Annotated in this window: 36 protein-coding genes and 1 tRNA gene (1 of these 37 running past the window's edge); 9 read left to right on the top strand and 28 right to left on the bottom strand. The window is 74.7% G+C overall.

Annotated features, from left to right (window positions below; translation table 11 throughout):
* The 10 genes from AB0N76_RS01440 to AB0N76_RS01395 form a co-directional block, all read right to left on the bottom strand.
* Positions 1-1,030, bottom strand: partial view of a DUF6596 domain-containing protein gene (locus AB0N76_RS01440; RefSeq protein WP_363552239.1) — the 5' portion only. Its footprint begins 116 nt before the window's first position; 1,030 of the gene's 1,146 nt are visible here — the first part of the coding sequence; it begins with the start codon at positions 1,028-1,030; the stop codon falls past the left edge of the window.
* A gap of 31 nt (positions 1,031-1,061) precedes the next feature.
* Entirely contained in the window at positions 1,062-1,478 is a 417-nt protein-coding gene (locus tag AB0N76_RS01435) for a YciI family protein (protein ID WP_363552114.1), read from the bottom strand.
* Between the two features lie 110 nt (positions 1,479-1,588).
* Positions 1,589-2,290: a 4'-phosphopantetheinyl transferase superfamily protein gene (locus AB0N76_RS01430; protein WP_363552116.1), complete on the bottom strand. Its 702-nt coding sequence runs from the start codon at positions 2,288-2,290 to the stop codon at positions 1,589-1,591.
* Entirely contained in the window at positions 2,287-2,772 is a 486-nt protein-coding gene (locus AB0N76_RS01425; RefSeq protein ID WP_363552118.1) for a nuclear transport factor 2 family protein, read from the bottom strand. Before AB0N76_RS01425 ends, AB0N76_RS01430 begins: the two co-directional genes overlap by 4 nt.
* 65 nt (positions 2,773-2,837) lie before the next feature.
* The gene (locus AB0N76_RS01420; RefSeq protein ID WP_363552120.1) at positions 2,838-5,015 is read right to left on the bottom strand and encodes an MMPL family transporter; all 2,178 of its coding nucleotides are present in this window, start codon (positions 5,013-5,015) and stop codon (positions 2,838-2,840) included.
* Positions 5,012-6,400, bottom strand: coding sequence for an NAD(P)-binding domain-containing protein (locus AB0N76_RS01415; protein ID WP_363552122.1), 1,389 nt, complete (start codon positions 6,398-6,400; stop codon positions 5,012-5,014). The genes AB0N76_RS01420 and AB0N76_RS01415 overlap by 4 nt, the downstream gene beginning before the upstream one ends.
* A 136-nt stretch (positions 6,401-6,536) precedes the next feature.
* Positions 6,537-9,071 carry a KR domain-containing protein gene (locus tag AB0N76_RS01410; protein WP_363552124.1) on the bottom strand — a complete coding sequence of 845 codons (2,535 nt, stop codon included), beginning with the start codon at positions 9,069-9,071 and terminating at the stop codon, positions 6,537-6,539.
* Entirely contained in the window at positions 9,068-16,762 is a 7,695-nt protein-coding gene (locus tag AB0N76_RS01405) for a cytochrome P450 (RefSeq protein ID WP_363552126.1), read from the bottom strand. The genes AB0N76_RS01410 and AB0N76_RS01405 overlap by 4 nt, the downstream gene beginning before the upstream one ends.
* 5 nt (positions 16,763-16,767) lie before the next feature.
* Entirely contained in the window at positions 16,768-18,231 is a 1,464-nt protein-coding gene (locus AB0N76_RS01400; RefSeq protein ID WP_363552128.1) for an acyltransferase domain-containing protein, read from the bottom strand.
* A 547-nt stretch (positions 18,232-18,778) separates the two neighbouring features.
* Positions 18,779-18,855: transfer RNA gene (locus AB0N76_RS01395), tRNA-Thr, on the bottom strand.
* Between the two features lie 206 nt (positions 18,856-19,061).
* Between AB0N76_RS01395 and leuE the strand changes: the two genes are divergently transcribed.
* Positions 19,062-19,733, top strand: coding sequence for a leucine efflux protein LeuE (leuE, locus tag AB0N76_RS01390; protein ID WP_363552130.1), 672 nt, complete (start codon positions 19,062-19,064; stop codon positions 19,731-19,733).
* Between the two features lie 42 nt (positions 19,734-19,775).
* Here the strand turns inward: leuE and AB0N76_RS01385 are convergent, their stop codons facing one another.
* The 10 genes from AB0N76_RS01385 to bldG form a co-directional block, all read right to left on the bottom strand.
* Entirely contained in the window at positions 19,776-21,311 is a 1,536-nt protein-coding gene (locus AB0N76_RS01385) for an alpha/beta hydrolase (RefSeq protein WP_363552241.1), read from the bottom strand.
* Between the two features lie 711 nt (positions 21,312-22,022).
* The gene (locus AB0N76_RS01380) at positions 22,023-23,231 is read right to left on the bottom strand and encodes a hypothetical protein (protein ID WP_363552132.1); all 1,209 of its coding nucleotides are present in this window, start codon (positions 23,229-23,231) and stop codon (positions 22,023-22,025) included.
* A 211-nt stretch (positions 23,232-23,442) separates the two neighbouring features.
* Entirely contained in the window at positions 23,443-24,654 is a 1,212-nt protein-coding gene (locus AB0N76_RS01375) for a DNA polymerase III subunit delta' (RefSeq protein ID WP_363552243.1), read from the bottom strand.
* A 231-nt stretch (positions 24,655-24,885) separates the two neighbouring features.
* A complete protein-coding gene (gene tmk, locus AB0N76_RS01370) occupies positions 24,886-28,380 on the bottom strand; it encodes a dTMP kinase (protein WP_363552134.1) in 3,495 nt (1,164 codons plus the stop codon).
* A gap of 191 nt (positions 28,381-28,571) precedes the next feature.
* Positions 28,572-31,445 (bottom strand): type I DNA topoisomerase, encoded by a 2,874-nt coding sequence (topA, locus tag AB0N76_RS01365; RefSeq protein ID WP_363552136.1) that lies wholly within the window; start codon positions 31,443-31,445, stop codon positions 28,572-28,574.
* Positions 31,446-31,862: 417 nt separating this feature from the next.
* Positions 31,863-32,339 (bottom strand): DUF3592 domain-containing protein, encoded by a 477-nt coding sequence (locus tag AB0N76_RS01360; RefSeq protein ID WP_363552138.1) that lies wholly within the window; start codon positions 32,337-32,339, stop codon positions 31,863-31,865.
* 169 nt (positions 32,340-32,508) lie between these two features.
* On the bottom strand, positions 32,509-34,041 hold the full coding sequence (locus tag AB0N76_RS01355) for a methyltransferase (RefSeq protein WP_363552140.1): 1,533 nt from the start codon (positions 34,039-34,041) through the stop codon (positions 32,509-32,511).
* Positions 34,042-34,263: 222 nt separating this feature from the next.
* A complete protein-coding gene (locus AB0N76_RS01350) occupies positions 34,264-34,950 on the bottom strand; it encodes a small secreted protein (RefSeq protein WP_363552142.1) in 687 nt (228 codons plus the stop codon).
* A gap of 96 nt (positions 34,951-35,046) precedes the next feature.
* A complete protein-coding gene (locus AB0N76_RS01345) occupies positions 35,047-35,466 on the bottom strand; it encodes an ATP-binding protein (protein ID WP_363552144.1) in 420 nt (139 codons plus the stop codon).
* Between the two features lie 179 nt (positions 35,467-35,645).
* A complete protein-coding gene (gene bldG / locus AB0N76_RS01340; protein WP_363552146.1) occupies positions 35,646-35,987 on the bottom strand; it encodes an anti-sigma factor antagonist BldG in 342 nt (113 codons plus the stop codon).
* 222 nt (positions 35,988-36,209) lie between these two features.
* On the opposite strand from bldG, the gene AB0N76_RS01335 reads away from it, so the two are divergent.
* The gene (locus AB0N76_RS01335) at positions 36,210-38,654 is read left to right on the top strand and encodes a DEAD/DEAH box helicase (protein WP_363552148.1); all 2,445 of its coding nucleotides are present in this window, start codon (positions 36,210-36,212) and stop codon (positions 38,652-38,654) included.
* On the opposite strand, the gene AB0N76_RS01330 is transcribed toward AB0N76_RS01335, so the two are convergent.
* The 7 genes from AB0N76_RS01330 to ssd all read right to left on the bottom strand — a co-directional run bounded on the left by AB0N76_RS01330 (position 38,649) and on the right by ssd (position 44,628).
* Positions 38,649-39,188 carry an Rv3654c family TadE-like protein gene (locus AB0N76_RS01330; RefSeq protein ID WP_363552150.1) on the bottom strand — a complete coding sequence of 180 codons (540 nt, stop codon included), beginning with the start codon at positions 39,186-39,188 and terminating at the stop codon, positions 38,649-38,651. The two genes, AB0N76_RS01335 and AB0N76_RS01330, sit on opposite strands and share 6 nt — an antisense overlap.
* Positions 39,176-39,616, bottom strand: a complete 441-nt coding sequence (locus AB0N76_RS01325; RefSeq protein ID WP_363552152.1) for a TadE family type IV pilus minor pilin — start codon at positions 39,614-39,616, stop codon at positions 39,176-39,178. The genes AB0N76_RS01330 and AB0N76_RS01325 overlap by 13 nt, the downstream gene beginning before the upstream one ends.
* Positions 39,606-39,851: a DUF4244 domain-containing protein gene (locus tag AB0N76_RS01320; RefSeq protein ID WP_363552154.1), complete on the bottom strand. Its 246-nt coding sequence runs from the start codon at positions 39,849-39,851 to the stop codon at positions 39,606-39,608. Before AB0N76_RS01320 ends, AB0N76_RS01325 begins: the two co-directional genes overlap by 11 nt.
* Before the next feature lie 58 nt (positions 39,852-39,909).
* Positions 39,910-40,725, bottom strand: coding sequence for a type II secretion system F family protein (locus tag AB0N76_RS01315; RefSeq protein ID WP_363552156.1), 816 nt, complete (start codon positions 40,723-40,725; stop codon positions 39,910-39,912).
* A 190-nt stretch (positions 40,726-40,915) separates the two neighbouring features.
* A complete protein-coding gene (locus AB0N76_RS01310) occupies positions 40,916-42,025 on the bottom strand; it encodes a hypothetical protein (protein WP_363552158.1) in 1,110 nt (369 codons plus the stop codon).
* 138 nt (positions 42,026-42,163) lie between these two features.
* Positions 42,164-43,504 (bottom strand): TadA family conjugal transfer-associated ATPase, encoded by a 1,341-nt coding sequence (locus tag AB0N76_RS01305; RefSeq protein WP_363552160.1) that lies wholly within the window; start codon positions 43,502-43,504, stop codon positions 42,164-42,166.
* Entirely contained in the window at positions 43,504-44,628 is a 1,125-nt protein-coding gene (ssd, locus tag AB0N76_RS01300; protein ID WP_363552162.1) for a septum site-determining protein Ssd, read from the bottom strand. The genes AB0N76_RS01305 and ssd overlap by 1 nt, the downstream gene beginning before the upstream one ends.
* A 694-nt stretch (positions 44,629-45,322) precedes the next feature.
* Here ssd and AB0N76_RS01295 point away from each other — a divergent pair.
* Complete coding sequence (locus tag AB0N76_RS01295; RefSeq protein WP_363552164.1) at positions 45,323-46,360, top strand: HAD-IB family hydrolase; 1,038 nt, start codon at positions 45,323-45,325, stop codon at positions 46,358-46,360.
* Between the two features lie 418 nt (positions 46,361-46,778).
* On the opposite strand, the gene AB0N76_RS01290 is transcribed toward AB0N76_RS01295, so the two are convergent.
* Positions 46,779-47,699, bottom strand: a complete 921-nt coding sequence (locus tag AB0N76_RS01290) for an oxidoreductase (RefSeq protein WP_363552166.1) — start codon at positions 47,697-47,699, stop codon at positions 46,779-46,781.
* Positions 47,700-47,916: 217 nt separating this feature from the next.
* Here AB0N76_RS01290 and AB0N76_RS01285 point away from each other — a divergent pair, with 217 nt between their 5' ends.
* The 6 genes from AB0N76_RS01285 (at position 47,917) to AB0N76_RS01260 (ending at position 57,654) form a co-directional block, all read left to right on the top strand.
* Complete coding sequence (locus AB0N76_RS01285) at positions 47,917-48,906, top strand: ATP-binding protein (RefSeq protein ID WP_363552168.1); 990 nt, start codon at positions 47,917-47,919, stop codon at positions 48,904-48,906.
* Positions 48,907-49,350: 444 nt separating this feature from the next.
* Positions 49,351-51,804: a SulP family inorganic anion transporter gene (locus AB0N76_RS01280; protein WP_363552170.1), complete on the top strand. Its 2,454-nt coding sequence runs from the start codon at positions 49,351-49,353 to the stop codon at positions 51,802-51,804.
* A 233-nt stretch (positions 51,805-52,037) separates the two neighbouring features.
* Positions 52,038-53,993 carry an acetate--CoA ligase gene (acs, locus tag AB0N76_RS01275; protein ID WP_363552172.1) on the top strand — a complete coding sequence of 652 codons (1,956 nt, stop codon included), beginning with the start codon at positions 52,038-52,040 and terminating at the stop codon, positions 53,991-53,993.
* 293 nt (positions 53,994-54,286) lie between these two features.
* A complete protein-coding gene (gene nhaA, locus AB0N76_RS01270) occupies positions 54,287-55,765 on the top strand; it encodes a Na+/H+ antiporter NhaA (protein ID WP_363552174.1) in 1,479 nt (492 codons plus the stop codon).
* A gap of 191 nt (positions 55,766-55,956) precedes the next feature.
* Complete coding sequence (locus tag AB0N76_RS01265; protein ID WP_363552176.1) at positions 55,957-56,433, top strand: phage holin family protein; 477 nt, start codon at positions 55,957-55,959, stop codon at positions 56,431-56,433.
* 225 nt (positions 56,434-56,658) lie between these two features.
* Complete coding sequence (locus tag AB0N76_RS01260; protein WP_363552178.1) at positions 56,659-57,654, top strand: alpha/beta hydrolase; 996 nt, start codon at positions 56,659-56,661, stop codon at positions 57,652-57,654.
* The last annotated feature ends 17 nt before the right edge of the window (positions 57,655-57,671 follow it).

Raw genomic sequence — 57,671 nt, 5'->3', positions numbered from 1 at the left:
CGCCGGCGCGTTCGTGGAGGTACGCCGCCACCGCGTCGTACCGGGGCAGGGCGGCATCGAGGGCGGCCAGCGCGGCGAGTCCGGCCTGCGGGCCGTCCGCCTCGCCGACGGCGACCGCGCGGTTGAGCCGGACCACCGGGCTGTCGGTGAGCCGCACCAGCTCGTCGTACCACTCGACGATCTGCACCCAGTCGGTCTCCGCCGCCGTCGGCGCGTCCGCGTGCAGCGCGGCGACGGCGGCCTGGGCCTGGAACTCCCCCAGCCGGTCCCGCGCCAGGGCCGCCTGCAGGATCCCGACGCCCTCCGCGATCGCCGCCGCGTCCCACCGGCCGCGGTCCTGTTCGGCGAGCGGCACCAGGCTGCCGTCCGGCGCGGTCCGGGCGGCCCGCCGGGCGTGGTGCAGCAGCATCAGGGCGAGCAGTCCCGCCACCTCGGGGTGGTCGATCGCGGCGGCGAGCTGCCGGGTGAGCCGGATGGCCTCGGCGGCGAGGTCGACGTCCCCGCCGTACCCCTCGTTGAAGACCAGGTAGAGGACGCGCAGCACGGTGGCGACGTCGCCGGGCCGGTCGAGCCGCACGCCCGCGACGGTGCGCTTGGCCCGGCTGATCCGCTGCGCCATGGTCGCCTCGGGCACCAGGTAGGCCTCAGCGATCTGCCGGGTGGTGAGCCCGCCGACGGCGCGCAGGGTGAGCGCGACGGCGGACGCGGGCGTCAACGACGGGTGCGCGCACAGGAAGTAGAGCTGCAGGGTGTCGTCCCCGGCGGGCACCGGCCCGGGGGCCGGCTCCTCCTCGACGAGGTCCTCGCGCCGCCGGCGGGCGCTGTCCGCGCGCGCGACGTCGAGGAACTTCCGCCAGGCCACGGTGACCAGCCAGCCCTTCGGGTCCCGCGGGCGGTCCTCGGGCCAGCGGCGGACGGCCTCGACCAGCGCCTCCTGGACGGCGTCCTCGGCCGCCGCGAAGTCGGCTCCGCGGCGGACGAGGACGGCGAGCACGCCCGGCACCAGGCTCCGGAGCGGGACGTCATCCATGGCACTCATCCACGGCACTCATCCACGGCACTCATCCATGGCACTCGTCGATGGTCGGCGGCGCGGACAGGAACGGGCGCAGCTCCAGCCACTCGTGGATCGGCTTCCCGCCCTGGCCGGGGGCGGCGGACAGTTCCCCGGCCAGTTCGACGGCCCGCTCGTAGCTGTCGACGTCGATGACCATCCAGCCGGCGATGAGGTCCTTGGTCTCCGCGAACGGGCCGTCGGTGACCGGCGGCCGCCCCTCTCCGTCGTACCGGACCCAGGTGCCCTCGGGCGCGAGCGCCTGGCCGTCGACGTACTCGCCGGTCCCCTCCAGCCGGGCCGCGAAGTCGCGCATGTACTGGATGTGCGCCGAGATCTCCTCCGGCGTCCACTGGTCCATCGGCGCGCAGTTCACCGCGGCCGGGGCACCCCGGTAGTGCTTGAGCAGCAGGTACTTGGCCATGTCGACCCTCTCCTCCGGACTGGTGCGACCCATTGTGGGCCGCGCTCACCCCTGGGACGGAGCGGGCCACGGGTTCTCGACATCACCGCCGGAAATTCTTTTTCCCTCTCTCAGGGCAGCGCGCGGTGCAGCCGCGGGGTGGCGGACGGGGCGGCGAGGGCCAGCGCGGCGGCGTGCCGGGGGCCGGCCGGGAGGTCGGCGACGGCCCAGCCGGGCGGACGGCGGGCGGGGTCGGCGGTGCCGAGGTAGTCGGCGGCGGGCGGGCGGCCGAGGCCGATGCCGAGGCCCTTGAGGTAGGCCTCCTTGCGGGTCCACAGCCGGGCGAACGCGCCGGGGCGGTCGGCCGCCGGAACGGCCGCGAGCTCGGTCTGTTCGGCCGGGTGCAGGACGCCCGCGAGGACCTCGACGCTGTCGGCGCCCGGGTGCGGTTCCACGTCGACGCCGACCGGGGCCGCCGCGACGCCGATCAGCACCAGGCCGCCGCCGTGCGACAGCGAGAAGTGGGTGCCGTCGGTGTCGGCCAGCCGCGGCCGCCCGTGCGGCTCGGCGCAGTCGGGGCAGGGCTCGCGGCCGAAGACCAGCGCCGCCGGGTCGACCGCCAGGCGCCGGCCGAGGACGCGCCGCAGGGCGACGTGGGCGACCAGGTAGCAGTGCCGGTCGGCGTCCCGGACAAAGCGCCCGGCCCGCCGCCGCTCCTCCGCGTCGAGGCTGCCGAGCTCGGCCGGGCCGACCGCCAGCTCGGCGGCGTCCAGCAGCCACAGCTCGACCGTCCGCTCCACCCCCGCCTCCACCTGCCCTCCCCCGTTCGTCACGTGCCGGCGTGCGCCTCGCGGAACGGCCCGGGCTTGCCGACCGGCGGCGCGACGGCCTCGCCGACGCCCTGCCGGCCGAGCTCCTCCAAGACGTTCTCCAGCAGCTCGGTGTCGCAGTAGATGTGCAGCTCGGTGATCTTCCCCCACTTGATCCGGACGACGTGCACGCCCTGGTTGGAGTAGCGGTTGCCCTCGCGGTCGGTGAGGTGGTCGACCCATTCGGCGAACGCCACGGTGTCCCAGGGCCAGCCCTTGGCGACCACCTTCTTCAGCTCGAAGCGCAGGTCGGGCATGACCTCCGCGAGCCGGTCGTACCACCGCTGGACCTGCTCCGCCTGGTGCCGCCCGCCGGACAGCGCGTGCGAGCCGGAGAACCAGTGCTCCGCGTCGGGCGTGAACTGCCGGACGATGGCGGCGTAGTTGCCGCGGTTGACCTCGGCGAAGGAGTTGCGGAGGTTGCGCCGGACGATGGCGTGGTACACGTTTCCCACCTCGGGTCGGTGTCGTGACGGTGCATCAAGAACGCATCAGGAACGCGCCAGGAACTCTACGGCTTCTCGACGGCGAGCGGCGGCGCCCCGCCCTCGCGCAGGCCGAAGCGTTCGTACAGCCACCGCAGCGGGGCCGGCGCCCACCAGTTCCAGCGGCCGAACAGGCGCATCAGCGACGGCACCAGCAGGGCCCGGACGATGGTCGCGTCCAGCAGCACGCCGAGGGCGGTACCGAGGCCGAGTTCCTTGATGAACACGATCTCCGAGGTGGCCAGCGCGCCGAGGGCGACGCAGAAGAGCAGGGCGGCGGCGGTCACCACGCGTCCGGTGCGGCCGAGCCCCTGGGCGACCGACTCGGTCTCGCCGACGCCGGCGTCCCGGGCCTCCTTGATCCGGGCGAGCAGGAAGACGCCGTAGTCGGTGGAGAGTCCGAAGACCATCGCGAACAGCAGCACCGGCTGGGTGGCGTCCAGGGCGTCCTGCGCGGAGGTGCCGAACAGCCCGGCGAGGTGGCCCCATTGGAAGACCACGACCAGGATGCCGAAGGTCGCCGCGAGGGTGAGCAGGTTCATCACGACGGCGGTGAGCGGCAGGATCAGCGAGCCGGTCATCAGCAGCAGCACCAGCATGCTGGTGAGGAAGACGATCAGGGCGGCGGCCGGGAGGTGGTCGACCAGGCTGGCCTTGAGGTCGACGAAGGTGGCGGTCTGCCCGCCCACCAGCAGCTCATCCGGACTGGCCGGGCCGCCCAGCGCGCGGACCTCCTTGACCAGGTCCTGGCTGGTCTCGCTGAGGCCGCGCTCCCTGGGGGTGACCTGGATCAGCCAGGTGTCGCCGTTCAGCGGCAGGGCGGGCGAGACGGCGGCCGCTCCGGGCAGTGCGGCGATGCCGCCGCGCAGGGCGTCCACCCGGCCCTGCGCGGCGGCCGGGTCGCCGGGGGCGGTGGCGACCACGACCTGGACGGCCTCCAGCGGGTCGGCGGGGAAGTCGGCCCGCAGGGTGTCGGCGACGGCCCGGCTGCTCGCGCCGGTGGGCAGCGAGCCGGGGCCGACCGAGGTGAAGGCGACCTTGAGGAAGGGCAGGCCGAGCGCGATCAGCAGCACGCTCGCGCCGATCGCGACCAGCGGCGCGCGCCGCATCACGCCGCGGGCCAGGGTGAACCAGCCGCCGGTGGTGTCCTCGGGCGATTCGAGCGAGCGGCGCCAGCGGGCCGGGGCCAGGAAGTCGATGTGCCGGCCGAGCAGCCGCAGCAGGGCGGGCAGCACCAGCAGGGCGACCAGCAGCGCGGAGGCGGAGACCAGCAGGCCGCCGACGGCCATCGAGTAGAGGAAGCGCTGCCGGAAGACGAACAGCGAGGCCATCGCGGCGCTGACGGTCAGCGAGCTGAACAGGATGGTGCGGCCGGCGGTGTGCAGGGTGACGGTGACGGCCCGCGAGACGTCGGGGTCGACGGTCAGCTCGCTGCGGAAGCGGGAGACGATCAGCAGGCTGTAGTCGATCGCGAGGCCGAGCCCGAGGGCGGTGACCAGGTTGAGCGAGAAGATCGACATCGGGGTGACGAACTGGTCGACCAGCCGCAGGCCGAGCAGCGTGAGGACGACGTTCAGCCCGCCGATGACCAGCGGCAGCGCGGACGCCACCAGGCTGCGGAAGATCCACAGCGAGAGCAGGAACAGCAGCGGGAACGCCAGCAGTTCGGCTCGCTGGAGGTCGTGCTGGACGGTGCTGACGACCTGGTTGCCGACCACCTCGCTGCCGCCGAGCCGGACGTTCGGGTTCCCGTCGAGCTTCTCGGCGAGCCGGTCGACGGCGTCCTGGTAGCGACTCCCGGCGTCGTCCTTGAGCCGGCCGACGACGGCGGTCTGCCGGCCGTCGTGGGAGACCAGGTTCCGGTCCTGGGTCCGGTAGTACGTCAGGACGTCTGCGAACGTGGGGTCGCCGGCCATCAGGGCGGCGACCTTCTCGGCCTCGTCCCGGGTGCGCGGGTCGTCCACCGGGGCACCGGTGGCGACAAGGGCGATGACGCCCCCGTCGGCCTGGATGCCGGTGGCGGCGCCGATCCGGTCGTCGGCCCGGACGCTGCCGGAGCCGGGGGTGACGAAGTCCGGGTTGCCGCCGGTCAGCGAGGTGACGACGGGCGCGCCGAAGACGGCGGCCAGGACGGCGACCAGGACGCCGCACAGCACCATCAGCCGGGCGTGCCGGTTCGCCGACCGTGCGATCAGGTCCATCATGCGTGGCTCCTCAGCCGGGTCTCCGCCGACGCGACTCCAGCACCCGCCGACGTCCCCGCCGACGTCCCCGCCGGCACCGCCGCCGCCCCGGCCGGGGGCCGGACGTCCATCCGCCGGACCAGCTTGCGCAGCAGGGCCCGGTAGGAGAAGTGCTCGACCTGGAGCCAGTGCCGCTCGGAGTCGTAGTACCGGATGCCGCCGTTGAGCGCGGCCCCGGACTTCGGCGTGGTCTTGGCCTGCTTGAACCACACGGCCCGCTGCGGGTCGGTCCGCAGCAGGTGGAGGTAGCGGGCCATGAGCTGGGACTGGTAGTCCATGATCGGCCAGTTGCCGGTGGAGGTCTGGAAGTAGCCGATGACGAAGAGGTTGTCGTATTCCGGGTGGAAGGCGCTCAGGTGCAGCTGCGGGGTGCGCCCGTTCCAGTTCAGGTACTTGCGGTCGATGAACGGGAACTCGGTCATCCGGTAGCCGGTGGCGTACACGATGACGTCGAACTCCTCCTCGGTGCCGTCGGTGAACTTCACCCGGTCGCCCAGGAGTTCGGCGATGTCCGGCTTGGCGGCGATGTCCCCGTGGCCGAGGTGGTAGAGCAGCGTCGAGTTGATGACGAAGTGCTCCTCCAGCAGCTTGTGCGAGGGCTTCGGCAGGCCGTACTGCTCCGGCCGGCCGGCGCTGTTCAGGCGCAGGAAGAGGTTGCCGAAGAGCCGCACCACCGGCCGCGGCATCCGCCACTTCAGGACGTTCTCGTAGAGCACGTCGGTCGGCATCCCGAACAGGTACTTGGGCCAGTAGTAGCAGCCGCGCCGGATGCTCAGCGCGGTCGAGACCGCGTTCTGCGAGGACTCCACCGCGATGTCGCAGCCCGAGGTGCCGCCGCCGACCACCAGCACCCGCTTGCCGCGCAGCGGCTCCGGGTCGCGGTACTCGCAGGAGTGGATCGTCTCGCCGTCGAACTTCCCCGGGTAATCGGGCATCCGGGGGCTCCAGTTGTGGCCGTTGGCGATCACCACCCCGCCGTAGCGGCGTACTTCGCCCCCGTCGAGGGTGACGAACCAGTCCGGCGAGCCGTCCCGGCGCTCGATCCGCTCCACCGTCCGGTCGAACTCGACGTGTTCGTACACGCCGAAGTGCTCGGCGTACGAGCGCAGATAGCTGTACGCGTGCTCGCGGCCGAGGTAGGTCGGGAAGTGCGCGGGGATCGGGAAGTCGTCGTACTGGATGTAGGGCTTGGAGGTGATCAGGTGGACCGAGTCGTAGGCGGCGCTGTAGGAGTTGCCGCCGTACCAGTTGCCGCCGACGTCGCCCGCGCGTTCGATCACGTCGAACTCGATGCCGAACTCCCGCAGGTTCTTGCCGGCGGCCAGGCCGCCCGCCCCGGCGCCCACGACGCAATACGCAGTGGACCGGTCAACGATCGTGGTCAACGGTTCCCCCCGGTGGTGGTGGAGTCGTGTGCCGTCCGGCACGTGGTCGTGGTCGAGGCGACGGAGCAACGGCGCGGCGGCGCGGGCCGCCGCGCCGTCAGCGGAAGCGCAGGCCGGTCAGCTGGAGCAGCGACCGGCCGACCCGGTCGCCACCGGCCGGGCGGTGCCCGGTCCAGTCGCGGCCGTCCGGCGCGCCGACCAGCAGGCCGGTCCCGCCGGTGCGGGCCGGCGGCTCGGCGCGCAGCCGCTCCACGGTGAGCCGCCGGGCGGCGTCCGCGAGGCCCGGCTCGTCCCGGACCTGGCAGAGCCAGGCGGCCCGCAGCACGTTCTCCAGCTGGTTGAGCGGCAGTTCGGAGCCGGGGGCCGGCGAGGTGAGCAGCAGGTCGGACATCCGGCCCGGGTCCGCGGTGGCGCACCAGCGACCGGTGTCCGGGTCGCGCCGCCAGGCGGCCAGCCGGAAGGCGTGCCCGGTCCAGCCGAGCCCGCCGCCGGGCAGCGGCAGCAGTTCAGTGCCAGCCGAGAGACCCGTCCCCTCGGCCCAGCGGCCGGTCAGCGACTCGGGCAGCACATCGGTCAACGGCTCGGCCTGGAAGACCAGTTCGGCGGCGGCCAGGCGCCGTCCGGACCGTTCCAGGGTGACCGCCACCCGCCAGCTGCCGTCCTCCGCCCAGCGCCCCTCGGCGTGCCGGACCAGCTCCGCCGCCCGCCGCCCCGGACCCATCCTTAGCTCGGCCAACTCGACGGCCAGGTCCCGCAGTTCGGCGAACCGCAGCTGGTCCCCCTGCTCCGGCAGCACCCACTCCCCGGCGGCCCGCAGGTACTCCAGGACCAGCGAGACCGGCAGCGCGGGCTCCCCGTCGACCCGGAAGTCCTCGCAGCACGGCAGTTCCTCGGCCCGCAGCAGGTGGGCCGTGGAGAGCGCCCCGTACGGCCGGAAGGTCAGCGGCTCGCCCAGGTAGTGCCGGCTGGTGGCGAGCCGCTCGATGCCGGGCAGCCCGGTGTCCTGCCGGTAGCCGCGCAGCACGGACGGCAGCATCGCCGGACCGACGTCGCCGATGAAGGTGGACTCGCCGCTGCCGCCGCCGAGCAGTTCGCGCTTCCAGTGGTACAGGCCCTCGCGGACGTCGACCGCCGACATGTAGCGCAGCGTCGCCTCGTAGTTGGTGATCATGCCGAGCCGTTCCCAGGTCGGCCAGCAGACCGTGGAGACCGGCGTGCGCCGCTCCCGTCCGGGCTGCTCGCCGTCCTGCGAGGCCCACAGGCCGAGCCGGCTCAGCGCCTCGTTGGCCGCCCCGTAGTCGAGCTGGCCGACCATGCCGCCCCAGCGGCCGGTCAGCGATCCGGTGCTGCAGAAGAACGCGAGCGGCGGCCGGTCGGCGACGGCCCGCAGCAGGTTGAGGAAGCCGCCCACCTTGACCCGGACCACCCGGGAGAGGGTCTGCTCGCTCTTGCCGGGCAGCCGCACCGGGACGTCCAGGCCCGCGTTGTGCACGACGCCGACCAGCCGGTCGCCGGCCGCCGCGACCAGCCGCCCGACCTGCTCCGGGTCGGTGATGTCGCACTGCACGTACTCGATCCGCAGGCCGTCCGCGCGGGCCGCGGCCAGGTTGGCCCACAGCTCGCGCTCCTGGGCCAGCTTCTCCAGCGCGGCCCGCACCTGCGGCACCCGGCGCCCGGCCACCGCCTCGCGCAGCCGCTCGTCCCGGTGCTGCCGGAACTCCCGGTCGTCCAGCGCCAGCGCCGGGACGCTCGCCGCGTCGGGGACCGCCCCGCGCCCGCTGACCAGCACCCGGGCGCCGAAGTCCTCGGCCAGCGAACGGGCGAGGGCGAAGCCGATGCCGCGCCCGCCGCCGGACATCACCACGGTGTCGCCGGGCCGGATCGCCCGGCGCGGCGGACCGGGCTGCGCGTGCCGGGCCCGCAGGCTGTACCGGCGGCCCGCGTGGTAGCCGATCTCGAACGCGCCCCAGCGGTACAGCTCCCGGCTGACCAGCTCGCCGATGCTCTCCGCCGAGTGCTCGGCGGTGAGGTCGAGGATCCGGATGTTGCAGTTGGGCAGCTCCCGGGGCAGGCCCTTGGCGAGCCCGGCCCAGAGGCCGCCGAGCGGCTGCTCGACCCGGTCCGGGCCGAAGCCCATCCGGCCGCCGAGCCAGGTGACCGGCAGGTAGAACAGCCGGTTCGCGTCGGTCTCGGCGATCCAGTCCGGGAAGCAGGCCTGGAGCAGCGCGACGGTCTGCCGGAAGGCGCCCTCCCAGCTGTCCGCGCCGGCCCGGTCGAAGGACTCCTCGACGTTGAGGTCGACGATCCCGTCGAGCCGCCCGGCCGCGGCGTGGAAGGCCGCGGTGGACGGGCCGAACCCGCCGGTCTCGCCCTCGGCGGGCGGGGCGAGGCGGTGCGCGCTCGCCCCGGCCGCGGTCAGCGCGGCGCCGACCGCGGCGGCGGTGGCCTCCCGGCCGCCGATCACCGCGATCGAGCGTCCGCGCAGGCCCGGGGCGGCGCCCGGCGGGAGCGCGGCGGTCTCCACCGGCTCCCACACGTGGCGCTGCACGGGCCGCACCGAACCGTCGTCCGGGTAGTCCACCACCGGCGGGGCCAGCAGCTCGGCCAGGGTGGTCGGTTCGGTCAGGGTCATCGCTTCCTCGGCTCCACGACCAGGCGGATGCCGTCCATCGGCCGGAACGAGACCAGCGTGCCCAGGGTCAGCGGGTGGTCGGGGACGACCCGCAGCCGGAACCGCTGGGCCACCATCGCCAGCGTGAGGTGCGTCTGCACCAGCGCCATCTGGTTGCCGATGCACTTGCGCTGACCGCCGCCGAACGGGAAGTAGGCGAAGCGCGCCTGCTGCGCCCGGTTCTGCTCGGTGAACCGCTCCGGGTCGAAGCGGTCCGGGTCGACCCAGAAGTCCGGGTGCCGGTGGGTGACGTAGGGCACCATGAAGACGCTGCCGCCGGCCGGGATGTGCCAGCCGTTGACCTCGTCCTCCTGCACCGCGTCGCGCGGGTAGACCCAGATCGGCGGGTGCAGCCGCAGCGTCTCGTCGGCGACCATCCGGGTGTACGGGAGCTTCTCCAGGTCGGCGATGCCGGGCGTGCGCCCGCCGAGGACCTGCTCGACCTCCTCGTGCAGCCGCTCCTGGGCGTCCGGGTCCTTGGCGAGCTCGTACAGCGCCCAGGCCAGACCGGTGCCGGTGGTCTCGTGACCGGCCATGAAGACGGTCATGATCTCGTCCCGGATCTGCTGCCGGGTCCACTCGCCGTCGGACTCGTCGCGCGCCTGCAGCAGCAGGCTGACCAGGTCGGTCAGCCCCTCGTGCCGGCCCGCCCGGTGGGACTCGACGATCCCGTCCACCACGTCGTACATGACCCTGCGGGCCCGGCGGATCCGCCGGTTGTACGGGATCGGGACGACCTCGGGGGTGAGGTGGTTGAGGGTGCCGCGGAAGACCATCGCCTCGATCGCGGTGACCATCGCCGGCCCGACCTCGTCGGCGACCGGGTGCAGGTCGGTGTCGAACATGACCTTGCCGAGGGCGCCGAGGGTCAGGTCCATCATCTCGGGCACCACGTCGACCTCGTGGCTGGCGGAGGCCGCCCGCGCCCAGCGGTCCAGTACCAGGGTGGTGGAGTCCGTCATGGTGGTCGCCATGTTGTCGATCGCGGTCCGGTGGAACAGCGGGTTGACCACCTTGCGGTGCTGCTTCCACTCGTCCCCGTCGAGGGTGAGCAGGCCCATCCCCATGAAGATCTTGAAGGCGTCGTAGCCCTTGCCGCGGATGTAGTTCTGGTTGTTGTCCAGCAGGACGTACCGGATGTTGTCCGGGTGGTAGTTGAGGTGGACGTTGAAGAAGCCCAGCGGCAGCCGGACCATGTCGCCGTAGGAGCGGCCCAGGTCGGTGAAGAGGGCCGGCGCGTTGCGCTGGAACCTCCGCAGGTTGCCGGGGACGCTGCGCAGGCCGCGCGGCCCCGGGGCGGGGCGCGAGGTGCGCGGGCCGGCGGCCTCGGCGGGGCGCCGGGCCGGCCGCCGCACGGGCGGGGTGCTCTGCGCGGTCTGCACGGCGTTCTGCACCGCGCTCTGCGGGGCGTTCTGCGGGGCGGCGGTCACCGGCGTCGGCTGCTCGCTCGCCGCGCCGGTCTCAGCTTTTCCCATCGCTGCCACCACCTCCGTGCTCTCGGTACCGCCGGTACTGCCGGTACTCGTGGTCGGTCCCTCGGAGGCCGCCGCGGCCACCTCCTCCGGGGTCAGGAACTTCCCGTTCCTGCGGTCGAGATAGCCCATCAGCGTCCAGTCCAGGTCCTTCATCTGGAGCAGGATCCGCCCGTCCGGCCGGACCGCGACGAAGCGGTTGCCGGCGCCCGCCGCGCGCCCGTCGGCCTCGGCCCCCGGCAGCACGGCGTACAGGTCGACCCGGCCGTGCCGTTCGGCGACCTGGCAGTCCCCGCCGTGCTCGTAGACGTCGATCCGGCCGATGCCCAGCGGGGCGGCCAGCGGGATCAGGTCGCCGTCGACCAGGGCGAGCACCCCGGTCCGGGCGAGGCCGTCGAGCAGCACCACCGGGATGCCGAAGCCGGCGAAGACCCGGTGGTCGGAGGGCAGTTCGAGGGTGTACGTGGCCCGCTTGCCGTCCGGGTGCAGCCGGGTGTCGGTGGTGGACACGAACAGGTCGGTGAGCAGCACCGGCGAACCCGGGATGTGGTACGGGTCGGGCACCGGCGTCTCGGCGGCCGGGTGCCAGGCCTGCCAGTGCGGCGCGTCGGGCAGGTCGCCCGCGAGCAGCACCCGCACCTCGAAGTGCAGCCGGTCCTTGACCAGGACGGTGCCGTTGGGCGCCACCACGTCGTGGCTGATCCGCACGGCCACCACGGCCTGGCCGAGGTCGGCCCGGCGCTCGACCAGCTCGGCGTGGATCCGCTTGCGCAGTCCGGCCCGGTCCGACTCGCGGACCTTGAGGAAGTGGTGGAAGCGCAGGTCCTCGAAGGCGTACACCTTCAGGTCGGGCACCAGCCAGGAGGCCGCCTCGAAGGCGATCTCGGTGACGAAGGTCCCCGGCAGGGTGGGCGCGTCGGCGACCCGGTGGTGCTTCAGGTAGTCGTCGGTCTCCAGGTCGAAGACCCGCTCGAAGGTGACCGAGTCCGCGGTGCGCGCCACGACCTCCCCGAGGTAGAACCCGGCCGGCCGCTCCGGCTCCTCCTCCTGCGGGGCCTGAACGGGCTCCTCCGGTACGCGGTTCCCGGTCGTGAGGAACCCGGGCAGCAGCCGGTCCACCGCCCGCCGTTCCGCCACGCCCAGGTGGACGGTGAGCGGCGACGGCTTCACCAGGTTCAGCTCCCGGACGAAGTGGTGCACGCCCTCCGCGGTGCTCATCGCGGAGTACAGGCCGCTCTTCTCGAAGTACGCCTTGGTCAGCTCGTTGGCACCGAGCCCGACCTCGCCCCACAGCGTCCAGCCCACGGTGAACTCGTGCTGGCCCAGCACCTGGTGGTGGTAGGTCGCGGCGGCCCCGAGGAAGTCGTTGCCCGAGGCGTAGTCGGCCTCGCCGATCTGGCCGGTCATGCCCAGCAGCGAACCGAAGTTGCACCAGGCCTTGGGCGGCCGGCCGCGCAGCGCCGCCTTGAGGTTGAAGTAGCCGCGCACCTTGAGGTCCCGGACCTGCCGGAACTCGGCCAGGCTCTTGGTCGCGATCGGCGCCGAACGGTTCAGCCCGGCCACGTTGACCAGCAGGTCGATCCGCCCGGCCTCGGCGTGGATCCGGTCCATCGCCGCCGTGACCTGGTCGCGGTCGGTGACGTCGCAGGGCACGTAGTGCACGGCGCCCGCGCCGCTGTGCTCGGCCATCCGGGCGAGGTTGCCCCGGATCACCCGCGCCTGGCCGATCCGCTCGTACGCGCGGTTGAGCTGCGCGGGGTTGCCCGCCTTCAGCGCGAGCTGCTTGCGGATGTAGTCGGCGCGGCCCTTGGCGAAGGCCTCGTCGTCCAGCTCCAGGTACTCCCGGGGGTGTTCGTCCACCGGGTTGCTGCCCAGCACGTACAGCCTGGGCCGGAAGTGCCGGGCGACCTCGGTCAGCAGCTCGGCGGTGATCCCGCGCCCGCCGCCCACCGCCACCACGACGCTGTCCGGGCCGAGAGCGGCCTCCCCCGGCGGCACCAGCTCGCCGGGCTCCTCCGCGAGGGTGACGGTCAGCCGCCGGCCGCCGTCGTAGTACGCGGTGGGCAGGCCGCGCCGGAACGCGGACTCCCGGGTCGCCTGGGCGACCCCGGCCGCGGCCTCCCGCTCGCCGGTGACCAGCGCGTAGGCCAGGCAGTGCGGCGCGTACTCCAGGTGGATCACCTTGAACAGACCGGTGAACATGCCTGTGAAGGGGTGCGGGGTGCCGTCGGTCAGCGCGCCGAGGAACAGCCCGACGCAGCTGGCGCCCCCGGCCTCGTCGGCCAGCGCCGCGTGCCGCTGCTGCACCACCAGGAACAGCAGCTCGTGCAGCGCCTGGACCGCCTCGGACCCGACCGGCTCCGGCGTCTGCCCGCCGGACAGGTCGGTGACCAGCCGGACGTGCCGGATCCGGTGCTCCGGATCGGCCTCGTCCAGCACCGCCCGGACGGCCTCCGCGTCCGCGTCCCGCAGGTACCGGACGCCCGGCCCGTCGGCGGGCACGGTGGACAGCACCAGGGTGCCCGCCGGGGCGCCGGCGGCGGTCACCGTCTCCGGCCGGTCGGTCAGCACCACGGTGGGCGCGGCGGGCCAGAACGGCAGCTCCGCGCGCACCGGCTCACCCGGGGTCCCGGTCAGCCCGGGCACCTGGCGGGTGATCAGCAGCGGCTCGTCGCCCCGGTAGAACTGCTCGTCGTAGAACTCGGACGGCACCTGGACCTCGCCGCCGTCGTCGACGGAGGCAGCACTGGCCGCGGACGGGCCGGCCGGCACCGGGGCCGACACCCGCACCGTGAGGTCGGGCGCGCCGTCCTCACCGCGGCAGACGACCAGCGCGTCCCGCTCGGCCGGCTCCTCGGCCAGCGCCTGCAGGATGCCGATCGCGCCCTCGGCGCCCAGGTAGCAGGCCGGCCGCGCGGTCCGCAGCGCCCCGCACTCGATGGTCGGGACCGGCTCCGCCGACTCCGCGGGCCGCTCCGCGTCCGTGAACGGGGTGTCCAGGTAGCCCAGGACCTCCAGTCCGGCGGCCGCGGCGGTCTCCTCGGTCACCAGGGCGAACAGGAACGCGCCCTCGGCCAGCACGGTCTCGGTGTCCAGCGCGTCGTCCAGCAACTGCCGCACCTCGTCGGTGCTGTTGCCGTTGATGCCGCCGACCAGGGCCATCGACAGCTCGCCCTGACGCAGGTAGCGGATCGCCACGTCGATCGCGCTCAGGGTCGACGTGAACCCCGTGTCGACCGTCATGTTGAGGCCCTTGAGGTCGAAGTAGTTGGCGACCCGGGCTGGGATCACGTTCGGCATCATGCCGGGGAAGGAGTCCTCGTTGGAGGGCGGGACCAGCCGCCGCACCTCGGACTTGAGCAGGTCCAGCGCCTGCGGCAGCCACGGCGCCGAGGCCAGGGAGGCGTCCGCCCGCAGCGCGATGGTGAGGTCGTCCAGGTAGCAACGGGCCGCGTACAGCGTGGCGTTGCGGGTCGCCCCCAGGTGGCCGAGCACCACGCCGGTGGTCTCGCTGTTGTCCTCCCAGAACGAGCCCAGGCTGTCGCGCAGCCGGTGCGCGCACTTGAGGATCATCAGCTGGCAGCGGTCGATGCCCCGCATCATGCCGGGGGGCATCCGCACCTGCTTGAACGACGGCAGCGGGTAGGTGTCACCGAAGGACAGCACCTCGGGCGCCGGCGCCCGCCCCAGCCAGGAGGCCAGGTCGTCGGCGGTCTCGGTGCCCGGCACGTGCGCGGTCCGGGCGACGATCGCGATCCGCTGCGGCCGCTCCTGCTCCCGCTCCTTCACCGGCGGCAGCGCGGCGGCGGCCCGCTCCTTCGCGGGCGGCTCCTGCACCACCAGGTGCGCGTTGGTGCCGCCGAAGCCGAAGCCGGAGACGGCCGCCGTCCGCCGGTGCCCGCCCCGCGGCCACGGCACCGCCTCGGTCGGCACCACCAGGTTGGACTCGCCGATCGCGAAGTCCGCCGGCGTCTCGGTGAACCGGTGCTGCGGCGGGATCACCTCGTGCCGGAAGCCCAGCACGACCTCGATCAGCGAGGCCACGCCCGCGGCCCAACCGGTGTGCCCGATCACGGACTTGTTGGAGGTGACGACCACCGGGGCCGCCCCCGGCCGGAAGCCGCCCAGCGTCTCGCGCAGGGTGGTGAACTCCGCCAGGTCGCCCGCCGGGGTGCCGGTGGCGTGCGCGACGATCCAGTCCGGCCGCACCTCGTCCATGCCCGGCCGGTCCAGCGCCCGCCGGATGGCGAGCTTCTGGCCCGCCGCGCTGGGCGCGTAGATGGCCTTGCCCTTGCCGTCGGAGGACGACCCGAAGCTGCGCAGGGTCGCCAGGATCCGGTCACCGTCCCGGCGCGCCTTGCCCAGCCGCTTGAGCACCACGGTCGCGGCGCCGTCCGAGAACAGCACCCCGTCGCTGGCCTTGTCCAGGGAGCGCACCTCGCCGCTCACCGACAGGCCGTTGAGCTTGGCGAACAGGATCGACCCGCGCGGCCCCACGGCGAACGAGCCGCTGCACACCGCGATGTCGTGCCGGCCCTCCAGCAGCCCCTTGAGGCCGAGGTCCACCGCGTAGAGCGAGGACGAGCAGGCGGTGTCGACGAGCAGCAGCTCGGCGTGCGACGGCAGGACGTCCCGCATCGCGTTGAGCCCCACCCGGTGCGGGAAGAACTGCAGCGGCTCGGGACCGCTGCGGGAGTAGTGCCCGGCCAGCCGCCGCTCGACGGCGCCGAGCGCCTCGGCGCGGTCCGCCGCCGACAGGCCGAGACCGTCCAGGATCGGCGCCAGCCGGCCGAGCACCCCGGCCCGGACGGTCGCCTCCTCCAGGTGCTGGCTGCCGTCCGCGGTGTAGCCGACCAGGAACGAGCAGCGGTCCTCGGGGGCGTGCGCGACGCCCTCCATGGCCTGCATCAGCGAGTGCCGCAGCCACAGCGTGGTCGACTCCACGGCGTCCGGGTCGGTCCCCGACTCGGCGAGCTCCCGGGCCAGTTGCGGGTGCGGCGCGAAGTCGGTGATGAACGCCGAGCGCTTGGAGTAGGTCTTGTCCTCGTCGCGCTTGTCGGCCGAGTGGAACTTGTCGTTGTCCCACCGGTCGGCCGGGATCTCGACGAACCGCTCGGCGCCGTGCATGAGTTCGTGCCAGTACTCGTCGAGGTCGTTGGCCCCGGGCACGACGATGCCCATGCCGACGATGGCGATCTCGTCATCGTCATCGTCGAACTCCGGCGCTTTCTCCTCCACTCGGGCGACCGCGACCGGCACCGGCTCGACTACGGCGACCGGCACCGGCTCCGCCGCCGTGACGACCCGCTCGGCCGCCTCGATGACCGCCTCCGCCGCCTCCGCCGTCCCGCGCCCCTCCGCCACCGGAACCGTCGCCGGCACCGGCCGGACCTCCGCCCGCGGCGGGGAGAGCAGCGCCTGCCCGGTGGACAGGCCGCCGTCGGCGAGGATCAGCTGGCCGGTGATCCAGCTCGACCGCGAGGAGGCCAGGAACGCGACCACCTCCGCCAGCTCCTCCGGATGGCCGAGGCGCCCCATCGGGGTCGCCTCGACGGTGGCCCGCTGCATCCGCTCGGCGTCCGGGAAGAGGTCCACGACCTCGCTGTACAGCAGCCCGGCCGCGGCCGTGTTGACCCGGATCCCGTCCCGCGCGTAGTCCACCGCGAGGTAGCGGGTCATCGCCTCCACGGCGGCCTTCGCCGGCCCGCAGGCCAGGTAGTTCGCCATCACGAACTGCCCGCCGCCCAGCGTGGAGATGTTGACGATGCTGCCGCCGCCGCGCTTGGCCATCAGCGCCGCGGCCCGCTGGGCGCAGGCCAGCCCGCCCTTGAGGTTGGTGTCGAGCGCCCGGTCGATGAGCTGCTCGGTGACCTCCTCGCCCGGCACCAGCGCGCCGTTCGCGGCGTTGTTGACCAGGATGTCGAGGCCGCCGAAGCGCTCCTCGATCTCGTCGAACATGCGGTCCACCTGACCGCGCACGGCGACCGACGCACGGATCACGTGCGCCTGCCCGCCGGCCCGCTCGATCTCCGCCGCGGTCTCCCGCGCGGGCCCGGGCGAGTGCAGGTGGTTGATGACGACCAGGGCGCCGTCGGCGGCCAACCGCTTGGCGATGACCTTGCCGACGTTCCGCGCCCCTCCGGTGACCAGGGCGATCTTGCCGCTCAGCTCCTGGGACACGGTCCTCACGCCGCCCCGCCGGAGGCGATGATCAGGTCCGCGATCTTGCCCAGCGTGTTGTACGCGGCCGGGCGCACGTCCGACGGCCGCGGCGGCAGCTCGTAGCGGTTGCCCACCCGCACCAGCAGCTCGGTCTGCTTCACCGAGTCCACGCCCAGCTCGGCCTCCAGGTCGGTGCCCTCCTCGAACACCTCCGCCGGGTACTCCAGCGCCTCGGCGTAGATGTCGGCCAGCTCGCGCACCAGGCCGTCCCGGTCCACGGCCGCCGCCGGAGCCCCCGCTGCCGGCGCCGCACCGTTCCCGCTGACGTTCCCACTGCCGCTCTGCTCGGGCCGCGCGCCCAGGTAGGTCAGGTACGCCTCCCGCGCGAACGCCCGGACGTCCCCGCCGCGCCCGTTCCAGAACGCCTCGAAGTCCTCCGCCGGGACGTCGGACAGCAGCGCGTTCCGCAGGTGGTCGGCCGAGGAGCCGGCCGCACCGGCCTCCACCGCGCCGATCGCGGCGAGCCGGTCGACGGCCTGCCGCAGCACGGCGGCCCCGCCCGCCTCGGGCAGCAGGGTGGGGATGGTGGTGACGGGCGCCCCGACGATCCGGCCGGTGATCCGGCTGAGCGCGTCCAGCGCGCCGCTCTCGACGAAGACCGACACCCCGTCCCCGGCCAACTCGCGCACCGCGGCGGCGAACCGCACCCGGCTGGTGAAGTGTCCGGCCAGCAGCTCGGTCAGCCGGTCCCGGTCCTCGTAGGCGCGGCCCAGGATCGGCGAGTGGACCGCGGTCTGCAGCGGCTTCTGCCGGATGTCCGCGATGCGCTGGGCGAACTTCTCCGCCGCCGGGCCGAGCAGCGGGCTGTGGAAGGCGTAGGGCGACTTCAGCCGGGCGAAGTCGATCTTGAGCACCGCCGCGAGCCGGCCCACCGTGTCCAGCGTCTCGGCCCGCCCGGACAGCACGGTCTGGGTGTCGTGGTTCTCGACCGCGATCCCGGTCAGCGGGTCGCCGACCAGCTCGACCAGCTGCTGCACCCGGTCCGCGTCGGTGCCCACGGCGGCCATGTAGGCGTCACCGAGGCCCGCCTCGCGCAGCGCGATGCTGCGGTGGCAGACGATCTCCGCGCCCTCGGCCGGCGTGAACGCGCCGGCGGCGACCAGCGCGGCGATCTCGCCGAGGCTGTGGCCGATCAGGACGTCGGGGCGCAGCCCGCGGGCGCGCAGCACGGTGAAAGTCGCCGTGGACACGGCGTAGATGGCGAGCTGGAGCGCGTCCGGGGCCTCCCGGAGCAACTGCTCCGTGTCCGGCGTGCCGTCCGCGAACAACTGGTCGACCGCCCGGTCGCCCAGCAGCGGCCGGGCCGCGTCACCGATCTCGGCGAGAACCGGTCCGACCTCGGGAAACCCGTCCCGCAGGTCGGCGAGCGCACGCCCGTAATAGGCGCCCTGCCCCGGAAAGAGGACGGCAATCGAAGTTTTAGGCATGATGCACACTTCCCCCATACTCTTTTTTGCGTGATCAGCGGTACCGGCCGAGCCCGTCGCATTTCTCCGGCCGAGAAAGACCGTATTCATGCCGCACTACCCGAGTGAGGCGGCTCCGGTAAATCTTCGGTTAACTCGAGAAGCGATCGGCAGCCGAGGAACAATGCCTTTCGGCGCAGCCCGGGACACGGGCAACCGGCAAGCAGCACAGGCCTGTTGGGGGTGGCCGTCACCACCCCTGCCTGCGCCCGCCGGTGGGCAGTGAATTGTCAGTCACTGCCGGAAAAATGCCCGCTGCCCCCTGAATCGCCACGCATCGGCCCCGGCGCGGCGACTCATACGCATTCACCCTAGGAATCCGCCGCCAGCGCCGTCAAGCACTTTCCAATGCGACCGGCCGGTAACATTCCGACGCCGGTCGGTCCATGACAAGTCGTCAGCTACCTAATATGAAAACCCCGGGGCCCGGGCGAAATCGATCAAGGATCTTCTTCCCCAACAACGCCAAGAGGCCCAGATCGGACACTGTCCGGTCTGGGCCTCCGAGTGGAGCCGCCTATGGGATTCGAACCCATGACCTACGCATTACGAGTGCGTTGCTCTGGCCAACTGAGCTAAGGCGGCACCGCTGCCACAAGCAGTGGCAACGCGGGCCAGTCTACACAGGTTCGTGGGTGATCCGTACCGGGGCGGGCGGGTGGCCGCGGGCGCCGGTCACGGTCGTCGGGCGCCGGTCCTGGCCTCCGGGCGCCGCTCGCGGCCGCCGGGCGCCGGTTCGTACGACGTTACGATGAGCGCCCCTCCCCTCTCCCACTCCCCCGGAGCCCATCGTGCTCGGAGTCAACGATCTGGCGACCTACGTCCTCGGCGCCCTCGTCATCATCCTCCTGCCCGGACCGAACTCCCTCTACGTCCTGTCGGTCGCCGCGCGCAAGGGCGTCCGCACCGGCTACACCGCCGCGGCGGGCGTGTTCGTCGGCGACTTCACCCTGATCAGCCTCACCGCCCTGGGCGCCGCCTCGCTGCTGGAGGCCAACCCGGCGGTGTTCGCCGTGGTCAAGTTCGGCGGCGCCGCCTACCTGCTCTGGATAGGCGTCGGCATGCTGCGGGCCGCCCGGCAGCTGTGGCGCGAGCACCGGACCGGGCCGGACGACGCCGCCTCCGCCGCTGCCGCCGCCGACGCGTCGGCCCCGGAGTCCACCGAACGCCCGTTCCGCCGCGCCCTGGTGATCAGCCTGCTCAACCCCAAGGCGATCCTCTTCCTGCTCTCCTTCTTCACCCAGTTCGTCGACCCCTCCTACGGCCGGCCGGTGCTCTCCTTCGCGCTGCTCGGCGGCATCCTGCAGGCCTTCAGCCTCCTCTACCTCTCCCTGCTGATCTTCGCGGGCACGACCCTGGCCACCGCCTTCCGGCGCCGCAAGCGCCTCTCGGCCGGCCTCACCGGCGGGGTCGCCGCCCTGTTCGCGGGCTTCGCCGCCAAGCTCGCGGTCACCTCCGTCTGACGCCCGGTCACCCGTCGGGAACCGGCCACCCCGGCGCCCGCCTCAGCGGCCGCAGCGCTTCCCGTTCTCCGGCGGCTCGCCGCCCAGCAGGTAGCGGTTGACCGCGCCGTCGAGGCAGGCGTCGTGGCGGCCGTACGCGGTGTGGCCGTCCCCGTCGTAGGTCAGCAGGCGCCCCGACTCCAGCTGCCCGGCCAGCGCCTGCGCCCACGCGTACGGCGTGGCCGGGTCGCGGGTGGTGCCGACGACCACGATCGGCGCGGCCCCGGCGGCCCGGACGGTGTGCGGCGCCCCGGTCGGCGGGACCGGCCAGTAGGTGCAGGTCAGCGCCATCCAGGCCATGTCGCGGCCGAACCGGGGCGAGGCCCGCTCGAAGTCCGGCACCGCCCGCGCCGCGTCCTCCGGTCCGGCGAACGGCGCGGGCAGGTCCAGGCAGTTCACCGCCATGTTGGCGAACATCAGGTTCGGGTAGGAGCCGTCCGACTCGCGGCCGTAGTACGCGTCGGACAGCTTCAGCAGGGCGGTGCCGTCACCGGCCCGGGCGTCGGCGAGCGCGGTGCGCAGCCGCGGCCACAGGAAGTCCGCGTACATGGCCTGAATGACGCCGGTGGTCGCCTGCGCCTCGCTCAGCCGGCGGTTCCCGTCCGTGGTCGGCAGCGGGTGCGCGTCGACCGCCGTGAACAGGGCGGCCAGTTGCTCGCCCGCCTGCTGCTCGGTACGGCCGAACGGGCAGTCGTCGCGCTTGGCGCAGTCCCGGGCGAAGGCCGCCCAGGCCGTCTCGAACCCGCCCGCCTGGGTGCGGTTCCCGGTCGTCGCGTCGAGCGAGGGGTCCATCGCGCCGTCCAGCACCATCCGGCCGGTCCGGCCCGGGAAGAGGCCCGCGTAGGTGGCGCCGAGGAAGGTGCCGTACGACTTGCCGACGTAGTTGAGCCGCTCGTCGCCGAGCAGCGCCCGCAGCACGTCCAGGTCGCGCGCCGCCTCGACCGTGCCGAGGTGCCCGAGCCGGGCCCCGGCCTGCTTCCCGCAGCCCTCGGCGAACTCCCGGGCGGCGGCCACCAGCGCGTCCACCTCGGCCGGGTCGTCGGGGGTGATGTCGACGGCGGTGTACGCGTCCATCCGCTCGCCGGTCAGACAGCTGACCGGCGCGCTCCGGCCGACCCCGCGCGGGTCGAGGCCGACCAGGTCGTACCGGGCCCGCACCCCGGCGTCGTAGCCGCGGGCGGCGGCCTCCACGTACTCGACGGCGGAGCCGCCCGGACCACCGGGGTTGAGCAGCAGCGAGCCCAACCGGTCCGCCCCGGTCGCCCCGGCGCGGACGGCCGCCAGGGTGAGGTCGCCGTCGGCGGGACGGTCGTAGTCCAGCGGCACCCGGAAGGTGGTGCACTCGTAGCCGTCGTCGCACGGCTGCCACCCGAGCCGCTGCCCGTAGTAGGGGGCGAGCCCGGGCGGCACGGCGGCGGGCAACGGCTCCAACGCCGTGACCCCGGCCGGAGCCGCCGTCACGAACGGCGCCGCCGAGGCGGAGCCGGAGGCGTCCGCACCCTGCGCCCCCGCACCACCGCCGGCACACCCCCCGGCCATCAACCCGACCACCGCCACCAGCGCCGCCACTCCCCCACCCACCCGCACGCCACCCCGCCGACCCGCCGGACCGTACGCCGCAGAGCCGTCTCCGCGCACACCAACTCCCGCACTCACCCAGCCCCTCGCCGGGCCGTCCCCCTGCACCTCGCCCCCCGCGGCCACCCAGTCCCCCATCGGACCGTCTCCGCGCACACCCGCACCCGCGTCCCTCCGGACGTCGACCCCCGACTCCACCCGGCTCCCCACCGGGCCATCCCCCTGCGCACCCACCCGCGCCTCAACCCCCGACTCCCCCCGGCCCCTCACCAGGCCATCCCCTTGCGCACCCACCCGCGCCTCGACCCACGGCTCCACCCGGCCCCTCACCAGGCCATCCCCTTGCGCACCCACCCGCGCCTCGACCCACGGCTCCACCCGATCCCCCACCGGGCGATCCCCCCGCACACCCCGCCGCACGTCGACCCGCCTGCCCGCCCGCATGTGGGATCCCCTCGACCGACCGCGCCCGGTGACCTCACTGCCACCCGGGGTACCGGGAAGCCTAGGGCGTCCCCGACGGTTCGCGACGGATCAGCGCGCGGCGTCAGCCCGCGGCGTCAGCCCGCGGCGTCAGCCCGCGGCGTCAGCCCGCGGCGTCAGCCCGCGGCGTCAGCCCGCGGCGTCAAGGCGACTGGACCACGCCACACGACGGCTCCGGCGCCCGGCCGGTCAGGGGGTCTTGCCGAGCGTCTCGCCGAGGTACTGGGCCGCCTGGCGGACCAGCCGCAGGCGGATCCGCTCCGGCGTGTAGTCCTGCGCGTTGTCCGAGATCCGCACCTCCGCGCGGGCCGCCGCCCCCGTGCCGGCGCGCAGCGCCGCCTGGAGTTTGCGGGCGGCGTCCAGTCCGGCCGTGTCGGCCTTGCCGGCCGCGAGCAGCAGTCGGGGAGTCGCGGTGGCGGGTGCCTCGGCGCCGGCCTGGACGAGCGCGGCGGCGTCGTACCGGCCGGAGACGGCGGCGGCCGCGCCGTACAGGTCGGGGCGGGAGAGTCCGGCGGCCGCCGCGCAGGGCGCGCCGCCCTCGACGCCGAGCGTGCCCCAGCCGGCCGGGCCGGGCGGCAGGGTGCGGAAGGTGGCGGCGATGGTGGTGCGCAGCGCGGTGTCGTCGGCGACGGCCTGCGGGGCGGCGGCGACCAGGTCGCACGGGTAGCCGGTGCCGTTCGGCGCCTCGGGGGCGACCAGGATGAACGGCCGGGACTTGGCGGTCTGGGCGGCGGAGGCCAGGCCCTCGAACACGTCCGGGACCTCGGCGTCGGCGGTCTTGCGCGGCGTGGCGGCGTGCATCACGACGACCGGGAAGCGGGCGTTCGGGTCCTTGGCGTACTGGGCGGGCAGCCAGACCCGGACGTTGCGCGGGTGCCCGTCCGGGCCGGGCACGGCGGACTGCAGCAGCTCGCCGCCACCCGGGCGCCCGACGCTGTCGAACCGGCTGACCACCGGCGCCGGCGCGGCCGAAGTCGCGGGAGCGGAAGCGGAAGCGGAAGCGGGAGCAGCAGCAGGAGCAGCAGCAGGAGCAGCGGCACCGGTCGGCGGAACCGCCTGCCGGCTCCCGACCCCGTCCTCACTCCCGTTCCCGTTCCCGCCCCCACCCCCGGCGTCACCGAGCGGTTCCCCCGCCACCGCCCCGTTCTCCCCGGTCCGCCCGTCCACCCCACCCAGCCCGCCGAACGCGCCCAGCGCCGTCAGCAGCGTCAACACGGTGACGCAGACCCCGCAGGCCATCGCCCCGGCCGCCCGCACCAGCATCGGCCGCTGGTCCCCCGTCAGCTCGTACGTCTCGGCGGCCCGCAGGTCACGCCAGCGCAGCAGCGCGCCGCGGGCCAGCCAGACCCCGCCTCCGGCGGCGGCCAGCAGGGGGACGACCAGAAGCGAACGGACCATGGGACGCACCACCTCGCAGGAGGGCCGGACGACCGGTCGGGCCCGGCGCCGTACGGGACGCGACGGCCCCGGCGGCGGGGCACAGTCGGCCCCCAGCGTGCGGGACGACCCGGGTGTCACACGCGGGTGTGCCCGGCGCGTATCGCTCGTTCACTCGAAGGTGGGACACCGTCCGGGGCGGGAAGCCCCATCCGACGGAGCGCCGGGGGGCTCAGCCCGCGCGCAGGGCGACCGTCATCGCCTCGACCGCGAGCAGCGGGTCGACGTTGCGGTCCAGCGCCCGCCGGCAGGCGAGCACCGCCTCGATCCGGCGCAGCGTGGACTCCGGCGGGCCGGCCTGGGCGACCCGGTCGAGCGCCGTCCGCTGGTCCTCGTTGGCCAGCGCGCCGGCGGAGCCGAGCTGGAGCGCGAGCACGTCCCGGTAGAAGCCGAGCAGGTCCAGCAGGGCGACGCCGAGGGTCTCGCGGCGGGTGCGGGTGGCCCGGCTCTTCTGCCGCTTCTCCAGTTCCTTGACCGCCCCGGCCATGCCGCGCGGCGCCTTGCTGCCCTCCGCCGCGCCGTACGCGGCCTTGAGGTCGTCGGTCTCCTTGGCGTCCTGGGTCTCGGCGAGCGCCTCGGCGTCGGCCTTGGCGGTGTCGACCAGGCGCTGGGCGGCGGCCAGGCAGCCGCCGATGTCGGCGACCTCCAGCGGGATCCGCAGCACGTCGGCGCGCCGGGTCCGGGCCTGCTCGTCGACGGCCAGCCGGCGGGACCGCTCGATGTCCCCCTGGCCGGCCAGCGCGGCCATCCGGGCGGTCGAGGGCTCGACGCCGTCGCGCTGGACCAGCATGTCGGCGACCGCCTCGGCGGCCGGGGTGCGCAGCACCAGCAGGCGGCAGCGGGAGCGGATGGTCGGCAGCACGTCCTGCACGGACGGCGCGCAGAGCAGCCAGACGGTGCGCGGGGACGGCTCCTCCACGCCCTTGAGCAGGGCGTTCGCGGCGGCCTCGGTGAGCCGGTGCGCGGCGTCGACCAGGATCACCGACCAGCGGCCGCCGGTCGGATAGCTGGAGGCCCGCATGACCAGGTCGCGCATGTCGCCGACGCCGATGGACAGGCCGTCGGTGCGGACGTACTTCACGTCGGCGTGGCTGCCCGCGAGGACGGTGTGGCAGCCGTCGCAGAAGCCGCAGCCGGGCGTGCCGCCGAGCGCGAGGTCGGGGCTGGTGCACTGGAGGGCGGCGGCGAAGGCGCGGGCGGCGGTGGTCTGGCCGGCCCCGGGCGGGCCGGTGAACAGCCAGGCGTGCGTCATCAGCGAGGCGTTGCCGCCGGGCTCCGGCGCGGCGCCGCGGCCGGCGGCGGCGGTGGCCCCGGCCGCCCGGGCGGCGGCGGTCAGCTGCTCGACCACCCGCTCCTGGCCCACCAGGTCGTCCCAGACGGCCACTGCTGCTCCCAAGCTCGGTACGGACTCCGCCCCGGTACGGGCCGACGGCGGTGGGGACCGGAGGTCCGCGGGCGCCCCGGGTACGCCTCCCGTTCCCGCCGTCGAGCATACGTGCCCGGCCCGACACCCCCCGGCGCCCCCGGACACCCGCCCCCGGTGAGCCCCGGCGCCGCCCGGGATCACCCCGAGCGGCGCCGCCACCGGTCAGGCCGGTCAGGCCGATCAGGCCGATCAGCCCCGACGCCCCCAGCGCCGGCCCTTGCCCTTGCCACCGTCGTCCCGGCCACGGTCCGAACCGTCGCCGCCCTCGCGGCCCTCACGACCCTCCCAGCCGTCCCGGGCGTCCAGGCCCGCCTGGCCGCCGCGGGCTCCGGCGCCGTCCTGGCCGCCCTGGTCGCCCTGGCCCCAGCGGGCCCACTCGTCGCGCGAGCCGAGCAGGGTGTCGGTGAGGCTCGGCAGGTCGTCGAGCGGGGTCTCCTCCGCCCAGTCCGGCCGCGGCCGGCCGTCGGCGGGCGGCTGCTCCTGCTCCGGGTCGATCACCGGCAGCTCACGCGTGCTGTCCACCGGGCGCTCCGCGGGCGGCGTCGGACGGGGGGCGGCACCGGGCCGCTCGTCCCGCCAAAGCCCCGCCGGCAGCCGACCGTCGGAAGCGGCGGACGCACCGGAAGCACCGGAAGCACCGGCCGCACCCGGCTCGATCCGCGGCAGCACCGCCGTCCGGTCCGCGTCCGCCGCCGGGATCCGGGGCAGCACGGCCGTCTCGTCCACGGCCGCACCGCGCGGGCCCGCGTCCTCCGGCACCACCGGCAGCGGCGCCGTCGTCGTCACATCGGCCACCCCCGCGGCCCCGGCGGCCCGGACGGCGGCGCGGCGGTCCCGCTCGGAGATCTCCCGGGTCGCCTCCTCGCCGTCCTCGGCCCGCACCGCCCGCAGCTCGGTGGTCGCCGCGTCATCCGCCTGAGGAACAGCGCCCGCAGCGGCCGAACCGCTCCGCTCCGCCCGCTCCGCCGCCTCGGCGGCTGCCGCCGCAGCGGCCGCCAGCGCGGCGGCCTGCGCCAGCCGGGCCTCCTCGGCCCGCTGCAGTGCCTCCTCCGCCCGGCGCCGCTGCTCCTCCCGCGCCAGCTCGCGCTGCCGCTGGAGCTCGGCCTGGGCGGCCGCCTCCTCGGCGAGCCGCTTGCGCTCGGCGGCCTCGGCCGCGAGCCGCGCCTCCTCCTCGGCACGCCGCTTCGCCTCCTCCTCGGCGCGGCGGCGGGCTTCCTCCTCGGCCCGCTTCCGGGCCTCCTCGGCGGCCTTGCGCGCGGCCTCGGCGGCGACCCGCTCGGCCTCCTCCTTGGCGAGCCGCTCCTGCTCCGCCTGCTCGGCCCGCAGCTGCGCCAGCACCTCCTGGCGCTTGCGCTCGGCGGCCTCCTCCTCGGCCCGCTTGCGCGCCTCCTCGGCGGCGCGCCGCTCGGCCTCCTCGCGGGCGAGCCGCTCCTGCTCGGCGCGGGCGGCCTTCTCCTGCTCGGAGAGCGGCAGCTCGCGGTCGAGCCGGTGCCGGATGGCGGTGGTGACGGTGCCGGGCTGGTTGCTCCCGTCGACGACGAGGTAGCGCGCCGGGTCGGCGGCGGCCAGGGCGAGGAAACCGGCCCGCACCCGCTGGTGGAACTCGGTCGGCTCGGACTCCAGCCGGTCGAGCGCCTCGGTGAAGCGCTCCCGGGCCCGGGTCGGGTCGACGTCGAGGACGACGGTGAGGTCGGGCAGCAGCCCGCCGGTGGCCCAGCGGGAGATCCGGGCGACCTCGGTGGCGGCCAGGTCGCGGCCGGCGCCCTGGTAGGCGATGGACGAGTCCATGTACCGGTCGGTGATGACGACGGCGCCGCGGGCGAGCGCCGGGCGGATCACGTTCTCGACGTGCTCGGCCCGGTCGGCGGCGTAGATCAGCGCTTCGGCGCGGTGCGAGAGGCCGGTGTTGCCGACGTCCAGGACGAGCGCGCGCAGCCGCTGCCCGACCGGGCTGCCGCCGGGTTCGCGGGTCAGGACGACCTCGTGGCCCTTGCCGCGGATCCACTCGGCGAGCGCCTGGGCCTGGGTGGACTTGCCGGCGCCGTCGCCGCCCTCCAGGGCGATGAAGAAGCCGGTGCCGGCGCCCCGGAGCGGGGTCGGGCCGGTGCCGCCGCGGACCGCGTCGACCAGGTCGCGGCCGAAGGGCACGGTGCCGCGCCGGTCGTCGGTGCGCAGCAGCACGACGGCGGCGAGGACCAGGGTGAGCAGTCCGGTGGTGGCGACCGCGAGGGCCGCCCCGCCGTGGATGAAGGTGAAGGAGCCGGGTTCGACGCTGCCGTACTCGACGTCCCCGTAGGCGGCGGCGATCAGCGGAACGCCGAGCAGCGCGGCACCGACCACGACCCGCAGCACCGCGTACAGGTGCTCGGTGACGGTGGGCAGCCGGAGCTCCTCGACCTCCTGGGCGAGCAGCGCGCGGCCGGTGGCGATGACGATCCCGGCGGCGAGCGCGGCGAGCACGGTGAGCAGCAGGACCAGCACGAAGTCGAGGACCAGCCCGGCCAGGATCAGCGCGACGCCCTCGGTGAGCAGGGCGAGCGCGAGCAGCCGGCGGCGGGAGAACCCGGGCAGGGTGGCCCGGGTGAGCCGGACCCCGAGCGCGGGAACCCCGGTGGCGGCGAGCACCAGCAGGCCGTAGCCGATCGGCCCGGCCCCGTGCTCGGCGGCGGTGAGCAGCGCGAGCGCGGTGACGCCGGCCATCGTGGCGTACCCGGCGGCGACCGCGAAGGTGAAGTAGGGGGCGGCGCCGGTGCGGCCCTTGCCGAGGGCGGGGCCGGGGGTGGCGTCGGTGGGGGCGCGCAGGCCGCGCAGCGGCGAGTGCGGGGGTGCCTGGACGGGGCCGCCGGGCAGCTCCTGGAGGTACACCCGGGTGGCCGAGGCGGCGAACAGGGCGGCGGCGCCGAGCGCGGCGAAGGTGGTCTGGTGGGCGCGCAGCCAGTCCGAGCCGAGGGCCGCGAAGACGTTGTTGACCAGGGTGAGCGCGACCAGCGCGGCGGCGGCGAGCGGGACGGTGGCCCAGCCGGTGCGGTGGTCCAGGGTGCGGACGGTGGCCAGGTTGGCGGCGGACGGGCGCCGCTCGGCGGCCGGGGCGTAGGGGTCCGCGGGCGGCAGCAGGCCGGGGACGGCGGCGGCCTTGGCGATCGCCCAGACCCGCTCGGCGGCACCGGTCAGGAAGACGGTGGCGAGCAGGACCCAGGTCGCCGCGCCGGTGGACCGCCCGCCGGCGGCCTCGGGGCCGGAGCCCAGCCAGACGATCCACCACGGCGCGACACCGATCAGCACGGCGCGCAGCACGTCCGCCCCGAACAGCGCCCAGCGCCGGTCGAGGACTCCGGTGAGCAGCCCGTGGACGGGGCCGAGCAGGGCGGCGCCGACCAGCGCGGTGGCGGCCAGCCGGGCCGCGAGGACGGCGGTGACGGCGAAGGCGAGGCTGCGCGGCAGGTCGCCGAAGCGGCCGCCGAGCGCGGCGGCGATCACGGTGAGCGCGAGCAGCACCAGCAGGCTGAGCCGGTCGGCGGTGCCGCCGATCAGCTGGGTGGTCCAGAGCCGGCGGTAGGGGCGCAGCCTCAGCAGGGCGCGGATCCGCTCGCCGGCGGTTCCGGCGGGCGCGACCTCGGGCAGGCCGGGAAGGCCGGTTCTGCCGTCCGCGGCGGCGCTGGGGGTGGGCTGGTCCTCGCTCGTCATACGGTCAGCGTAGCGGGCGGGGCATGGCGCAAAAGAGGGGAGCGCGGCTCCCGGCGGGCGCCGTCGCCGGGTTGTGACGGACTCCGCACACGCCGGTCGACCGGCGGGCCGGCCCGGGGCGGGGGCCGGCCGGGAACGGTTCGGGCCCGCGCCGCCGGGGCGGACGCGGGCCCGGTGCGACCGATCGGGTGTCAGCCCTCGTCGGTGGCGGTGGTCTTGCTCGCCGCGCTCTTCTTGGCCGTGGTCGTCTTCTTGGCGGCCGCCTTGGTGGTGGTCTTCTTGGCCGCCGTCTTGGCCGCCGCCGTCTTGGTGGCGGTGGTCTTCTTGGCGGTCGTCGTCTTCTTGGCGGCCGTCTTCTTCGCCGGGGCCTTCTTCGCCGTCTTCTTGACCGGCCCGCGCGCCCGCTTCTCGGCGAGCAGCTCGTAGCCGCGCTCGGGGGTGATGGTCTCGACCGCGTCGTCCTTGCGGAGCGTGGCGTTGGTCTCGCCGTCGGTCACGTACGGGCCGAACCGGCCGTCCTTGACCACGACCGGCCGCTCGCTGACCGGGTCGGTGCCGAGCTCCTTGAGCGGCGGCGCGGCGGCGGCCCGGCCGCGCTGCTTGGGCTGGGCGTAGATCGCCAGCGCCTCCTCCAGCGTGACCGTGAACATCTGCTCCTCGCTGGTGAGCGAGCGGGAGTCGGTGCCGCGCTTGAGGTACGGGCCGTAGCGGCCGTTCTGCGCGGTGATCTCCACGCCCTCGGGGTCGACGCCGACCACGCGCGGCAGCGAGAGCAGCTTCAGGGCGTCGTCGAGGGTGACGGTGTCCAGCGCCATCGTCTTGAGCAGCGAGGCGGTGCGCGGCTTGACGGCGTTCTTGCCGGTCTTCGGCGTGCCCTCGGGCAGGATCTCGGTGACGTACGGGCCGTATCGGCCGTCCTTGGCGACCAGCATGTTGCCGCTGACCGGGTCCGGGCCGAGCTCGTAGTCTCCGCTGGGCCGGGCCAGCAGCTCCTCGGCGAGTTCGACGGTCAGCTCGTCCGGCGGCAGCTCGTCGGGGATGTCGGCGCGCTGGCCGGGCTCGCCCTCGACGGTGGAGGCGCGCTCCACGTACGGGCCGTAGCGGCCGACCCGCAGGGTGATGTCGTCGCTGATCCGGAAGGAGCTGATCTCCCGGGCGTCGATCGCGCCGAGGTCGGTGACCAGTTCCTTCAGGCCGCCCAGGTGGTCGCCGTCGCCGTTGCCGGCCTCGGCGGCGCCGCCCGCGGCCGCGCCCTCGCCGGCGTCCTCGCCGAAGTAGAAGCGCTTCAGCCACGGCACGGACTGGGCCTCGCCGGCCGCGATCCGGTCGAGGTCGTCCTCCATCTTCGCGGTGAAGTCGTAGTCGACCAGCCGGCCGAAGTGCTTCTCCAGCAGGTTGACCACGGCGAAGGAGAGGAAGGACGGCACCAGCGCCGTCCCCTTCTTGAAGACGTACCGGCGGTTGATGATGGTGTCGATGATCGAGGCGTAGGTGGAGGGGCGGCCGATCTCCCGGTCCTCCAGCTCCTTGACCAGCGAGGCCTCGGTGTAGCGGGCCGGCGGCTTGGTGGCGTGGCCCTCGGGGGTGAGCTGCTCGGCGGCCAGCGGGTCGCCCTCGCTCACCTGCGGCAGCCGGCGCTCGCGGTCGTCGAGCTCGGCGTTCGGGTCGTCGGCGCCCTCGACGTAGGCCTTGAGGAAGCCGTGGAAGGTGATGATCTTGCCGGAGGCGGAGAACTCGACGTCCCGGCCGTCGGCCGAGCGGCCGCCGACCTTGACGGTGACCGACTGGCCGACCGCGTCCTTCATCTGGGAGGCGACGGTACGCATCCAGATCAGCTCGTAGAGCCGGAAGTCGTCACCGCTCAGGCCGGTCTCGGCGGGGGTGCGGAACCGGTCGCCGGACGGGCGGACGGCCTCGTGCGCCTCCTGCGCGTTCTTCACCTTGGACGCGTAGGTGCGCGGCGCGTCCGGCAGGTAGTCGGCCCCGTACAGCTGGGTGACCTGCGCCCGGGCGGCGGAGATGGCGGTGTCCGACAGCGTGGTGGAGTCGGTGCGCATATAGGTGATGAAGCCGTTCTCGTACAGCTTCTGGGCCACCTGCATGGTCCGCTTGGCGCCGAAGCCCAGCTTGCGGCTGGCCTCCTGCTGCAGCGTGGTGGTGCGGAACGGCGCGTACGGCGAGCGGCGGTACGGCTTGGACTCGACGCCGCGCACCGAGAACGCGGTCTGCTCCAGGGCGGCGGCCAGCTGGCGGGCGGCCTGCTCGTCCAGGTGCAGGGTGTTGGTGCTGCCGGCCTTGAGCCGGCCGTCCTGGCCGAAGTCGCGGCCGCTGGCGATCCGCTTGCCGTCGACGCTGCTCAGCCGGGCGCCGAAGTTCTCCGGGTCGGCGCCGGCCACCGCGGTGCGGCCGGTGCCGAAGGTGCCGACCAGGTCCCAGTACGAGGCCGAGCGGAACGCCATCCGCTCGCGCTCGCGCTCGACCACCAGCCGGGTCGCGACCGACTGCACGCGGCCCGCCGACAGCTTCGGCATGACCTTCTTCCACAGGACCGGCGACACCTCGAAGCCGTACAGGCGGTCGAGGATGCGGCGGGTCTCCTGGGCGTCGACCAGACGCTGGTTCAGCTCGCGCGGGTTGGCCACCGCCTCCTGGATGGCGGCCTTGGTGATCTCGTGGAACACCATCCGGTGCACCGGCACCTTGGGCTTGAGCACCTGCTGGAGGTGCCACGCGATGGCCTCGCCCTCGCGGTCCTCATCGGTGGCGAGGAAGAGCTCGTCGGACTCCGCGAGCAGCGACTTCAACTTGCTGACCTGGGACTTCTTGTCCGCGTTCACCACGTAGATGGGCGCGAAGTCGTGGTCCACGTCGACGCCGAGGCGGCGCACCTCACCGGTGTACTTGTCCGGGACCTCGGCCGCCGTGCTCGGCAGGTCGCGGATGTGCCCGACGCTCGCCTCGACGATGTAGCCGGGGCCCAGGTAGCCCTTGATCGTCTTCGCCTTGGCCGGCGACTCGACAATGACGAGTCGCTGTCCGTGCGCGGTCTCGCTGCTCGGGGACACCTTCGCTCTTCTCTCCCGGTCGTTACGTGAGCTGGTCGGCGCGGGCAGCACGGGCTGCGCTCCGCCCGACCCCTCCACCGTCCCGGGGCTGCCGCTGTACGACGACCCCACCAGCGGAGTGTGACCGTACCCCGGCCACCCTTGTCAAACGGACGGATCCCGCAATTTCACCGGCAAGGCCGACCGACGCCACTCGAACGGTAACCCGACGACCACGCATCGCGCCCTGCGGAGGGGGGCTTCGGCGGGTTTCGAAGGATGGAATGACGGATTTCAAAAGCTGTCAACGGAATATCGGTGCGGCCGGGGCCGGACCGGTGGTAGGGGCGTGATCCCTGCTCAGGGCCGGTCCGACGGCGGACCGGGCGGACCGGGCGGACCGCCGGGCGGCGGCCCGGGCAGCCGCTCGGGGGCGGGTCAGCGCGAGGCTGCGGCGAGCAGCAGGACTGCCCCCGCGGCCAGGCAACCGAGCCCGAGCCCCGCCCACCACAGGTCGGCGACGACCGCCCCGGGTCCCCCGTCCACCGCCGCCAGCACCGCGAGGGTGGGACGGCGCGGGTCGTAGGAGATCCGGACCGGGGTGCCGGGCGGCAGCCCGGGCGGACGGCGCAGGGGGGTGTGGCCGCGCGGGCGGGTCAGCACCAGCTGTCCACAGCCCTCCGCGGCCGACGAACCCGCTGAAGAGCCCGCCGAAGAGCCCGCCGTGTAGGAGAGCAGCGGCGCGCTGTCGAGCTCACCGCGCGGATCGGACTCGGCGACCACGGTGGCGACCGTCGGCACGCCACGACGGCGCACCCGGTGGCGCAGGCGCACTTCGACGGCGCACCACAGCAGGAGCGCGCCGCCGAAGAGGGCGAGTATCGCGCCGCCCACCGTCGCCGTCGTCGTCTCCACCCTGCCCCCAGCTCTGTCCACAGCCTGTGGACAGAGCCTCACAGTCGAGGGCCAACGAGGGACAGCCGTTCGGCGACCGGTCGGCGAACCGGGGGAAACGGAGAGATGAACCGGCCGCCCCGGGGCCGGGCCGACCGACCTTGGGGGGCGCCCCTCGGGGGAACCGGCCTCAGACCACCGGCCGGATGAACCCCTGCTCGGTGAGCAGCCGCAGCGACTCCGGCACCCGGTCCCGCAGCACCACCCGGTCCTCGCCCAGCAGGTGCGCGATCGCGTCCACGATTTCCCCGGCCGACAGCGTCCCGTCGCAGACCCCGACGAACCCGGCGCCCACCGTGTCCACCTTGGTGGCCCGCCGCATGCCGCGGTTGTGACGCAGGATCACGTGCTCCGGATCCTCCGCCCCGGGCGTGCCCACCTGCTCCTGGACGACCTCGTCGGCCAGCACGTACCGGGCCGCCAGCAGCCCCGCGTCGTCGTGCGTGCGCAGGAAGTCCTGCCGGTCGAACCACTCCTCGATGTGCGGACCGAGCGGCTGCTCCACCGGGTGCGGCCACTCCTCCACCCGGACGGTCGGCCGCTCGGCGCCGCTCGCCCGCAGGGTGATCCAGCCGAAGCCGATGCCCTCGACCCGGCCCGCCTCGAAGGCGTCCAGCCACTCCCCGTACCGGGCCTGGTAGTCGCCGCCCGGACCGCGGTGGTCACCGCCGTCGCGCAGCCACAGCTCGGCGTACTGGGCGACGTCCTGGACCTCGCGCTGGACGATCCAGGCGTCCAGACCGGTGCCGGCCACCCAGCCCGCCAGCCGGTCGTGCCAGTCCTCGCCCCTGACGTGCTGCCAGTTCGCCAGCAGCTGGCAGTGGCCGCCCGGCTCCAGGTGCGCGGCGGCGGACCGGACCAGGCTGCGGCACAGGTCGTCCCCGGCCATCCCGCCGTCCCGGTAGGTGAACCGGCCGCCCGGCGAGATCACGAACGGCGGGTTCGAGACGATCAGGTCGAACCGGCGGTCCCCCACCGGCTCGAAGAGGCTGCCGGCGGCGGTCTCCGCGTTGTCGAAACCGGACAGCGCCAGGGTCAGCTCGGTGAAGCGCAGCGCCCGCGCGTTGACGTCGGTGGCGGTCACCCGCTGGGCGTGCCGGGCGGCGTGCAGCGCCTGCACGCCCGAGCCCGAACCGAGGTCCAGCACCGACCGGGCCGGCCGCCGCACCGTGATGTTGGCCAGGGTGGTGGACGCGCCGCCCACCCCGAGCACCAGGTCCTTGCGGGCCACCCCGTGCGCGGTCTCCCCGGAACCGATCCCGCCCGCGCCGCCGACCGCGCAGCCCAGGTCGGAGACCACCCAGGCGTCCGAACTCGGCAGACCGGCCACCTCGTTGGCGTACGGGCGGACGTCCACGGTGGCGCGCACCAGATCGCCGTCCGGACGCAGCCAGCCGTCGGCCAGGCAGTCCTCGACCGGCAGCGCGGCGGCCGCCGCCTGGTACGGCACGGGCTGCTGCAGCAGGAACAGCCGCACCAGCGTCTCCAGCGGGCTGCCGCCACGGGTCGCCCGCAGCGCCGGCACCGCCTCGCTGCGGGCCAGCGCCGCGTACCCGGTGGGCCCGAGCAGGTCCAGGCAGCCGTCGGCGGTGTACGAGGCGGCGAGCAGCGCCTCGCGCAGCTTGGCGAGGCGGGTCGGGTCGAGAACGGGGCTACTGATCACCCCGCCATTGTCCCCCGCCGGACCTCCCCCGCTCCCCGTCTCCCCCACCCGGCCGCCCCTCCCGCCGGTCCCCCTCGGCCAGCACCCCCTCAGCCCCCAACCCCGCTCCCCCGGGCAGCCCCGCCCTCACCCCACCCCATCTCCCTGGACAACGCCGACCACCCCCTCGGCCGGTTGGCCGAGGGGGTGCGGGTGTCGTCAGGTGTGGCCGGTAGTGGCCGGTCAGCTCGTCGAGGGTGCGGAGGCCGGTGCGCTGGGCGCCTGGCTCGCGGCGGGGTCGCCCGCCGCCGGGCTCGCGCCGTCCGTGGCCCCGCCGGTCGGGGTGCCTGCCGAGCCGTCCGCCGGGGCGGAGGTCTGGGCGGCGGCCGCGGAACCCGGCTTGCAGCCCTCCTGCTTGGCCATCGCCGCGCCGAGCTCGCCGCGCTGCAGCTTGCCCTGGGCCTGGGTGGAGAGCGAGGCCAGCTGCCGCACCTGGTCGGACACGCTGCGCAGCCCGTCCGCGAACTTCGACCGGTCGTCGGTGGAGAGCGCGTCCACCTTCTTCTGGACGTCCAGGTACCCGTCGGCGGCCTTGTTGAGCTCGGCGACGGTGTCCTTCTGCAGGGTCGCGCCGTCGTCCACCTTGGGCGCGCCGGCCGCGTCGATCGCGGCGGCGATGTCCTGGTTGGTCTTGGCCAGGCGGCCGATGTCCGCCGAGAGGCGCTTCTGGAGGTCGGCCGGGACCTCTCCGGTCTTCACCTGGGCGGTGTCCGCCAGGGCGGTCTGCGCCTGGGCGATCGGGTCCTTGGCCGCGCCGCAGACGTTCGCCGCCCAGGACTCCAGCTGCTTGCTGTTGTCGTCGCCGCAGCCGACGGCGCCGAACGCGAGCAGCGCCCCGAGCACGGGTACGGCCAGCAGTCGCTTGTTCACCGGGAGAAGCCCTTTCGGTTTCGGTCGTCGAACTGCGAACCTACACGTCCGCCGTTCGACCCCGGTTCCCGAAGACTTCCGAGCGCTTTCCGGGGCTCAGAGCGCGAGCGCGTCGACCGAGACCGGCCAGCTCATCCGGATCAGGCCGCCCCCGGCACCGCTGGTGACCTCCAGGTCCTCGACCAGGCCGGTGAGCACGGCGAGGCCCAGGGTGTCCTCGTCCGGGTCGGCGCCGTCGGCCGCGTCGGCGGTCGGCACGGAGTCGAGGCCGGCCTCGTCCTCGACCTCGATGAGGAAACGCTTCTCCTGGTCGACCAGCGCGACCCGCACGGCGCCGGTGACGCCACCGCGCTGGTGCAGGCCGACCGCGCGGGAGCACGCCTCGCCGACGGCGAGCCGCACCTCGTCGAGCACCGACTCGTCGACCCCGGCTCGTCTGGCGACTGCCGCGGCTACCAGCCGGGCCGTCCGGACGTGCTCGGGAAGCGCGCTGAATCGAAGTTCGACGGTTGCCATCTCTCCCCCTCGGGGTGCTCCGACCGGGGCCGGAGGTACGGCCCCTGCGGGCCGGCGTCCACCGGCCCAGGGACGGCCGGACAGGCCCGGGGCCCGGTGGGCCCCGGCTGCCGGACGCGTAGGGATCGGACGGGCCGGCCACCGAGGGCCGACCCGGCCGGATCAGTCGGGTCGGCGGATCAGTCGGTCGCGTTGACCGCGTCGTCCACCGAGTTGTGGATCGGGAACACCTTGGTCAGGCCGGTGATCCGGAAGATCTTGAGAATGCGCTCCTGGTTGCAGACCAGTCGCAGCGAGCCCTCGTGGGCGCGCACCCGCTTCAGGCCACCCACCAGCACACCGAGGCCGGTGGAGTCGAGGAAGTCCACGCCCTCCATGTCGACGACGAGGTGGTAGCTGCCGTCGTTGACGAGCTCGACCAGCTGCTCGCGCAGCTTCGGGGCGGTGTACACATCGATCTCGCCGCCAACCTCGACGACCGTGCGATCGCCGACATTACGGGTCGACAGGGACAGGTCCACGGAACCTCCAGCACCTTGCCTTGCTACGTCATTGCGATCCTCGGCCGGACGGCCGCCACCGCATGGTCGCGAACCCCGGGCACGCCCAGCCAACGCGTGGCAAGCCTCAGCGCTGCGACCCCCGGCCGTACGGCCGTCACGGCCACATTCAACCACCTGCGACCATGCCCGCACGATGGCTTAGGACGATTCTCCGTCACGCCGGTGACACACTGGGTCCTCATGCCGCCGCGTCACAGCCTGCCCGAGGCACTGCTCACGACCCTGTCCACCACCCGTGGGCGGTCGGACCGGCTCACCCATACGGAGCACCTTCCCGCCCGGCCCGCCCGTTATGCGCCGTGGCCCGACTGGATCCGGCCCGAGATCACCGCATCCGCCCAGGCCCTTGGCGTCCGGCAGCCCTGGGCCCACCAGGCGGAGGCGATGAATCTGGCCAAATCCGGCCATACTGTGGTGATCGCCACAGGTACCGCCTCGGGCAAGTCCCTCGGCTACCTGGCCCCGGTCCTCTCCGACCTGCTCGACGGCACCGAGGCTCGCAACGGCCGCGGCGCCACCGCCCTCTACCTCGCACCCACCAAGGCCCTCGCCGCCGACCAGCGCCGCCGGGCCGCCGAGCTCGCCCCGCCCCGCGTCCGGGCCGCCCTGTACGACGGCGACACCCCGCCCGAGGAACGCGAGTGGGTCCGCCAGTACGCCTCGTACGTGCTCACCAATCCGGACATGCTGCACCGCGGCATCCTGCCCGCGCACGCCCGCTGGTCCTCCTTCCTCAAGACCCTGCGCTACGTCGTGGTCGACGAGTGCCACAGCTACCGGGGCGTCTTCGGCTCGCACGTCGCCCAGGTGCTGCGCCGGCTGCGCCGGATCTGCGCCCGGTACGGCTCCGAACCCGTCTTCCTGCTCGCCTCCGCCACCACCGCCGACCCGGCCGTCACCGCGCACCGCCTCACCGGCCTGCCGGCCGAGGCGGTCACCGAGGACGCGTCCCCCCGCGGCCCGATGGTCTTCGGGCTCTGGGAGCCGCCGCTCACCGAGAACGTCGGCGAGCACGGGGCGCCGGTCCGCCGGACCGCCACCGCCGAGGCCGCCCACCTCCTCACCGACCTGGTCGAACGGCAGACCCGGACGGTCGTCTTCGTCCGCTCCCGCCGCGCCGCCGAACTGGTCGCGCTGCAGGCCCAGGACCAGCTCGGCCGTCCGCTCGCCGACCGGGTCGCCGCCTACCGCGGCGGCTACCTCGCCGACGAACGCCGGGCACTCGAACGCGACCTGCACTCCGGCCGACTGCTCGGCCTCGCCTCCACCTCCGCCCTCGAACTCGGCGTCGACGTCTCCGGCCTCGACGCCGTCCTGATGGCCGGCTACCCGGGCACCCGGGCCTCGCTCTGGCAGCAGGCCGGCCGGGCCGGCCGCGAGGCCCAGGGCGCGCTCGCCGTCCTGATCGCCCGGGACGACCCGCTGGACACCTACCTGGTGCACCACCCGGAGGCGCTGTTCGCCACCCCGGTCGAGGCCACCGTCCTCGACCCGGACAACCCGCACGTCCTCGCCCCGCACCTGTGCGCGGCCGCCGCCGAACTCCCGCTCACCGACGCCGACCTGGAACTGTTCGGCCCCTCCGCCGACCCGCTGCTGCCGGTGCTGGAACGGCGCGGACTGCTCCGCCGGCGCGGCGACGCCTGGTACTGGACCCGCCGTGAACGGGCCGCCGACGCCGTCGACCTGCGGGGCAGCGGCGGGAACCCGGTGCAGATCGTCGAGGCGCCGACCGGCCGGCTGCTCGGCACCGTGGACGCCTCCGCCGCCCACACCACCGTCCACACCGGGGCCGTCCACCTCCACCGGGGCCGCAGCTACCTGGTCCGGGACTTCGACCTGGACAACTCGGTCGCCCTGGTCGAGCCCGCCGACCCGCCGTACACCACCGCCGCCCGGGACATCACCTCCATCTCCGTACTCGCCACCGACACCACCGTCGACTGGGGCGAGGGCCGGCTCAGCTTCGGTTCGGTCGAGGTGGTCAACCAGGTGGTCGGCTACCTCCGGAAGCGGATCTCCACCGGGGAGATCATGGGCGAGAGCAAGCTCGACCTCCCGCCCCGCACCCTGCGCACCCGCGCCGTCTGGTGGTCCGTCACCGAGGACCAGCTGCTCGACGCGGACATCCCGCCCGACCAGCTGCCCGGTGCCGCCCACGCCGCCGAACACGCCTCGATCGGCCTGCTCCCGCTCTTCGCCACCTGCGACCGCTGGGACATCGGCGGCGTCTCGGTGCCGCTGCACCCCGACACCGGCCTGCCGACCGTGTTCGTCTACGACGGCCACCCCGGCGGGGCCGGCTTCGCCGAACGCGGCTTCCAGCGGGCGGTCCAGTGGCTGACCGCGACCCGGGAGGCGATCGCCGCCTGCGAGTGCGAGCGCGGCTGCCCGTCCTGCGTGCAGTCACCCAAGTGCGGCAACGGCAACGACCCGCTGGACAAGGCGGCCGCCGTCCGGCTGCTGGACGTCCTGCTCGCCGGCGCTCCCCCGGCCACCCCGCCGACGGAGGGGACCGAGGCCGGAGCGGCGGACGGAGCCGTGGAGGGAACGGCGCCCGGGGCCGTGGAGGGGACGGCGGACGGAGCCGGAGCGGCGGACGGAGGCGTGCCCGAGGGCTCATGAGCCCTCCCGGTCCGGTCCGGTCTCGCCCAGCGCGGCGCGGGCGTCCTCGTCCGTCGGGGCGACCGCCGCCCGGACCGGTCCGGCCCGCGCCCGAGCTGTCGCCGGACCGACCGGCAGGCGGACCGGCAACCCGGCGACCGGCACCTCCGCCACCACCTCGACGGCGTCCGCCTCCCGGTCCACCGTGCAGGAGACGACGGAGGCGCCCTGGGCCGCCGCCACCGCACCGGCCCGGGCGCAGCCGCCGTCCGCGTCCAGCAGCAGCCGGTCGGCCGCCGCGAGCGCCGCCAGGTCGGCGGCGGCCTCCGCCCGGTGCCGGGCGCCGACCGCCACGCCCACCGAGAGCGCGGCCGTGAACGCCACGCACCCGAGCAGCGCGCAGGCCAGCAGCCAGACCGTCGCCGAACCGGTGTCGGCTCCGCGTCCGCCCGCGGCCGCCGCCCGCCCCGCGCGCAGCCGCCCGACCGACCGCCGCCGGCGCCGATGACGCCGATCGTGCGCCGCGCCCGGGGCCCGATCCGTCAGTCCGGCCATGGCCCGGCACCTCCCTCCGCGCCTCGGACCGCCCCTCGCAGGGTGTCCTCGCGGGCGGCGACGGCGCTCGCGCCCAGCCGTACCGCCAGGACCTCCGCGAACCGCCCCGGCATCGCGTACGGCGCCGCCACGGTGACCCGGACCGTGTCCGGCGCCGGATCGACCAGGACCACCGCCCCCGGCGGCGCGGCCGCCCTGGCGAGCCCGGCGGCGTCGGCCTCCCCGCGCGCGGCCGCCCTGGCGCCCACCCGTGCCGCGTCCACGCACCGGAGCTGGGCGGCCGCCGCGAGCACGGCCCACACCAGCATCGCCGCCAGCAGCACCAGCGCCGGCAGCGCGACGGCGGTCTCGGCGGTGACGAACCCGCCGTCGCCGCACCGCCGTCGCCACAGCAGCCGCGCCCGCGTTCGGCACCGGTCAGGTCGCATGGAGCGCCCGGTCCAGGGCGTCGGTCAACGCGGTGATCGTCGCCGTGCTGGTCGCCACCTTGTACAGGGCGGCCGCCAGCGCGCACGCCGCGAGCGTGCCGACCGCGTACTCCGCCGTGGTCATCCCGGCGTCCACCCGCCCTCGGGCCCGGGTCCGGGCGTAGGCCCGACCCCACGCCCGGACCACACCCCCGGACCGGACCGGGACGGCCGTGGACTTGATCACTGCACCCATGGTTCTCCTCCTTGCACCTTGCGTTGATGGGGATTTCGAATTCGACGTTGGTCATTCGTCACATCGCCTGCGTGAAGCGGGTGGTGAGGCCGATGACCACCGGGACGACACCGGCCAGGACGAAGGCCGGCAGGAAGCAGAGCCCCAGCGGCGCCGTCGCGAGCACCCCGGCCCTGCGGACGCGGGCGTGTGCCGCCCGGACGGCTTCGGCCCGTTGGGCGTTCGCGAGGCCGGTGAGCGCCCCCGCCGCCGGAGCGCCGCTCAGACTCGTCCGGACCAGGCAGCGGGCCAGTGGCGCCAGCGGCGGGTGCTCCTCGCCCAGCCGGCGCCAGCAGAGCTCCGGCGGTGCGCCCAGGGCGAGTTCGGCCGCCGCCGCCACCAAGCGGGGACCCATCGGGGCGGCCACGCTCCGGCCGACCGCCGCGACGGCCGCCGCCGGCGAGGCCGCCGAGCCGAGGCAGGCGGCCAACAGCTCGGCGGTGAGCGGAAGTTGTCGAACCAGCCGGGCCTCCGCCAGCTCGGCCCGCCGCTCCGCCGGGGACCTGGCCCGCGGCATCCACCGGTGGAGTCCGGCCACCAGCAACCCGCCCGCCAGCAGGCCTCCCGGACCGCCGAGGAAGGCCGCCGCGCCGAACCCGGCGCCCAGCACCGCCGCCGCCCGCCGGACCCGCCCCGCCACGGGGCTCGCCCGCAGCGCCGACCGCGCACCGCCCCGTCGCCGGTTGCCGGTTCGTCGCGGCGCCGACGCACCGCCCCACCCGAGCGCGGCCGCCACCCGTCGGCGCCCGGCCCGCCGCCGGAACCACCCGCCGAGGAGCGAGGTGCCGGCTGGTGCGGCCGCCCCGAGCGCCACCCAGTCCGTCACCCCCGCCATCCGTTCCTCACCTCCTCGACCGGGACGGGGCAGGGCCCCGGGTCGACCTCGCCACCGCCCGGGCGCCGCCCGGTCCGTCCGACCAGCACCCCGGCCGTCCCGGGGCCACCACCGCTCACCTCCCACCGGGCCGCCCCGCGCCGCCCGTCACCCCCGTCACCCCCGGCAGCCGCCGGGGCCACCACCCGCCTCACCCCGACAGCACCTCCCGCCGGAACGCGCCGCTCGGCCGCCCGGCACGCGCCCGGGTCCGGCTGAGCCCGCACCGCCAGTCCTCCTCCGCTTCACCCCGATCGCCGCCACCACCAGGGCCACCAGGGCCACCAGGGTTGCCGGAGCCGCCACCGTCCGCCGCCGCCCGCGTACGGCCCTCGGGCGGAGCGTCCAGGGCCCCCTCGGAGGCCGCCCGGACGATCCGGGCCGTCCAGGCGAGGCCGAGCCCTTCCAGGGCCGCGCCCGCCACCAGGCAGGCCAGCCCGGCGGGCGTGTGCAGCAGGACGTCCAGCGGCCGGGCGCCGAGTGCCGCGCCGAGCAGCAGTCCGGCGAGCGGCAGGGCGGCCAGTACGGCGACCGTGGTGCGCGGCGCCGCCAGTTCGGCGGCGATCTCCTCCGCCAGCGACCGCTCGACCCGCAGGGCCTCGGCGACCCCGTCCAGCCCGACCGCCAGACCCGAGCCACCGTCGGCGGCGACCTGCCAGCAGGCGGCGATCGCCGCCGCCCCGCTCCCGCCCGGCAGTTCGGCCAGCAGCCGGAACGCCGCGGGTACATCGGCCCCGTACCGGCCGGCCGCGAGCCGGGCGACCGGCTCCACGCCGAGCCGCTCCAGCGCCGCGCGGTCGGCGGCGATCCGTGTGGTCACCAAGTGCAGCGCCTGCTCGGGGGTCGCCCCACCGCGCAACTCGCCCGCCAGCCCGGCGCACAGCTCCACCACGGCCGCCGCCCGGTGCCGGGCCTCGGCCGCCACCGCGCGCCGCAACCGCCGGCGCCGCAGCGGCAGGACGGCCGCGACCGCCGCCGGCACGGGGACGAGCGAGCCCGTCAGCCACCCGGCCACCAACCCACCCGGCAGGAGCAGCAGTTCGGGCGCGCGCCGAACCGCCCACAGGAGCCCGCCCGCACCTCGCAGCACCCCGGCCACGGCCCCCGCACACCGACCGCCGCCGTCGCCCCTGCCACCCTCGGCGCCGTCGCGCTCGGCCAGCACCGCGCCGCTCCGCCGGACATCCGCCAACTGCCGCTGGAACCCGCACCACCCGGCCACCGCGGCACCGAACAGCACCGTGACCGACAACAACGCCATCCGGTCATCCGCCAGGCCCACCGCACCCACCGCGTCCCTCTCCCTTCCTCCGACCGCCGCCCGCCCCGAGCAGCAGCACCGCGCCCGCCACACACCCGGCCAGCAGCAGCCCGAACACCGCCTCCGCCCACCCCGCCGTCACGGCGGACCGCCGGTGAGCACCACGCCCCGGGCGGCGAGCAGCCGGGACAGCCGCGCCCAGCCCGCGCCGGGCACCGTGTCGCCGTCCGCCGTGAAGGTCACGGCGGGCGTGGTGACGGCGAGCCCGTGCCGGTCGCCGCCCAGGGTGTGGATCTCGGCGACCCGGCGCCGCCCGGTGCCCGGCTCCCGAACCAGGTGCACCACCAGGTCCAGCGCGGCCCGGAGTTGGCTGTGCAGGGCCGGCCGGTCCAGCCCGGCCATCGAGCCGAGCGCCTCCAGCCGGACCGGCACGTCGGCCGCCGTGTTGGCGTGGACGGTGCCGGTGCCGCCCTCGTGGCCGGTGTTCAGGGCGGCCAGCAGGTCCGCCACCTCCGCCCCGCGCACCTCCCCGATCACCAGCCGGTCGGGCCGCATCCGCAGCGCCTGGCGGACCAGGTCCCGCAGGGTCAGCTCGCCCAGCCCCTCCTGGTTGGGCGGGCGGCTCTGCAGCCGCACCACGTGCGGGTGGTCCGGCCGCAGCTCGGCGGAGTCCTCGGCGACGACGATCCGCTCCTCCGGCCCGACCAGGCCGAGCAACGCCGCCAGGAGCGTGGTCTTCCCCGTCCCGGTACCCCCGCTGACCAGCAGCGAGAGCCGGGCCCGCTGGACGGCGGCGAGCAGTTCGCCGCCCCTCGGCGGAAGCGCCCCACCGGTCACCAGCTCGTCGAGGGTGAACGGCCGGGAACGGCACACCCGCAGCGAGATGTGGGTGCAGCCGGCCGCGATCGGCGGCAGGACGGCGTGCAACCTGGTGCCGTCCGGCAGCCGGGCGTCCACCCAGGGCCGGGCGTCGTCGAGGCGCCGCCCGGCCGCCGTGGCGAGCCGGTGGGCCAGCCGCCGCACCGCCTCCGGATCGGCGAAGTGGACGCCGGTGGCCCGCCGCAGGCCGCCGCCCCGGTCGAACCAGATCTCGTCCGGCCCGTTGACCAGGACGTCCGTGACGTCGGGCGCCGCCAGCAGCCGGTCCAGCGGGCCCGCACCCACCAGTTCGGCGCACAGCGAGCGCACGGTGTCGAGGGCGTCACCGCCGCCGAGCGGCGGCCTGGCGGCCCGCAGCGCCGTCGCCACGGACCCGGCGGTCGGCGCCGCCCCGGACTCGGCCAGCCGCAGCCGGACGGCGTCGACCAGCGCCGCCGCCCGCTCCTCCCGGGCCGTCCGCCCGTAGGCCGGCGGCTCCGGCGGCTGACCGGGCACCGGGAGCAGCCCGAGCGCCGGAACGCTCCGCAGCGCCCGGTGCTCGCGCGGGCCGCCGGGGCCGCCCGCGCTCCCCGTCCCGCTCGTCCTGCGCAGACGGACCATCAGTAGACACCCCCTTCGACCGCCCGCACGGGCGGCAGCACCTCGTCCAGGAAGGCCCCGCAGAAGCGGGCGAGCGGCCCGTCCTCCCGGATGCCCGGCGGCACGCCCCGCTCGACGTCGGCGGCCAGGCCCGGTTCCGGCTCCAGCACGCCGGCGAGCTGCAATCGCAACCCCTTGGCGATCGTGTGCGCGGGGAGCCCGAACGGCCCCGGCGGCCGCACCACCGCCCGCACGTCGTCGAGCCGCATCCGGACGGCCGCGGCCACCCGGTCGGCGGCCGCCACCGCGCGCAGCTCGGCCGGCACCACCAGCAGCGCCGTGTCGGACTGCTCCAGCGCCTGCCCGGCCGCCGGATCGAGCCGGCGGGGCACGTCAACCACCACCAGGCCGCCGCGCCGGCGGGCGGCGGCGAGGACGCTGCGCATCGCCTCGGGCGGCACCGCCAGGGTGTCGCTGCGGTCCCAGGACAGGCAGGACAGCGTGCCGAGCCGCTTGAGCGCGGGCAGCGCCCGGGCCAGCTCGGCGCCGCTCACCCGGCCCCGGGACCCGGCGAGGTCCGGCCAGCGCAGACCGGCCGCCGTCTCCCCGCCGAGCAGGATGTCGAGCCCGCCGCCCAGCGGGTCGCCGTCGACCAGGACGGTCCGCAGGCCCCGGCGCGCGGCGGTGACCGCGAGCGCGCAGGACAGGGTGGAGGCGCCCGCCCCGCCCCGGCCGCCGAGGACGGCGACGGTGCGGGCCGGGGCACCGACCCCCTCGACGGCGTCGGCGATCCGGTCGAGCAGCCAGGCCTCCGCGTCGGGCAGGAAGAGCACGTGCTCCGCGCCGAGTTGGACGGCCCTGACCCAGACGCCGGCGTCGTCGAGGTCCAGCCCGAGCAGCAGCACCCCGGGGCGCCGGGGCAGCCCGGCGCAGTGCCCGGTCCGGTCGTCGCCGACCAGGACCAGCGGCGCGCCCTCCCAGAGCTCGCGCGGCGGGGACCCGCCGCGGATCAGCCGCGGTTCGGTGCCGGCCGCCGCGCAGATCCGCAGCAGGTGCTCGGCCAGCCCCTCGTCCCCGGTGAGGACGAGCGGTCCGGCGGGCGCCGGCCCGCCGGTGGTGGCGTGGTCGGTGATGGGCTTCGACATGGGCGGCTCCCCTGTCCTGGTGCCCGCCGCACGGGGCGGCCGGGCACGCGTCCGGTCGGTTCGGCGGCCGGTGCCGGGCCCGCAGCACGGGCCCGACGACCGCTGCCGGACATCACGGTGGACCGTGATCCCGATTCCGTCCGCGAGCTTCCGATTCCCTGTGGACAACTCGGGGCTGTGGAGGAAAACGTTCACTCGGACGGGGGGCTATTGGACAAAGAATTGACGAAACGAGCTCACCGAGATGAACCGGCATACCGGCGGGAGTGGATCGTGAGTGGATAGCGCGGGGCGGACCGCGCACTCCCCGGGGCAGGTCCGGCCGCCATTCCCGATCCGGGACGGGCCGAGGTCAGCCATGAGCGATGCTCTACGGAGAGTGACGAAAACGGTGTGACACCCCCGACCGCCGACACCCCCTGTAGACACCACCGGGGTCCGTCGGCTCATCGGCCGCAACAGCTGTTCAAGCCCTGAAAATGGCCCCGGACGTGCGACGACCCCCGCCGGGGGGGAGAGCGGGGGTCGTCTATCCACGGCCCGACTCGGGGGGGAGGAGCCGGACCGGGTTAGCACGGTCGCGAACGATCCGTGACTTCCATGGTGTACCCGAGCGGCCAGAAACACAAACCCGCACGCCCACGAGTACGCCGAATGGCGGCCTGTTTTGCGGTGCCCTCTATCCTCGGTTCCCGTGGACACCACCGAGAACGCCGACGAGTACGCCGACGAGTCCCCGGACTCCACCGCCGCCGACGCCGCCGACACCGCGACCGCCGGCGCACCCGGCACCGCGACCGGCGCCGGCACCGACGCCGTGACCGGTGGGGCGCCCGGGCCCACCGGGGCGCCCGTGCCCGGCACGGGCCCCGGAACCGCCGGCTCCGCCGCGCCCGTCGCCCGCCCGTCGGCCGCCCGGCCGCGCCAGACCGGCCCGCGCACCGCCGCCTTCTTCGACCTCGACAAGACGATCATCGCCAAGTCGAGCGCCCTCGCGTTCAGCCGTCCGTTCTACCAGGGCGGTCTGATCAACCGTCGGGCCGTCCTGCGAAGTGCGTATGCCCAGTTCGTCTTTCTGGTGGGCGGCGCGGACCACGACCAGATGGAGAAGATGCGCGAGTACCTCTCCGCGCTGACCCGGGGCTGGAACGTGCAGCAGGTCCGCGAGATCGTCGCCGAGACCCTGCACAACCTGATCGACCCGATCATCTACGACGAGGCCGCCTCGCTCATCGAGCAGCACCACGCGGCCGGCCGCGACGTGGTCATCGTCAGCAGCTCCGGCTCCGAGGTGGTCGAGCCGATCGGCGCGCTGCTCGGCGCGGACCACGTGATCGCGACCCGGCTGAAGATCGAGGACGGCTGCTACACCGGCGAGATTGAGTACTACGCCTACGCCGAGAACAAGGCCGCCGCCATCCGGGAGTTGGCCGAGGTCGAGGGCTACGACCTGGCCGAGTGCTACGCGTACAGCGACTCGTCCACCGACCTGCCGCTGCTGGAGGCGGTCGGCCACCCCTCGGCGGTCAACCCGGACCGCGCGCTGCGCAAGGAGGCGGTGGCCCGCGAGTGGCCGGTGCTGGTCTTCGACAAGCCGGTGGAACTCCGGCGGCGGCTCCCGGAGTTCTCGGCGCCGAGCCGCTCGGTGCTGACGGCGGTGGCGGCCGGCGCGGCGGTGCTCACGGCCGGGGCGATCTGGTACGCGGCCCGGCGCCGGCGCCCGGCGGCCTGACCGCCGGGGGCGGAGGGCGCGTCACCGGACCGGGTCACACCCACAGGTTTGGGACAAAACGGGCAAAAGCCGAAGACTTCTCGTTTCGGGTTCCCCTTTCGCCCGAAACGCGATACAAATGAAGCACGGCCCGCGAGACCCGGTCAGGACCGAAGAGGTCAAACCGACAACGCAGTTCAGGCCCCACGGACCGCGCGTACAGATAACCGAGCACCCACATGCAGCCGACCCGCTGTCGGGCCGCCGGACCAGACGAACGGGCAGGATCCCCGTCTGATCGGCACTTCCGGTGCATGCATGGTCACCCGGCATCTGTGCCAGCGGCGGCACCCGGCAGGATCAGGTGCCGCCGCATCTCGCTGTCCGAGCCCGGAGCGGCCCACCGGACCCCTCCGGGACACCCCGGCCCCGCGACCGGTCAGACCATGCCGCGCTGCATCGCCTCGCAGACCGCCGTGCTCTCCCGCACCCCGAGCCGCAGCGCCCGGCCGCAGTGGCCGATCCACTCCGCCAGCCCCTCCGGCGTCCCCGCCAGGTAGCCGGCCAGCGCCCGCCGGTAGGCGTCCGTCCCCAGTTCGACCAGGCCGACCTCGACCGGGCAGATCGACTTCGGATCGAGCCCCTCCGCGATCAGCACGATCCGCTGGGCCGCGCGGGCGATCACGCCGTTGTGCGAGCCGAACGGCCGCAGCGCCAGCAGCTCCCCGTGCACGACCGAGGCGACCACCAGGGCCGGCGTACCGACGCCCTGGCCCTCCGCGCGGGCCACCAGCAGCCGGGAGAGCTGGTCCAGCCGGGCGGCGACCTCCTCCGCGCCAGGAGCCTGCGGCAGCGCCGGCACCGGCCCGTCCGCCCGCGCCGCAGCGGCCGCCCGGTCGGCCCCGACCGGGGCCGCGACACCCTCCACCGGCTTCAGCTCCAGCGGGAAGGGGTCGTCGGCCGCCTCCCCGGCCCGGCGCGGCCGACCGGCGGCGGGATCGGAGTCTCCGACCGCCAGCAGGTGCAGCCGGGCCAGCACCTGCAGCGGCGAGTGCCGCCAGACGCTCAGCAGCTGGCCCGCCTCGGCCGCGATCCGCAGCGCGGCGCCGACCGTCCGGGCCTCGGGGTCGGCGCTGAAGTCGCTGCGGCGCCTGACCTCCTCCAGGGGCCAGTCGGCCCCGGCGAGCGCGGCGGAGGCCCGGGCCCCGCGCAGGGCGGACTCGGAGGTGACCTCGGCCGCGCGGCGGCGCATCACCCGGTGGCCGTACAGGCGGTCGACGGCCTTGCGGACCTCGGCCACCGCGTCGGGCACCCCGGGGAGCTGGGCCAGCGGGGCGAGGGGATCTGTTCCAGTGCTCACCTACCCGAGAGTAATTCCCGGGCGCCGCGGCCGGAACAGCAACCTCGCTTCACCCATTAGAGGCAATCCTCACTTCCCTCCGACAATCGGCCCGAAACCCCGGATAGCATGACCGCTGTCGAAGACGATAACGATTTCCAACTCTGGAGATCGTCGGCCTCGTCGCGGTGCGGACCCACGACCGCGGCGGGCCCAGGAGCGAGAGCCGGAGTCCCAGATGAAGATCGCCTTCGTCGGCAAGGGCGGCAGCGGCAAGACCACGCTGTCCGCACTGTTCATCCGCCACCTGGCCGCCGCCGGCCGCCCGGTCCTCGCCGTCGACGCCGACATCAACCAGCACCTCGGCCCGGCCCTCGGCCTGACCGACGAGCAGGCCGCCGCACTGCCCTCGCTCGGGGCCCACCTGCCCGGGATCAAGGAGTACCTGCGCGGCGACAACCCGCTGATCCGCTCGTCCGAAGAGATGATCAAGACCACCCCGCCGGGCCGGGGCTCGCGCCTGCTCCGGATCGTCGAGGAGAACCCGGTCTACGCCGCCTGCGCCCGCCCGATCGCGCTGGACGAGGGCTCGGTGCGGCTGCTGGCCACCGGCGCGTTCACCGAGGAGGACCTCGGCGTCGCCTGCTACCACTCCAAGGTCGGCGCGGTCGAGCTGCTGCTCAACCACCTGGTCGACGGCCGGGACGAGTACGTGGTGACCGACATGACGGCCGGCTCCGACTCCTTCGCCTCGGGCCTGTTCACCCGCTTCGACCTGACCTTCCTGATCGCCGAGCCGACCCGCAAGGGCGTCTCGGTGTACCGGCAGTACCGGGACTACGCGCGCGACTTCGGCGTACGGCTGCGGGTCGTCGGCAACAAGGTGCAGGGCCCGGACGACCTGGCCTTCCTCCGCCGGGAGGTCGGCGACGACCTGCTGACCGCCTTCGGGCAGTCCGACTGGGTGCGCCGACTGGAGCAGGGCGTGCAACCGCCGCTGCGCGCCCTCGAATCCGCCAACCGTGCCGTGCTGGACGAGTTGCGCGCGGAGGCCGACGCCGCGTACGGGCTGCGGGACGCCCGCCGCTACGCCGAGCAGGCCGTCCTCTTCCACCTCCGCAACGCCGAGAGCTGGGCCAACGCCAAGGTCGGCATCGACCTCGCCACCCAGGTGGACCCGGACTTCGTGCTCGGGGGCGAGCCCGCGATGAGCGACGCGCCCGCCTGAGCGACGTGCCCGCCTGAACGCCCGCACCCACCCGGGCCGCACCCCCGCACCCCGCAGCACCGACGGGCCGCGACCTCCCCGAACCGGGAGGATGCGGCCCGTTCCGCTTGCCCGGCACCGCCGGCTGCGGCCGCACCAGCAGATTCCCGCCCGTTCGACCACCACCCAATGGGGTGAATCGGGCGGTTATTGACTTTCGCCCAGGATGACGCTGTGCAAAGCTCTCATTACCCTCGGTTTACCGAGTCTTGATGTTCCGCGTAGGTCCCATCGGGACCCTCTGATGGTCCACGGTCCGGCCGGTGACACCCGCACTCCCGGCCCGACCACGCCATCCCGCCACACCGTCGCGACCCACGACAGCCGCTCCGGCTCCCCGAGCCCCCGACCGGACTCACCACCGGACCAGACTGCGTTCGTTCCCCCGGACAGACGGGAAGACCCATGACCCTCGACATCTCCAGCGCACCCATCGCCTCCGACACCACCGACCACGCCCCACCGGGCAGACGTCCCCGCGCCCCCTGGGCCCTGGACCTCTCGGCCTCCCTGGTGGTCTTCCTCATCGCGGTGCCGTTCTCGCTCGGCATCGCCCTGGCCACCGGCGCACCACTCACCGCCGGCCTCGCCGCGGCGGCCGTGGGCGGCATCGTGGTCGGCCTGTTCGGCGGCACCCCGCTCCAGGTCAGCGGCCCCTCCGCAGCGCTGACCGTGATCACCGCCGGGCTGATCACCCAGTACGGCTGGCAGGCCACCTGCGCCATCACCCTCGCCGCCGGCCTGCTCCAACTCCTGCTCGGCGTCCGGCGGGTGGCCCGCACCGCACTGGCCGTCTCGCCCGCCATCGTGCACGGCATGCTGGCCGGCGTCGGCCTGACCATCGCCATCGCCCAGCTGCACGTCGTCCTCGGCGGCTCCCCGCAGAGCTCGGCGCTGGCCAATCTGCTCGCCCTGCCGGAGCAGTTGGCCGGCCCGCACCCGGCCGCCCTGGCCGTCGGCGCGGTCACCGCCGTCGTGCTGCTCGGCTGGCCCCGGCCCGGCCGACTCCCGGGCCGGTCCGGGGAGTTCGGCGCCCGGCTGACCGCGGTCCCCGGACCGCTGGTCGCCGTCGCCGCCGCCACCACGCTCGCCCTCGTCCTGGACCTCCGGCTCGCCCGGGTCGAACTGCCCGCCTGGCAGCCCCACGACCTCGTCCCCGACCTGCCGCACGGGTCACCCGCCGCCGTGCTGGCCGCCGTGCTGACCGTCACCGCCGTGGCGAGCGTCGAGTCCCTGCTCTCCGCCGTCGCGATCGACCGGATGTCCCGCCGGACCGGGGACCTCGACCGCGAGCTGCGCGGCCAGGGCATCGCCAACATGGTCAGCGGGCTGGTCGGCGGGCTGCCGATCGCCGGCGGCGCGGTCCGCAGCACGGCCAACGTCCGGGCCGGGGCGCGCAGTCGCTGGTCCTCGGTGCTGCACGGGGTCTGGGTGCTGGCGGCCGCGCTGGCCCTCACCGGCGGGCTCCGCCGGATCCCGCTCGCCGCGCTCGCCGCCCTGGTGCTGGTCGTCGGCCTGCAGATGGTGAGCTTCGCGCACATCCGCAAGGTGCACCGGCACCGCGAGTTCCCGGTCTACCTGACCACCGTCGTCGCCGTGGTGCTGCTCGGTGTCCTGCCCGGTGTGGCGCTCGGAGCGGGGACGGCCGTCCTGCTCGCGCTCTACCGGCTGACCCGCGCCCACGTCGACGTGCTGACCGGCCCCGACGGCGCGGTCACCGTGGAGACGCACGGCCCGCTCACCTTCACCGCCGTCCCCCGGCTCAGCCGGGCGCTCGCCGGCATCCCCACCGGCGCCGAGGTCGCCGTCGTCCACGACGGCTCGTTCCTGGACCACGCCGCGTACGAGACCCTGCACAGTTGGCGCACCGGCCACCAGGCCGGCGGCGGGCGCGTCTCGATGGTGACGCGCCGCCAGGACGACGAGGTGCTCGACCCGGACGGCACCGTCCGCACCGGCAGTTCGCCCGGCCCGCACCGCTGCCGCGCCTGGACGCCGTGGGTCGGCCACCGCTGCATCGAGCAGCAGGCAGATCCGCACGGCCGGCTGCTGGACGGGGTGCGGGTGTTCCAGTTGCACACCGCGCCGCTGGTCCGGCCCGAACTGGCCCGGCTCGCCCGGGAGGGGCAGACGCCGTCCCAGCTCTTCCTGACCTGCGCGGACTCCCGGATGGTCACCAGCATGATCACCAACAGCGGTCCGGGCGACCTCTTCACCGTCCGCAACGTCGGCAACCTGGTGCCGGCGCCGTTCGAACCGGGCGCGGCCGACGACTCGGTGGCGGCGGCGGTGCAGTACGCCGTCGAGGTGCTGGAGGTGCGGTCGATCACGGTCTGCGGGCACTCGGGCTGCGGGGCGATGCAGGCCCTGCTGGACGGCGTACACGAACGACCTGGCCAGCCCACCCCGTTGGCCCGCTGGCTGCGCAACGGCCGCGGCTCGCTGGACCGACTGCGCCGGGTCCCGGCGGAGTTCGCCGCCCGGCCGGTGGTCGACCTGGTCGAGCAGCTCTGCATCACCAACGTGGTCCAGCAGTTGGACCAGCTGATGGCCAACCCGGCGGTGGAGCGGCGGGTCGCCGAGGGGACGCTGCGTCTGGTCGGGATGTACTTCGACCTCGCGACCGCGCAGGCGTACGTGCTCGACCGCGCGAGCGGCCGGTTCAGCCCGGTCGAGGCGGCGGAGCCGCCGGAGGCCGCAGCGACGACAGAGGCAGCAGAGACGGCGGACCGGCCGTCCGGCCCCGGAAGCTGCCGCGACACGCCCGAACGAGTGAATGAATTCGAACAGGTTCCGGCGACCGCCGCGGAGCCCGCCGATCCGACCCGCCCCGGCGGTGGAACCGGACTGGCCGCCTGAGGGTTCGGCCCGCGTCCCGCCAGGCGAGCCGGGGCGCGGGCCCGCCTCCCCGCTCCCGCCCGAGGGCCCCGCCGCCCTCGGGCGACCGTTCGATGTCCGATCAAAGGTCTACACCAATTCCCGGGAGCCTCTTGTCAACCGGCCTCTTCGCCTGGTGAGCTGTGCGCTGGGACACACGGGACAATCCCCACGCACGGGATTGAACCCGATCATGACTCGATGAGGAGTGCGCGTTGAGCAACGAGAGCCTGGCCAACCTGCTCAAGGAGGAGCGGCGCTTCGCCCCGCCGGCAGAGCTCGCCGCAGCCGCCAACGTCACCGCGGCCGCGTACGCTCAGGCCTCCGAGGACCGCCTCGGCTTCTGGGCCGAGCAGGCCCGCCGCCTCGACTGGGCCGTCGAGCCCACCGAGACGCTCGACTGGACCAACCCGCCGTTCGCCAAGTGGTTCGCCGACGGCAAGCTCAACGTGGCCTACAACTGCGTCGACCGGCACGTCGAGGCCGGCAACGGCGACCGCGTCGCCATCCACTTCGAGGGCGAGCCCGGCGACGGCCGCTCGATCACCTACGCCCAGCTCAAGGACGAGGTCTCGCAGGCCGCCAACGCGCTGCTGGAGCTCGGTGTCCGCAAGGGCGACCGGGTCGCCGTCTACCTGCCGATGATCGCCGAGGCGGTCGTCGCGATCCTGGCCTGTGCCCGGATCGGCGCCACCCACTCGGTGGTCTTCGGCGGCTTCTCCGCCGACGCCGTGGCCTCCCGCATCCAGGACGCCCAGGCCAAGCTGGTCATCACCGCCGACGGCGGCTACCGGCGCGGCAAGCCCTCCGCCCTCAAGCCGGCCATCGACGAGGCGCTGACCAAGGTCGACGGCGTCGAGCACGTCCTGGTCGTCCTCCGCACCGGCCAGGACATCTCCTGGACCGAGGGCCGCGACGTCTGGTGGCACGAGCTCACCGCGCGCCAGTCCACCGAGCACACCCCCGAGGCGCACGACGCCGAGCACCCGCTCTTCATCCTCTACACCTCGGGCACCACCGGTAAGCCCAAGGGCATCCTGCACACCTCGGGCGGCTACCTCACCCAGGCCAGCTACACCCACCACGCCGTCTTCGACCTCAAGCCGGAGACCGACGTCTACTGGTGCACCGCCGACATCGGCTGGGTCACCGGCCACTCCTACATCGTCTACGGCCCGCTCTCCAACGGCGCCACCCAGGTCATCTACGAGGGCACCCCGGACACCCCGCACCAGGGCCGGTTCTGGGAGATCGTCCAGAAGTACGGCGTGACCATCCTCTACACCGCGCCCACCGCGATCCGCACCTTCATGAAGTGGGGCGACGACATCCCCGCGAAGTTCGACCTCTCCTCGCTGCGGGTGCTGGGCAGCGTCGGCGAGCCGATCAACCCCGAGGCGTGGATCTGGTACCGCGACCACATCGGCGCCGGCTCGGCCCCGATCGTGGACACCTGGTGGCAGACCGAGACCGGCGCGATCATGATCAGCCCGCTGCCGGGCGTCACCGAGACCAAGCCGGGCTCGGCCCAGCGCGCCCTGCCGGGCATCGCGGCCACCGTGGTCGACGACGAGGCCCGCGAGGTCGCCAACGGCTCCGGCGGCTACCTGGTGCTCACCGAGCCGTGGCCGTCCATGCTGCGCACCATCTGGGGCGACGACCAGCGCTACATCGACACCTACTGGTCGCGCTTCGAGGGCCGCTACTTCGCCGGTGACGGTGCCAAGAAGGACGAGGACGGCGACATCTGGCTGCTCGGCCGGGTCGACGACGTCATGCTGGTCTCCGGCCACAACATCTCGACCACCGAGGTCGAGTCGGCCCTGGTCGGCCACCCGTCGGTGGCCGAGTCCGCCGTGGTCGGCGCCACCGACGCCACCACCGGCCAGGCCATCGTCGCCTTCGTCATCCTGCGCGGCACCGCCACCGACAGCCCGGAGCTGGTCGAGGAGCTGCGGGCGCACGTCGGCCGCACCCTCGGCCCGATCGCCAAGCCGAAGCAGATCAAGGTGGTCGGCGAGCTGCCGAAGACCCGTTCCGGCAAGATCATGCGCCGCCTGCTGCGCGACATCGCCGAGGGCCGCGAGGTCGGCGACACCACCACGCTGGCCGACTCCTCGGTGATGAACCTGATCCAGGCCCAGCTGCCGCCGGCGGGCAGCGAGGGCTGACCCGACGCCTGACCCCAGCGTGACGGTGCCCCGGGCGGTCGTGACCGCCCGGGGCACCGCCGTGTCCTCTCCGCGTCACCCTTTCGGGTGCGGATCGGGAGTGCGGACGGGTGCACAACAGGCCGTCGGGGCTTAGGTCCTGAAGTATGACAATCCGGATGTCACCCTGCGGTTCCCGTTAGAATGTCAAAGGCGCATCAAGGAATCCGCGCCACAGGGTGAGCCGGGAAGTCTGGTCGGCACTGCACCACAGGTGCATCCGTACGCCGTTCCCGCCCCCCAGGAGGTCACGCGTGGCCAGCCAGCCGCCCGTCCACGAGCCGACGACCCGACGCCGCCAGCTCCTCGGCAGGCTGTCCCTCCCCGAGCGCACCTACATCACCGACGCCCTGCGCACCGAGACGGTCGGCGGCGTCCTGCTGCTGGTCGCCGCGGTGGTCGCACTCGTCTGGGCGAACGTCTGGCCGGACTCCTACGAATCCGTCATCGACTACACGATCGGCCCGTCCGCCCCGCTCCACCTGGACCTCAGCCTCGGCTCCTGGGCCAAGGACGGGCTGCTGACGATCTTCTTCTTCGTGGCCGGCATCGAGCTCAAACGCGAGTTCGTGGCGGGCGAACTGCGCAGCCCCAGCGCCGCGCTGCTCCCGGTGATCGCCGCCGTCTGCGGCGTCGCGCTGCCCGCGATCGTGTTCGCGCTCGCCAACTCGGGCGCCGGCGGGCACCCCGGCGGCTGGGCCATCCCGACCGCCACCGACATCGCCTTCGCACTGGGCGTGCTGGCCGTGGTCGGCAGCCACCTGCCCTCCGCGCTGCGCGCCTTCCTGCTCACCCTGGCCGTGGTCGACGACCTGATCGCGATCCTGATCATCGCGGTCTTCTACAGCTCCGGCATCAAGTTCTGGGCGCTCGGGCTGGCCTTCGCCGGGCTGGTGCTGTTCTGGTTCCTGCACCGGCGCGGGGTGCACGGCTGGTACCTGTTCGTGCCGCTGGCGGTCGTGATCTGGGCGCTGATGCACGAGAGCGGCGTGCACGCCACCGTGGCCGGCGTCGCGATGGGCCTGCTGCTCCGCTGCCACCGGGAGGGCGACGAGCGGCACTCCCCCGGCGAGCACATCGAACACCTGGTCCGCCCGCTCTCGGCCGGACTGGCGGTGCCGGTCTTCGCGCTGTTCGCCGCCGGGGTGACGATCTCCGGCCCGGCGCTGCGCGAGGTGTTCACCCAGGCCGCCCCGCTCGGCATCGTCCTCGGCCTGCTGGTCGGAAAGACCGTGGGCATCTTCGGCGGCACCTGGCTGGCCGCGCGCTTCACCCGCGCCGAACTGAACCCGCAGCTGCGGTGGGCCGACATGTTCGCCGTCTCGGTGCTGGCCGGCATCGGCTTCACCGTCTCGCTGCTGATCAGCGAGCTGGCCTTCCCGGACGACGCGGCGCTCGCCGACCGGGCCAAGGCGGCCGTCCTGGTGGGCTCGCTGCTCTGCGCGCTGATCGCCACCGTGCTGCTGAAGCTGCGCAACCGGCACTACCGGGAGCTGTGCGAGGAGGAGGACCGCGACCTCGACGGCGACGGCATCCCCGACGTCTACCAGCTGGACGACCCGGCCTGGCAGGCCCGGGTGGCCGAGCGCTCCCGGTCGGCGTCCAGCGGCGAGCCGGCCACGGCGAGCGAGGCCAACGCGGCCAACGCGACGAACGCGGCGAGCGAGGCCAACGCGGCACACCCGACGGAGCCGACGCGCCCGGCCGAGGACGGCCCGACCGGGGCGCGGTGAGCCCGGTCGCCACCCGAACACGTCCCCCCGGCGGGGCCCCGGAGTGGTGCCCGCTCGGGCGGTAGGGGCATGATTCTGAACTGTCGACAGTCCACCGACGCCGCCGGGCCCGCCCCGGTCCCCCGGAACCGCCCGGGAGCCGCACCGCGCGGCGGCGTCACACGCCTCACGGCCGAAGAGGAGAACCGCTGATGCCCGCAGGAGCCGCAGACCCGTCCAGCAACGGCCGGGCGCCCTACGAGGGCGAGCGTTCGGTGGGGCAGCTGTTCGCGGCGGCCACCGCCGACCTGTCCGCCCTGGTCCACGACGAGATCGCGCTCGCCAAGGCCGAGATCCGCGCGGACGTCAAGCGCGGCGTCTCCGGCGGCGTCTCGCTGGGCGTCGCCGGCGTGGTCGCGCTGGCCGCCGTCCCGATGCTGAGCGCGGCCGCGGCGTTCGGCATCCACGCGCTGGGCCTCTCGCTCGGCTGGTCCTTCCTGATCGTGGCCGGCGCGTACCTGCTGCTCGCCGTGCTGCTGGGCCTGCTGGCGCTGCGTTCGTTCAAGCGGATCGAGCCGCCGCGCCGCACCATCGAGGGCGCGCAGAAGACCGCCGACGTGCTCAAGAACGCCCGGCCGCGCCCCGCCACCCAGGAGGAGATCGACCGGGCCCTGGGGCGCATCCCGTAAGTCCCCGTCACACGCTCCGCCCGCACCGGGCGGAGCGCGGCGGCAGCGCCCCCAGGCAGCGCCCCCAGCCAGGGCACTCGGGCAGGGCACTCGGGCAGAGCAGCCGGGCGGGGCGCCGGACCCGGCGTTCCGGGGCCGCGCACGGCGGCCCGGGCGCGGCGGCCGGACGCACCGAGTGCGAGTGCCGGGCACGTGTCCGGCGCACGGATGTGACACGCTCTCGGTATGTCGCTCGACCAGAAGCCCGTGCCCGCGCAGCCGTCCGCCAGCTCCGGCGCCACCCCCGGCGACGGCGGCGACGCCCACGAGGCGTCCGGGGCCGCCTGGGACATCCGGCAGGCCGGTCCGTGGACCCACCGCGACCTCGCCGCGAACGGCGCCCGGTTCCACATCGCCGAGCTCGGCGAGGGCCCGCTGGTCCTGCTGGTGCACGGCTGGCCCGAGTACTGGTGGGCCTGGCGCCACCAGCTGACCGCGCTCGCCGAGGCCGGCTACCGGGCCGTCGCCCTCGACCTGCGCGGCATCGGCGGCAGCGACCGCACCCCGCGCGGCTACGACCCGGGCAACCTCGCGCTGGACATCACCGGTGTGATCCGCTCGCTCGGCGAGAACCGGGCGCACCTGGTCGGCCACGCCTCCGGCGGCACGCTGGCCTGGGTGGCGGCGGTGATGCGCCCCTCGGTGATCCAGAGCCTCACCGCCGTCTCGGCCGCGCACCCCCGCGACCTGCGCCGGGCGCTGCTCACCGACCGCCGCCAGATGGCCGCGTTCGAGCACGTCCTGGGCTTCCAGCGGCCGTGGATACCGGAGCGCCGCCTGGTGGCCGAGGACGCCGCGCTGGTCGGCCGCTACCTGGACGCCTGGACCGGCCGCAACCAGCTGGACCGCGCGGCGGTGGCCGCGTACCGGCAGGCGATCCAGATCCCCAGCACCGCGCACTGCTCGATCGAGCCGTACCGGTGGCTGCTGCGCTCGATGGCCCGGCCGGACGGCATCCAGTTCGCCCGCCGGATGAAGAAGCCGATCACCGCGCCCACCCTGCACATCCAGGGCGCCGCGGACCCGGTGCTGCTGTCGCACACCGCGCTGGGCGGGGGCGAGTACGTGGCCGCGCCGTACCGCTGGCGGCTGCTGCCGGGGATCGGGCACTTCCCGCACGAGGAGGCGCCGGAGCAGTTCACCGCCGAGCTGCTGGACTGGATCGGCCGGCACAAGGACTGAACGGGCCGACCCGGGGG

Origin of the sequence: Kitasatospora sp. NPDC093806, assembly GCF_040683335.1 — a bacterium.
In the GTDB taxonomy this organism is placed as follows: Bacteria; Actinomycetota; Actinomycetes; order Streptomycetales; family Streptomycetaceae; genus Kitasatospora.
Note: the sequence above shows the minus strand (reverse complement) of the source record. Positions and strands in the feature narration are given on the sequence as shown.

Coding starts and splice junctions, on each gene's coding strand:
- AB0N76_RS01310 (WP_363552158.1), bottom strand. CDS start 42,025: ATGGCGTTGTTGTCGGTCACGGTGCTGTTCGGTGCCGCGGTGGCCGGG.
- AB0N76_RS01380 (WP_363552132.1), bottom strand. CDS start 23,231: ATGGTCCGTTCGCTTCTGGTCGTCCCCCTGCTGGCCGCCGCCGGAGGC.
- AB0N76_RS01420 (WP_363552120.1), bottom strand. CDS start 5,015: ATGATGGACCTGATCGCACGGTCGGCGAACCGGCACGCCCGGCTGATG.
- AB0N76_RS01280 (WP_363552170.1), top strand. CDS start 49,351: ATGACCCTCGACATCTCCAGCGCACCCATCGCCTCCGACACCACCGAC.
- tmk (WP_363552134.1), bottom strand. CDS start 28,380: ATGACGAGCGAGGACCAGCCCACCCCCAGCGCCGCCGCGGACGGCAGA.
- AB0N76_RS01285 (WP_363552168.1), top strand. CDS start 47,917: ATGAAGATCGCCTTCGTCGGCAAGGGCGGCAGCGGCAAGACCACGCTG.
- AB0N76_RS01345 (WP_363552144.1), bottom strand. CDS start 35,466: ATGGCAACCGTCGAACTTCGATTCAGCGCGCTTCCCGAGCACGTCCGG.
- AB0N76_RS01410 (WP_363552124.1), bottom strand. CDS start 9,071: ATGACCCTGACCGAACCGACCACCCTGGCCGAGCTGCTGGCCCCGCCG.
- AB0N76_RS01385 (WP_363552241.1), bottom strand. CDS start 21,311: ATGGCCGGGGGGTGTGCCGGCGGTGGTGCGGGGGCGCAGGGTGCGGAC.
- AB0N76_RS01305 (WP_363552160.1), bottom strand. CDS start 43,504: ATGGTCCGTCTGCGCAGGACGAGCGGGACGGGGAGCGCGGGCGGCCCC.
- AB0N76_RS01260 (WP_363552178.1), top strand. CDS start 56,659: ATGTCGCTCGACCAGAAGCCCGTGCCCGCGCAGCCGTCCGCCAGCTCC.
- AB0N76_RS01330 (WP_363552150.1), bottom strand. CDS start 39,188: ATGGCCGGACTGACGGATCGGGCCCCGGGCGCGGCGCACGATCGGCGT.
- AB0N76_RS01315 (WP_363552156.1), bottom strand. CDS start 40,725: ATGGCGGGGGTGACGGACTGGGTGGCGCTCGGGGCGGCCGCACCAGCC.
- AB0N76_RS01320 (WP_363552154.1), bottom strand. CDS start 39,851: ATGGGTGCAGTGATCAAGTCCACGGCCGTCCCGGTCCGGTCCGGGGGT.
- AB0N76_RS01400 (WP_363552128.1), bottom strand. CDS start 18,231: ATGCCTAAAACTTCGATTGCCGTCCTCTTTCCGGGGCAGGGCGCCTAT.
- AB0N76_RS01435 (WP_363552114.1), bottom strand. CDS start 1,478: ATGGCCAAGTACCTGCTGCTCAAGCACTACCGGGGTGCCCCGGCCGCG.
- AB0N76_RS01335 (WP_363552148.1), top strand. CDS start 36,210: ATGCCGCCGCGTCACAGCCTGCCCGAGGCACTGCTCACGACCCTGTCC.
- ssd (WP_363552162.1), bottom strand. CDS start 44,628: ATGTCGAAGCCCATCACCGACCACGCCACCACCGGCGGGCCGGCGCCC.
- AB0N76_RS01265 (WP_363552176.1), top strand. CDS start 55,957: ATGCCCGCAGGAGCCGCAGACCCGTCCAGCAACGGCCGGGCGCCCTAC.
- AB0N76_RS01325 (WP_363552152.1), bottom strand. CDS start 39,616: ATGCGACCTGACCGGTGCCGAACGCGGGCGCGGCTGCTGTGGCGACGG.